The sequence below is a fragment of the Tabrizicola flagellatus genome (assembly GCF_008271465.1).
GTDB classification, from domain to species: Bacteria; Pseudomonadota; Alphaproteobacteria; order Rhodobacterales; family Rhodobacteraceae; genus Tabrizicola; species Tabrizicola flagellata.
The window spans coordinates 1-54,657 of record NZ_VMDU01000013.1; the positions used below are offsets into that span (position 1 = coordinate 1).

General features: G+C 68.5%; 56 protein-coding genes and 1 tRNA gene (1 of these 57 only partly in view). 33 read left to right on the forward strand and 24 right to left on the reverse strand.

The genetic code is table 11. The features are described from left to right. Nucleotides 1–389: 389 nt before the first annotated feature. Nucleotides 390–2,189: a divergent polysaccharide deacetylase family protein gene (locus FL625_RS14370; protein ID WP_149589373.1), complete on the forward strand. Its 1,800-nt coding sequence runs from the start codon at nt 390–392 to the stop codon at nt 2,187–2,189. 88 nt (nt 2,190–2,277) lie between these two features. On the opposite strand, the gene trpE is transcribed toward FL625_RS14370, so the two are convergent. The 6 genes from trpE to fabI form a co-directional block, all read right to left on the reverse strand. Next, entirely contained in the window at nt 2,278–3,786 is a 1,509-nt protein-coding gene (gene trpE, locus FL625_RS14375; RefSeq protein ID WP_149589374.1) for an anthranilate synthase component I, read from the reverse strand. Continuing rightward, nucleotides 3,786–5,657, reverse strand: a complete 1,872-nt coding sequence (locus FL625_RS14380) for a peptidylprolyl isomerase (protein WP_149589375.1) — start codon at nt 5,655–5,657, stop codon at nt 3,786–3,788. The genes trpE and FL625_RS14380 overlap by 1 nt, the downstream gene beginning before the upstream one ends. A gap of 97 nt (nt 5,658–5,754) precedes the next feature. Continuing rightward, on the reverse strand, nt 5,755–6,933 hold the full coding sequence (locus FL625_RS14385) for an aminotransferase (RefSeq protein ID WP_149589376.1): 1,179 nt from the start codon (nt 6,931–6,933) through the stop codon (nt 5,755–5,757). 13 nt (nt 6,934–6,946) lie between these two features. Next, a complete protein-coding gene (locus tag FL625_RS14390) occupies nt 6,947–7,426 on the reverse strand; it encodes a DUF2127 domain-containing protein (RefSeq protein ID WP_149589377.1) in 480 nt (159 codons plus the stop codon). Nucleotides 7,427–7,433: 7 nt separating this feature from the next. Beyond that, on the reverse strand, nt 7,434–7,961 hold the full coding sequence (gpt, locus tag FL625_RS14395) for a xanthine phosphoribosyltransferase (RefSeq protein WP_149589378.1): 528 nt from the start codon (nt 7,959–7,961) through the stop codon (nt 7,434–7,436). Between the two features lie 85 nt (nt 7,962–8,046). Beyond that, a complete protein-coding gene (gene fabI / locus FL625_RS14400) occupies nt 8,047–8,877 on the reverse strand; it encodes an enoyl-ACP reductase FabI (RefSeq protein ID WP_149589379.1) in 831 nt (276 codons plus the stop codon). Between the two features lie 95 nt (nt 8,878–8,972). Here fabI and pdxH point away from each other — a divergent pair, with 95 nt between their 5' ends. The 15 genes from pdxH (at nt 8,973) to lexA (ending at nt 21,139) form a co-directional block, all read left to right on the forward strand. Then, nucleotides 8,973–9,575: a pyridoxamine 5'-phosphate oxidase gene (pdxH, locus tag FL625_RS14405; RefSeq protein ID WP_149589380.1), complete on the forward strand. Its 603-nt coding sequence runs from the start codon at nt 8,973–8,975 to the stop codon at nt 9,573–9,575. A 116-nt stretch (nt 9,576–9,691) separates the two neighbouring features. Then, complete coding sequence (locus FL625_RS14410) at nt 9,692–10,225, forward strand: cold-shock protein (RefSeq protein ID WP_149589381.1); 534 nt, start codon at nt 9,692–9,694, stop codon at nt 10,223–10,225. Then, nucleotides 10,222–10,695, forward strand: a complete 474-nt coding sequence (locus FL625_RS14415; RefSeq protein ID WP_149589382.1) for a DUF192 domain-containing protein — start codon at nt 10,222–10,224, stop codon at nt 10,693–10,695. The genes FL625_RS14410 and FL625_RS14415 overlap by 4 nt, the downstream gene beginning before the upstream one ends. Nucleotides 10,696–10,736: 41 nt before the next feature. Next, a tRNA-Pro gene (locus FL625_RS14420) sits at nt 10,737–10,813 on the forward strand. 151 nt (nt 10,814–10,964) lie between these two features. Beyond that, the gene (locus tag FL625_RS14425; RefSeq protein ID WP_160147786.1) at nt 10,965–12,371 is read left to right on the forward strand and encodes a protein adenylyltransferase SelO; all 1,407 of its coding nucleotides are present in this window, start codon (nt 10,965–10,967) and stop codon (nt 12,369–12,371) included. 113 nt (nt 12,372–12,484) lie between these two features. Then, complete coding sequence (locus FL625_RS14430; protein ID WP_149589384.1) at nt 12,485–13,036, forward strand: helix-turn-helix domain-containing protein; 552 nt, start codon at nt 12,485–12,487, stop codon at nt 13,034–13,036. Between the two features lie 146 nt (nt 13,037–13,182). After that, nucleotides 13,183–14,373: a glycine C-acetyltransferase gene (gene kbl / locus FL625_RS14435; protein ID WP_149589385.1), complete on the forward strand. Its 1,191-nt coding sequence runs from the start codon at nt 13,183–13,185 to the stop codon at nt 14,371–14,373. Between the two features lie 8 nt (nt 14,374–14,381). Beyond that, a complete protein-coding gene (gene tdh, locus FL625_RS14440; protein WP_149589434.1) occupies nt 14,382–15,407 on the forward strand; it encodes an L-threonine 3-dehydrogenase in 1,026 nt (341 codons plus the stop codon). Nucleotides 15,408–15,669: 262 nt separating this feature from the next. Then, nucleotides 15,670–16,089 (forward strand): phosphomannose isomerase type II C-terminal cupin domain, encoded by a 420-nt coding sequence (locus tag FL625_RS18515; RefSeq protein WP_268815784.1) that lies wholly within the window; start codon nt 15,670–15,672, stop codon nt 16,087–16,089. A gap of 223 nt (nt 16,090–16,312) precedes the next feature. After that, the gene (locus tag FL625_RS14450) at nt 16,313–16,900 is read left to right on the forward strand and encodes an anthranilate synthase component II (protein WP_149589387.1); all 588 of its coding nucleotides are present in this window, start codon (nt 16,313–16,315) and stop codon (nt 16,898–16,900) included. Continuing rightward, a complete protein-coding gene (trpD, locus tag FL625_RS14455; protein WP_149589388.1) occupies nt 16,897–17,910 on the forward strand; it encodes an anthranilate phosphoribosyltransferase in 1,014 nt (337 codons plus the stop codon). The genes FL625_RS14450 and trpD overlap by 4 nt, the downstream gene beginning before the upstream one ends. An 8-nt stretch (nt 17,911–17,918) precedes the next feature. Further along, on the forward strand, nt 17,919–18,731 hold the full coding sequence (gene trpC, locus FL625_RS14460; RefSeq protein ID WP_149589389.1) for an indole-3-glycerol phosphate synthase TrpC: 813 nt from the start codon (nt 17,919–17,921) through the stop codon (nt 18,729–18,731). Further along, the gene (moaC, locus tag FL625_RS14465; RefSeq protein WP_149589390.1) at nt 18,728–19,204 is read left to right on the forward strand and encodes a cyclic pyranopterin monophosphate synthase MoaC; all 477 of its coding nucleotides are present in this window, start codon (nt 18,728–18,730) and stop codon (nt 19,202–19,204) included. Before trpC ends, moaC begins: the two co-directional genes overlap by 4 nt. Next, a complete protein-coding gene (locus FL625_RS14470) occupies nt 19,204–20,373 on the forward strand; it encodes a molybdopterin molybdotransferase MoeA (RefSeq protein WP_149589391.1) in 1,170 nt (389 codons plus the stop codon). Before moaC ends, FL625_RS14470 begins: the two co-directional genes overlap by 1 nt. 79 nt (nt 20,374–20,452) lie before the next feature. Next, a complete protein-coding gene (gene lexA, locus FL625_RS14475; RefSeq protein WP_149589392.1) occupies nt 20,453–21,139 on the forward strand; it encodes a transcriptional repressor LexA in 687 nt (228 codons plus the stop codon). Here the strand turns inward: lexA and FL625_RS14480 are convergent. Next, nucleotides 21,133–23,244 carry a ComEC/Rec2 family competence protein gene (locus FL625_RS14480; protein WP_235019424.1) on the reverse strand — a complete coding sequence of 704 codons (2,112 nt, stop codon included), beginning with the start codon at nt 23,242–23,244 and terminating at the stop codon, nt 21,133–21,135. The genes lexA and FL625_RS14480 overlap by 7 nt on opposite strands. A 78-nt stretch (nt 23,245–23,322) precedes the next feature. On the opposite strand from FL625_RS14480, the gene gltX reads away from it, so the two are divergent. From gltX to FL625_RS14495, 3 genes are all read left to right on the forward strand, one after another. Further along, nucleotides 23,323–24,723: a glutamate--tRNA ligase gene (gene gltX, locus FL625_RS14485; RefSeq protein ID WP_149589394.1), complete on the forward strand. Its 1,401-nt coding sequence runs from the start codon at nt 23,323–23,325 to the stop codon at nt 24,721–24,723. Nucleotides 24,724–24,819: 96 nt separating this feature from the next. Beyond that, entirely contained in the window at nt 24,820–26,109 is a 1,290-nt protein-coding gene (gltA, locus tag FL625_RS14490; RefSeq protein ID WP_149589395.1) for a citrate synthase, read from the forward strand. Nucleotides 26,110–26,244: 135 nt separating this feature from the next. After that, nucleotides 26,245–26,868, forward strand: coding sequence for an alternative oxidase (locus tag FL625_RS14495; RefSeq protein ID WP_149589396.1), 624 nt, complete (start codon nt 26,245–26,247; stop codon nt 26,866–26,868). A 74-nt stretch (nt 26,869–26,942) separates the two neighbouring features. On the opposite strand, the gene aguB is transcribed toward FL625_RS14495, so the two are convergent. The 3 genes from aguB to FL625_RS14510 all read right to left on the reverse strand — a co-directional run bounded on the left by aguB (nt 26,943) and on the right by FL625_RS14510 (nt 30,221). Next, nucleotides 26,943–27,815, reverse strand: a complete 873-nt coding sequence (aguB, locus tag FL625_RS14500) for an N-carbamoylputrescine amidase (protein WP_149589397.1) — start codon at nt 27,813–27,815, stop codon at nt 26,943–26,945. Between the two features lie 30 nt (nt 27,816–27,845). Beyond that, nucleotides 27,846–28,889 (reverse strand): T6SS phospholipase effector Tle1-like catalytic domain-containing protein, encoded by a 1,044-nt coding sequence (locus FL625_RS14505; protein WP_235019425.1) that lies wholly within the window; start codon nt 28,887–28,889, stop codon nt 27,846–27,848. A gap of 186 nt (nt 28,890–29,075) precedes the next feature. Then, nucleotides 29,076–30,221 carry a type III PLP-dependent enzyme gene (locus tag FL625_RS14510; RefSeq protein ID WP_149589398.1) on the reverse strand — a complete coding sequence of 382 codons (1,146 nt, stop codon included), beginning with the start codon at nt 30,219–30,221 and terminating at the stop codon, nt 29,076–29,078. Between the two features lie 214 nt (nt 30,222–30,435). Here FL625_RS14510 and FL625_RS14515 point away from each other — a divergent pair, with 214 nt between their 5' ends. Continuing rightward, nucleotides 30,436–30,867: an Lrp/AsnC family transcriptional regulator gene (locus tag FL625_RS14515; protein ID WP_128516412.1), complete on the forward strand. Its 432-nt coding sequence runs from the start codon at nt 30,436–30,438 to the stop codon at nt 30,865–30,867. 38 nt (nt 30,868–30,905) lie between these two features. Here FL625_RS14515 and FL625_RS18410 read toward each other — a convergent pair whose 3' ends face one another. After that, entirely contained in the window at nt 30,906–32,612 is a 1,707-nt protein-coding gene (locus FL625_RS18410) for an NAD(P)H-hydrate epimerase (RefSeq protein WP_235019426.1), read from the reverse strand. A gap of 168 nt (nt 32,613–32,780) precedes the next feature. Here FL625_RS18410 and FL625_RS14530 point away from each other — a divergent pair, with 168 nt between their 5' ends. The 3 genes from FL625_RS14530 (at nt 32,781) to FL625_RS14540 (ending at nt 35,553) form a co-directional block, all read left to right on the forward strand. Then, nucleotides 32,781–33,119, forward strand: coding sequence for a P-II family nitrogen regulator (locus FL625_RS14530; protein WP_103255696.1), 339 nt, complete (start codon nt 32,781–32,783; stop codon nt 33,117–33,119). 93 nt (nt 33,120–33,212) lie between these two features. After that, nucleotides 33,213–34,622 (forward strand): type I glutamate--ammonia ligase, encoded by a 1,410-nt coding sequence (gene glnA / locus FL625_RS14535; protein ID WP_149589399.1) that lies wholly within the window; start codon nt 33,213–33,215, stop codon nt 34,620–34,622. Between the two features lie 175 nt (nt 34,623–34,797). Further along, on the forward strand, nt 34,798–35,553 hold the full coding sequence (locus FL625_RS14540; protein ID WP_149589400.1) for a hypothetical protein: 756 nt from the start codon (nt 34,798–34,800) through the stop codon (nt 35,551–35,553). Nucleotides 35,554–35,741: 188 nt separating this feature from the next. Here FL625_RS14540 and FL625_RS14545 read toward each other — a convergent pair whose 3' ends face one another. From FL625_RS14545 to FL625_RS14555, 3 genes are read right to left on the reverse strand one after another with little or no spacing between them, the layout of a single operon-like run. Then, nucleotides 35,742–36,617 (reverse strand): alpha/beta hydrolase, encoded by an 876-nt coding sequence (locus FL625_RS14545; protein ID WP_149589401.1) that lies wholly within the window; start codon nt 36,615–36,617, stop codon nt 35,742–35,744. Further along, nucleotides 36,605–37,213, reverse strand: coding sequence for an NAD(P)H-dependent oxidoreductase (locus tag FL625_RS14550; protein WP_149589402.1), 609 nt, complete (start codon nt 37,211–37,213; stop codon nt 36,605–36,607). The genes FL625_RS14545 and FL625_RS14550 overlap by 13 nt, the downstream gene beginning before the upstream one ends. After that, on the reverse strand, nt 37,210–37,995 hold the full coding sequence (locus tag FL625_RS14555; RefSeq protein ID WP_235019427.1) for a heme-dependent oxidative N-demethylase family protein: 786 nt from the start codon (nt 37,993–37,995) through the stop codon (nt 37,210–37,212). Before FL625_RS14555 ends, FL625_RS14550 begins: the two co-directional genes overlap by 4 nt. 133 nt (nt 37,996–38,128) lie before the next feature. On the opposite strand from FL625_RS14555, the gene dddP reads away from it, so the two are divergent. Beyond that, the gene (dddP, locus tag FL625_RS14560) at nt 38,129–39,463 is read left to right on the forward strand and encodes a dimethylsulfonioproprionate lyase DddP (protein WP_149589404.1); all 1,335 of its coding nucleotides are present in this window, start codon (nt 38,129–38,131) and stop codon (nt 39,461–39,463) included. 46 nt (nt 39,464–39,509) lie between these two features. On the opposite strand, the gene FL625_RS14565 is transcribed toward dddP, so the two are convergent. The 3 genes from FL625_RS14565 to FL625_RS14575 all read right to left on the reverse strand — a co-directional run bounded on the left by FL625_RS14565 (nt 39,510) and on the right by FL625_RS14575 (nt 41,449). Further along, nucleotides 39,510–39,845 carry a hypothetical protein gene (locus FL625_RS14565; RefSeq protein WP_149589405.1) on the reverse strand — a complete coding sequence of 112 codons (336 nt, stop codon included), beginning with the start codon at nt 39,843–39,845 and terminating at the stop codon, nt 39,510–39,512. A gap of 102 nt (nt 39,846–39,947) precedes the next feature. Then, entirely contained in the window at nt 39,948–40,841 is an 894-nt protein-coding gene (locus FL625_RS14570; RefSeq protein WP_149589406.1) for an endonuclease/exonuclease/phosphatase family protein, read from the reverse strand. Continuing rightward, nucleotides 40,838–41,449 (reverse strand): TetR/AcrR family transcriptional regulator, encoded by a 612-nt coding sequence (locus FL625_RS14575; protein WP_160147787.1) that lies wholly within the window; start codon nt 41,447–41,449, stop codon nt 40,838–40,840. Before FL625_RS14575 ends, FL625_RS14570 begins: the two co-directional genes overlap by 4 nt. Before the next feature lie 21 nt (nt 41,450–41,470). Between FL625_RS14575 and FL625_RS18100 the strand changes: the two genes are divergently transcribed. The 5 genes from FL625_RS18100 to FL625_RS14595 all read left to right on the forward strand — a co-directional run bounded on the left by FL625_RS18100 (nt 41,471) and on the right by FL625_RS14595 (nt 45,359). Beyond that, complete coding sequence (locus FL625_RS18100; protein ID WP_160147788.1) at nt 41,471–41,893, forward strand: hypothetical protein; 423 nt, start codon at nt 41,471–41,473, stop codon at nt 41,891–41,893. After that, on the forward strand, nt 41,890–42,453 hold the full coding sequence (locus FL625_RS14585; protein WP_149589409.1) for a hypothetical protein: 564 nt from the start codon (nt 41,890–41,892) through the stop codon (nt 42,451–42,453). Before FL625_RS18100 ends, FL625_RS14585 begins: the two co-directional genes overlap by 4 nt. Nucleotides 42,454–42,518: 65 nt before the next feature. Further along, the gene (gene purB / locus FL625_RS14590; protein WP_149589410.1) at nt 42,519–43,823 is read left to right on the forward strand and encodes an adenylosuccinate lyase; all 1,305 of its coding nucleotides are present in this window, start codon (nt 42,519–42,521) and stop codon (nt 43,821–43,823) included. 222 nt (nt 43,824–44,045) lie between these two features. Beyond that, nucleotides 44,046–44,213, forward strand: a complete 168-nt coding sequence (locus FL625_RS18105) for a hypothetical protein (RefSeq protein WP_160147789.1) — start codon at nt 44,046–44,048, stop codon at nt 44,211–44,213. Between the two features lie 69 nt (nt 44,214–44,282). After that, nucleotides 44,283–45,359 (forward strand): flagellar motor switch protein FliG, encoded by a 1,077-nt coding sequence (locus FL625_RS14595; protein WP_235019428.1) that lies wholly within the window; start codon nt 44,283–44,285, stop codon nt 45,357–45,359. 45 nt (nt 45,360–45,404) lie between these two features. On the opposite strand, the gene FL625_RS14600 is transcribed toward FL625_RS14595, so the two are convergent. After that, the gene (locus tag FL625_RS14600) at nt 45,405–45,986 is read right to left on the reverse strand and encodes an outer membrane beta-barrel protein (protein WP_160147790.1); all 582 of its coding nucleotides are present in this window, start codon (nt 45,984–45,986) and stop codon (nt 45,405–45,407) included. A 167-nt stretch (nt 45,987–46,153) separates the two neighbouring features. On the opposite strand from FL625_RS14600, the gene FL625_RS14605 reads away from it, so the two are divergent. Together FL625_RS14605 and FL625_RS14610 are read left to right on the forward strand one after the other, a co-directional pair. Next, on the forward strand, nt 46,154–47,035 hold the full coding sequence (locus FL625_RS14605; protein ID WP_149589412.1) for a DMT family transporter: 882 nt from the start codon (nt 46,154–46,156) through the stop codon (nt 47,033–47,035). 8 nt (nt 47,036–47,043) lie between these two features. After that, on the forward strand, nt 47,044–47,937 hold the full coding sequence (locus tag FL625_RS14610) for a lysophospholipid acyltransferase family protein (protein WP_149589413.1): 894 nt from the start codon (nt 47,044–47,046) through the stop codon (nt 47,935–47,937). Between the two features lie 5 nt (nt 47,938–47,942). On the opposite strand, the gene FL625_RS14615 is transcribed toward FL625_RS14610, so the two are convergent. After that, nucleotides 47,943–48,638 (reverse strand): DUF1223 domain-containing protein, encoded by a 696-nt coding sequence (locus FL625_RS14615; protein ID WP_149589414.1) that lies wholly within the window; start codon nt 48,636–48,638, stop codon nt 47,943–47,945. 175 nt (nt 48,639–48,813) lie between these two features. Here FL625_RS14615 and acnA point away from each other — a divergent pair, with 175 nt between their 5' ends. Both acnA and FL625_RS18110 read left to right on the forward strand, forming a co-directional pair. Beyond that, a complete protein-coding gene (gene acnA, locus FL625_RS14620; protein WP_149589415.1) occupies nt 48,814–51,501 on the forward strand; it encodes an aconitate hydratase AcnA in 2,688 nt (895 codons plus the stop codon). Nucleotides 51,502–51,613: 112 nt separating this feature from the next. Continuing rightward, on the forward strand, nt 51,614–51,757 hold the full coding sequence (locus FL625_RS18110) for a hypothetical protein (protein ID WP_160147791.1): 144 nt from the start codon (nt 51,614–51,616) through the stop codon (nt 51,755–51,757). 139 nt (nt 51,758–51,896) lie between these two features. Here the strand turns inward: FL625_RS18110 and FL625_RS14625 are convergent, their stop codons facing one another. The 5 genes from FL625_RS14625 to ccmA all read right to left on the reverse strand — a co-directional run. After that, on the reverse strand, nt 51,897–52,436 hold the full coding sequence (locus FL625_RS14625; RefSeq protein WP_235019429.1) for a DsbE family thiol:disulfide interchange protein: 540 nt from the start codon (nt 52,434–52,436) through the stop codon (nt 51,897–51,899). Beyond that, the gene (gene ccmD, locus FL625_RS14630) at nt 52,429–52,590 is read right to left on the reverse strand and encodes a heme exporter protein CcmD (RefSeq protein ID WP_149589416.1); all 162 of its coding nucleotides are present in this window, start codon (nt 52,588–52,590) and stop codon (nt 52,429–52,431) included. Before ccmD ends, FL625_RS14625 begins: the two co-directional genes overlap by 8 nt. Then, on the reverse strand, nt 52,587–53,315 hold the full coding sequence (locus tag FL625_RS14635) for a heme ABC transporter permease (protein ID WP_200833955.1): 729 nt from the start codon (nt 53,313–53,315) through the stop codon (nt 52,587–52,589). The genes ccmD and FL625_RS14635 overlap by 4 nt, the downstream gene beginning before the upstream one ends. Before the next feature lie 55 nt (nt 53,316–53,370). Then, complete coding sequence (ccmB, locus tag FL625_RS14640) at nt 53,371–54,027, reverse strand: heme exporter protein CcmB (RefSeq protein ID WP_149589417.1); 657 nt, start codon at nt 54,025–54,027, stop codon at nt 53,371–53,373. Between the two features lie 76 nt (nt 54,028–54,103). Then, nucleotides 54,104–54,657: the 3' portion of a heme ABC exporter ATP-binding protein CcmA gene (ccmA, locus tag FL625_RS14645; protein ID WP_149589418.1), read on the reverse strand. It continues 61 nt past the right edge of the window; only the last 554 of its 615 coding nucleotides appear in the window; the start codon falls outside the window, past its right edge; its stop codon occupies nt 54,104–54,106.

A 54,657-nucleotide genomic window follows, 5' to 3' on the forward strand; every position in this document is an offset into this window, starting at 1 on the left:
TCCTCGCAGACCCACCTTGGCACATCGATGCCGTCGGGGGGCGGTCACATCATCAGAGCCGGTTCGGACCTAGTATGTTCTGCAGCAGTTTTCCTTTCCACGCATTGATTCCATTGGATAATTTGCGAATTGCAAATCCGTGTAGACCGGTTCGATTCCGGTACCCGCCTCCATTCCCCTTTCCGTGTGAACTACAGGTTGGCCGGCTGCGCGTGAACTTCCGCGCAAGATGTTGACGCAGGCACAAAAAGAGGTGAACCCTCCGCAGCCGCACGCTATACTGTGTGGCGACTTGGGAATGCCGCCGGGGCAACTGGCGGCGGCCAAGGATCGAAGCCAGGCAAGGCAAGCCTGTTGGGATCCGCGCGGCGCGAGAGCAGGAGGCACAGGTGGTCGGCAAATTCGTTCTCGGCATGATGTCTGGCGGCCTTCTGGTCGCCGGGGGCCTGGTGGTCGGGTCGGTCGTCGCCCCGCCGCAGAGACCGTCCAAGCCGCCAGCCGCGATGGACACTCCGATCACGTCGCCCGAGCCTGCTGCCGCGGATGCAGGTGCGCCATCCAACCCGGACAAGGCTGAAAGCGCCCTGCCGGACCCCATGCCAGAGGCCGGGGCGGAGGGCGGGGCCGTGCCGCCCGACACGGGCAGGCCGACCGTCGCCGTGACCGGGTCGGATGCACCGGGCACCGCGACCGAGACCGCTGACGCGCCGGCGCCCGCCCCGGTCCCGCCAGAAATCCCCCGGGCCGACAGCGGTCTTGCCGCGCCCGAGCCGCCCGGCGCCGATGCCGCGGCGCTCGCCGACCCTGCCGGTCCTGCCGCGACCGAGGTCACGGCACCGCAAACCGCCGTGCCCCCGGACCGTCCCGCCGAAACACTGGCCGATGCGGCGGCGACGCCCGACCTAGCCCCGCCCGAACCGCCAGCCGCACCGCCAGCCGCGCCGGAGGCCGACGCAACGCTGCTGGCCGACGCCGCCCCCGATGCGGCCGCCGAACCCGGTTCTGCCACACCGGCAGAGACCGCGACGGCGGATTCGGCCAGCGCGGAACCCACGCCTCCCGCGGTCGCGCCGGAGGCCGCAAACGGGTCGGACCCTGCCCCCGCCGCACTGGCCGAAACGGAGCCCGCACCGGAATCGCCGGCCGCACCCGTGGAGGAAAACGCGCCCGAACCGTCGCCCGAGGCCACCCTGCCGCCCGAAGCGCCCCCCGAGGCGGACATGGCCGAGGCGGGGACAGGCGCGCCTTCCGGACTGGATGCCGTGCCCGAGGCGGCGGTCGAGGATCCGGTGCCCCGACTTCCGGGCGTCCAGCCCGATGCGATGCCCGGCACGCCCGAAACGCCGGATGCCGCGACCGGGGAGGGCAACGGCTCGACCTTCGTGCCGGCCCCCCGGCTGGTGCGCCGGGGTGAAGGCGTGATCATCGGGCGCGCCGCCGAGAAGGCCGGACCCGAGGCGGCCGCCGACCCCGCCACCGACCCGGCAGCGGCCGCGGCGCCCGTGCCCGAGGATCCGCGTCCGATCGCCCGCTTTGCCGCGACCTTCGAGAACCCTGCCGCCAAGCCGCCCCTGGCCATCGTCCTGATCGACGACGGCGCCGCCGATCTTGACCGTGCGGGCCTGGCCGCCCTGCCCTTCCCGGTCAGTTTCGCGCTGGATCCGCTGGACCCCGCCACGCCAGAGCGCGCGGCAATCTACCGGGCCGCCGGCCGCGAGGTGGTGATGCTGGTCACCGGCATCGCCCCCGGCGCGCAGGCCTCGGATGTCGAGGTGGCGTTCCAGAGCATGCAACAGGGCCTGCCCGAAGCCGTGGCGGTGATGGACCTGGCCGAACCGACCTTCCAGAGCAACCGGGGACTGGCGGGCGCCGTGGTGCCGATCCTGAAGGCGGGGGGGCGCGGCCTCCTGACCCGCGACGGGGGGCTGAACGCCGCCGACCAGCTGGCGCGGCGCGAGGATGTCGAGGCGGCGGTGGTGTTCCGCGATCTCGACACCGCCGGGACCGACCGCGCCGCCCTGCGCCGGCTGATGGACCGGGCGGTGTTCAAGGCCGGTCAGGATGGCCGGGTGGCGGTGGTGGGCACGGCCTCGCCCGAACTGGCGGCCGCACTTCTGGAATGGACGGTCGAGGGGCGCGGCGCGATGGTGGCGCTGGCGCCGGTGACGGCGGTCCTGAAGGTGGACTGAGGCCCCGCAGGGCAAGGCTCGTCGATGACTGCGTCACGCCTCGCGGGTCCGCCCCGACGAGGAGACGCAGTCGAACGAGGAGGCGGCGCTAGGCGTTCCCCCGGCCCGCGAAGCGGCCCGCATCCTCGGCCGCGCGGCGCAGCGCGTTGGATTTGTTGACGGTTTCCTGGTATTCGGCCTCGGGGTCGCTGTCGAAGACCACGCCGCCGCCGGCCTGGATATAAAGCGTCTCGTCCTTCACCACCGCCGTGCGCAGCGCGATGCAGAAGTCCATCTCGCCGTTGGCGGCGAAATAGCCGACCCCGCCGCCGTAGATGCCGCGCTTTTCGGGTTCGAGCTCGTCGATGATCTCCATCGCGCGCACCTTGGGCGCGCCCGAGACCGTGCCCGCCGGCAGCCCGGCCAGCAGCGCCGAGAGCGCGTCCTCGCCCTCCGCGATCTCGCCCACGACGTTCGAGACGATGTGCATGACATGGCTGTAGCGTTCGATGACGAAGGTCTCGGTCGGCCGCACCGTGCCAACCTTCGCCACCCGGCCCACGTCGTTGCGGCCGAGGTCGAGGAGCATCAGATGTTCGGCGCGTTCCTTCGGATCGGCCAGCAGGTCGGCCTCGAGCGCGCGGTCCTCTTCCGGGGTCGCCCCCCGCTTGCGGGTGCCGGCGATCGGCCGGATCGTCACCTCGCCGTCGCGCAGCCGCACCAGGATCTCGGGCGAGGCGCCGATCACCTGGAAGCCGCCGAAGTTGAAGAAGAACATGAAGGGCGACGGGTTGGTCCGCCTGAGCGAGCGGTAGAGCGCGAAGGGCGGCAGGGTGAAGCGCTGCGACCAGCGTTGCGAGGGCACGACCTGGAAGATGTCGCCCGCGCGGATGTACTCCTTGGCCTTCTCGACCGCGGCCTTGTAGCCCTCGTGCGTGAAGTTCGACACGGCCGGGCCGACCGGCGCGCTGTCGCCGAGGTCGCGCGCGGCCGAAGGCGCGCGGTCAAGGTCGCGCAGCGCGTCCATCACCCGCTCCGCCGCCTGGGCATAGGCCGCCCGCGCCGAGAGGCCGGAGGCGACCCAGGCCGGGGCGACCACCGTCACCTCGCCCTTGACCCCGTCCAGCACCGCCACGACCGAGGGCCGGATCAGTTCGGCATCCGGCAGGCCGAGCGGGTCGGGGTTGACCTGGGGCAGATGTTCGACCAGCCGGATCATGTCGTAGCCGAGATAGCCGAAGAGCCCGGCCGAGACGGCGGGCAGGCCCTCGGGCATGTCGATCCGGCATTCGGCCAGGAGGTCGCGGAGCGTCTGCAACGGATGTCCCGGCAGGTCGGTGAAGGCCTGACGGTCGAAACGCGCCTCGCGGTTGATCGAGGCCTGGCTGCCGCGGCAGCGCCAGACGAGGTCGGGCTTCATGCCGACGATGGAATAGCGCCCCCGCACCTCGCCGCCGGTTACCGATTCCAGCATGAAGGTATCGGCGCGGGCATCGCCCAGCTTCAGCATCAGGCTGACCGGAGTGTCGAGGTCGGCCGCGAGCCGCGCCCAGACGATCTGGTTCCGGCCGGCGTTCCAGCCCGCTTCGAATTCGGCAAAACCGGGCGACAGCTGCATCAGGGCAGGCTCACATGCACGGCGTTGATCGCGGCCTGGTCCAGAGTGATCCCGGCCTCGGCGGTCAGCGCATTGGTGAAGGCGGCGAAGGCGTCGCCGGCGATGGCGCGCTGCGCCTGGGCGGCCAGCGAGGCCTGCATCGCCTCGGCCTCCTCGCCCTCGGTCGCGGCGGGCAGGATGCGGTCCAGCCGGACCACGGCCACGAAACCGTCAGCCTCGATCACCCGGACATCGCCCTCCTTCATGCGGAACACATCGCCCACCAGACTGTCCGGCGCATCGGGGACAAAGCCGTTGCGGTCGATCTCTGGCGTCACGTCCACGATGCCGAAGCTGCCGATCGAGGCGCCACCCTCCAGCGCCGCCTTGATCTCGGTCGCCCGCGCGGCCAGCGCCTTGGCGAGGGCATCCTTGCGCCAGTCCTCGGCCACCTTCTCCTGCGCCTCGTCAAACGGGATCGGCGCGGCCGGCACGATCTCGTCCAGACGCAGGGCGACGAGGCCGCCATCTTCCAGCAGGATGGCCTCGGGGAAGTCGTCCGCCTTCACCGCCTCGGCCGCCTGCCGGAAGGCCGGATAGCCCTCGATCAGCGTATCGCCCGGCCGGCCCGGCACATAGTCGAGCGTCGCCAGCGTCAGCCCGGCCTCTTTCGCCAGATCCTCGAGCGTCGCGCCCCCCGCAAGCAGGTCGTCGATCTCTTCCACGCGATCCGCGATCAGGCGACGGGCGGCATCGGTCTGGAACTCGGCCGCCAGCGTCTCGCGCGCGGCCTCGAAGGTGGTTTCCTGGGCGGCAAGAACGGTTGCGACCCGGAACAGGGCCGGGCCGAGGCTGGAGTCGAGCGGCCCGACCACCTCGCCCTCGGCGGCGGCAAAGACCGCCGGACCGGCGGCATCCAGGTCCTCCTGCTCGACATCGCCGAGGTCAACCGCCTCCAGCGTCAGCCCCCGTTCGGCCACCAGGTCCTCGAAGGACGTCCCCGCGTCCAGCCTGGCCCTGGCGGCCTCGGCCGCGGCCTGGTCGGGATAGACCAGCCGCTCGACGATGCGGCGTTCCGGGATCACGAATTCGTCGATCCGGTCCTGGTAGAGCTTCTTCAGCATCGCGTCATCGACCGGCTGATCCTTGGCGATGGCCTCGGGCAGAAGAGCGGCATAGGTGATGCGCTTGGCCTCTGCCTTGGTGAAGCGGTCGAGATGCGCCTCGTAATGCGCCTTCAGCTCGGCCTCGGTCGGATCCGCCAGGGGGGCGGGCAGGTCCGCCTCGGCCAGCCGCAGCATGGAAAACCCGCGCCGTTCCCCGGCCCAGGCATAGAGCGTATCGGTCAGCGCCTTCGGCGCGACGAAGCCACCGCTGACCGCGCCCTGCAACAGGCTGCGCGAGACGTCGCGGCGCAGGTTGGTCTCGAACTGGGCCTCGGTCAGGTTCTCGCGGTTCAGGGTATAGCGGTAGGCCTCGCGGTCGAAGCTGCCGGTGGCGCCCTTGAACGCATCCATGCGCATCAGTTCCGAGGCCACCACCTCGTCACCGACCGACAGGCCGACCCGTTCGGCCTCGTTGTCCAGCGCGGCGCGGGCGATCAGGCCCTGCACCACCTGCTTGTCGATGCCGAAGGCCAGCGCCTCCTGCACCGAGATCCGCTGGCCGATCTGCTGCGAGAAGGCGTTGACCTGGGTCTGCAGCGCGCGGGCGTAGTCGTCCGTGGTGATGTCGATCCGGCCGACGCTGCCGACCTTGGTCACCCCGCCGGAAAAGCTGGTGACGCCAAAGCCGCCGAGGCCGAGGATCAGCATCCCCATCAGGATCCAGACTGCAACCTCCTGCGCCTTGCCGCGCGGGCGCTTGCCTTCTTCGGTCTGGGTCCTGGCCATGGGTCCGCCTTCGTCTGTTTCGTCCGAGGTGAATAGTTGGAAGCCCCCCGGGGGGCAAGGTCAAGATCGCCCGGGCGCGCGCCCAGTCACGGGCCTGTCAGCGCCGGAAGGCCGCCAGCCGCCGGATCACCTCGCCGATGCCGGCCACATCCACGTTGGCAAAGGCGATGCGGATCTGGCGCCGGCCTGCCTCGGCCCCTTCGGGCTGGAACATGGTGCCGGGCAGCATCAGCAGCGAGGCCTCGGTCACCAGCCGCTTGCAGAGCGCGTCCGAGGCGAGGTCGAAGGGATGTTCGACATAGGCGAAATAGGCGCCGCAGCCGAGCAGTTTCCAGCCCGGCAGCGCGGCGAAGCCCGCAACCATCGCGGCGCGGCGGGCGAGGATCTCGTCCCGTTCCCCCGCCACCCATTGCGCCAGGTTCCGCATGCCCCAAAGCGCGCCGATCTGGCCCAGCTGGCTGGGGCAGATGGCCACGGTGTCGAGGAACTTTTCCGCCTCGGCCAGCCGCGCGGCGCTGGCGACGATGGCCCCGACGCGGTGGCCGGTCAGCCGGTAGGCCTTGGAGAAGCTGTAAAGCTGGATCAGCGTGTCCGACCAGTCGGGATCGGCGAAGAGGTCGTGCGGCGCGCCCGTCCGGCTGTCGAAGTCGCGGTAGGTCTCGTCCACGATGAGCGCGAGGCCCCGGGACCGGCAGAGGTCGCGGAAGGCGGAAAGCGTTGCGGCCGGGTATTCCACCCCGCCGGGGTTGTTCGGGCTGACCAGCACGATCGCCCGCGTCCGGTCGGTGACAAGCGCCGCGGCGGCCTCGGCCGAGGGGATCAGCGTCGGCCCGGTGTCGAGCGGCACGGTCCGCACCGCCGCCATGTCGAGCCACATCTTGTGATTGAAATACCAGGGCGTGGGCAGGATCACCTCGTCCCCCGGACCGGCGAGCGTGGCCAGGACCGTGCAGAAGGCCTGGTTGCAGCCCTGGGTGATGGCGACCTGGGCGGGCGAGACGCTGCCGCCGTAGGCTGCGGACCAGTGCCGGGCGATCTCTTCCCGCAGCGCCGGCAGGCCGAGGACCGGGCCGTAGAGATGGGCCTGCGGATCGTTCAGCGCGGCCTCGGCCAGCGCCTGTCGCAGGGCGAGCGGGGGGCTTTCCACCGGCGCGGCCTGGCTGACGTTGATCAGCGGGCGGTCGGCGGGATAGCTCACGCCCTCGATCCAGCGCCGGGCCTCCATCACCGGGGGCGGTTCGGTCGCGGCGAAGGCGGGGTTCAGCGGCAGGGTCATCGCAGAGGCTCCTTCAGGCGGCAGGCTGGGCGCGCCCGCGCAGCGCCCGCCCTTCCTGCCAGACGAGGCCGATCATCACCAGATCGAAGATGGCCAGCATCAGGAGAAAGGGCGAGCCGGCATGGACGAATTCGCAAAGCTGGTAGGCGACGTAACCCGCGAGCACGACCATGGCGGCGGGATAGGCCCAGACCACCTTGCGCCACAAAACGAGCTTCACCCCGCCATGGGCCAGAAGGTAGAGCGCGTAGAAGTGCTGCGTCGGCACCGGGAAGGACTGCATCGCCCGCAGGGTCCAGCTGGCCAGCGTGTCGGTCGGGTGTTCGGCGATCTGGAAATGCGTGATCCAGTAGTCGAAACGGGCCACCAGCGGATTGGGGGTGAGCAGCAGGCCAAGTCCCGCCAGCGCCTCGGCACTGGTCAGGAGGCCCTTGGTCGCAAGGCGCGCCTCGAACGGCCAGTGCAAAAGCCGCTCGCGGCCTGAACGCAGCATCGGGGCCTCAGTCCGACCCGCGCATCGGCTGGACGTATTGCAGCGCCATGTCCCAGGGGAAGAAGATCCAGGTGTCCTGGCTGACGCTGGTGATGTAGGTGTCGGCCTGCTTCTCGCCCTCGGGCTTGGCATAGACACAGGCGAAATGCGCCTTGGGGTAAAGCCGGCGGATCAGTTCCAGCGTCTTGCCGGAATCCACGAGGTCATCGACGATCAGCACGCCCGCGCCGTCCGTCCCCATGACATCGGGGTTCGGCGCCTTGATGACCTGGGCCTCGCGCCGCTGGTCCTGCTTGCCGCCGCCCGAGTGGTAGGACTTCACGCTGATCGTATCCACCACCCGGATGTCCAGCTCGCGGCTGACGATCATCGCCGGCACCAGCCCGCCGCGCGTGATCCCCACCACCGCCTTCCAGGTCCCCCCCTCGCCCGGACCCTTGCCGTCCAGCCGCCAGGCCAGCGCGCGGGCGTCGCGGTGGATCTGGTCCCAGCTGACGTGAAATCCCTTTTCATGCGGCAGGCGGTCGGCGGACATGGGTTCCTCCTTCAGTTGGCGGCAGTCGTGATGCCGCGCCGGGCGGGACGATGGGTGAGCGAGGCGGAGAGCCGCGCGGCAGGCATCACTGACCGCCGTCCTTGCGGCCCGACAAGAGGTCGATGTCCGGCGCCTCGATCGCCTTCATGCCGATGGCATGGTAGCCCGCATCGACATGCAGGTTCTCGCCCGTAGTGCCGGACCCGAGGTCCGACAGGAGGTAGAGCGCGGCCTTTCCGACCTCTTCCTGCGTCACGTTGCGCCGCAGGGGCGAATTGAGCTCGTTCCATTTCATGATGTAACGGAAATCGCCAATCCCGCTGGCGGCCAGCGTCTTGATCGGCCCGGCGCTGATCGCGTTCACCCGGATGCCGTCCTTGCCCAGGTCCTCGGCCAGATACTTGACCGAGGCCTCGAGCCCCGCCTTGGCCACGCCCATCACGTTGTAATGCGGCATGACCTTCTCGGCCCCGTAGTAGGTGAGCGTCAGCAGGCTGCCGCCCTGCCCCATCATCGCCGCAGCGCGCTGGCAGACGGCGGTGAAGCTGTAGACCGAGATGTCCATCGCCAGGGCAAAACCCGCACGGCTGGTGTCCACATAGCGGCCGCGCAGCTCGTTCTTGTCGGCGAAGCCGATGGCGTGGACAAGGAAGTCCAGCTGCCCCCATTCCGCCTTCAGCGCGGAGAACAGCGCGTCGATGCTTTCGTCGCTGGCCACGTCGCATTCGAAGAGGAGCGGTTTGCCCAACGTCTCGGCCAGGGGTTCCACCCGCTTCTTCAGCGCCTCGCCCTGGTAGCTGAACGCAAGTTCCGCCCCCTGGGCCGCCACGGCCTGCGCGATGCCCCAGGCAATCGACTTGTCATTGGCCAGACCCATGATCAGCCCGCGCTTGCCCTGCATCAGTCCCGTTGACATTCCCGCCCCCTCGCCCACTTTTCGGTGACATTCACGTGTAGGCGAAGCGGGTCCGTCCTTCAAGGCAGGTCCGCACGCCAGGGAAAGGAGCTTCCATGGACCGGTCCGGCATCTTCGAAGGCGACGATCCCTTCGCCATCGCGCGCGCCTGGCTGACCGAGGCCGAGGCGCAGGAGCCGAACGACTCCAACGCCATCGCGCTGGCCACGGTCGATCCGCAGGGCATGCCCAATGTCCGCATGGTGCTGCTGAAGGAGATCGAGGACGACGCATTCGTCTTCTACACCAACTACGGCTCGGCCAAGGGCCGGGAGATCGCGGCCTCGGGCAAGGCGGCCTTCGTGCTGCACTGGAAATCGCTGCGCCGCCAGATCCGCGTCCGCGGCACCGTCACCCGCGAGGATGGCCCGAAGGCGGACGCCTATTTCGCCAGCCGCAGCCTGAAATCCCGTCTCGGGGCCTGGGCCAGCCGGCAATCCGAACCTCTCGGCTCGCGCGAGGCGCTCATGGCCGAGGCGGCGCGCGTGGCCGTCACCAAGGGCCCCAATCCCCCCCGCCCGCCCTTCTGGGGCGGATTCCGCATCACGCCGGTCGAGATCGAATTCTGGGCCGACGGCGCATTCCGGTTGCACGACCGCTTCCGCTGGCGCAGGATTGACGACGGGTCAGCCTGGGACATCACCCGTCTGAACCCATAGACCTGTTGATCGTAGCGCAAAAATAGTTGCCCATCTGCCGAATTGCCCTTGATCCCGGCCAGAGATTTCCGCCATCAGTGCGACCTAGGGCTCATTCTGGGGAGAAGGCTCTGTCAATGACGGAAGAAGACGAGACCGTGCAGACGGTGCATGGTCGTGTGAAGTGGTTTGATCCATCCAAGGGTTTCGGGTTCATCGTATCGGACCAGACGGATGCGGACATCCTGCTGCACGCAAACGTATTGAGGAATTATGGTCAGGGCTCCGTCGCCGACGGCGCCGGAATCGAGGTGCGCATCCAGCGCACGCACCGCGGCGTACAGGCGATCGAAGTCACCCGGATCGACCCGCCCGAGGGTGCCGTGCTGCCCTTCGGCGAGGATGCCGCGCAGATGGTCAGCGCCGATATCCTGGCCTTGCCGCTAGAACCGGCCCGGGTGAAGTGGTTCGACAAGGGCAAGGGCTTCGGCTTTGCCAATGTGTTCGGCCGCCCCGAGGACATCTTCATCCATGCAGAGGTGCTGCGCGTTTCGGGTTTTGCCGATCTCGGTGCCGGCGAGGCGGTCGCCTTGCGGGTAATCGAGGGGCGGCGCGGCCGGATGGCGGTCCAGGTGGTTTCCTGGGAAGCCGCAAGCCGGGCCAGGCCATGAGGCCAGGGCGGCTGGCGCTGGTCCTTGCGGCCCTGCCCGGCGCGGCCTGGGCCGAGGCGGCCTGCGCGCCCGACCGGCTGGACATCCGCTGGCAGGGCGGCCGCGAGAGTTTCGCCGTCGAACTGGCCGACGACCCGGCCGAGCGTGCCCGGGGCCTGATGTTCCGCGAAAGCCTGCCCGCCGCGCAGGGCATGCTTTTCGTCTATGACACACCCGGAAGGCCCTCCTTCTGGATGAAGAACACGCTGATCCCGCTGGACATGATCTTCGCCGATCCGACCGGGACCGTGACCCGCGTGCATGCCAATGCCGTTCCCGGCGACCTTACCCCGATCGACGGCGGCCCCGGGGTGATGTTCGTGCTGGAAATCAACGCGGGCCTCGCCGCCAGGCTCGGCATCGCCCCCGGCGCGGTCCTGCGCCATCCCTCGATCCCGGCCGCCTCGGCCGCCTGGCCCTGCGACGGCTGAGCCTTTTCTTTCCCGGTCGATGCAGTTAAGGGTGACGCTGTCGGGGCGTAGCGCAGTCTGGTAGCGCGACGGTTTTGGGTACCGTAGGTCGCGAGTTCGAATCCCGCCGCCCCGACCATCCGGCCCCCGACCCTGCACTTGCCCTTTTCCCAAATACTCCCGCCGGAGGCCCCGGCCCGTCCGGCCGGGCGCGCCGGCTCCGGTCAGGCCCGGTGCAGCCTTGCCGTGCGGCGATGCAAGGCGCATATCCCTCGGGAAAGGGGACCCCGATGTCCATTGCCTTCGACCACTCTTATGCCCGCGATCTGCCCGGCACCTACCTGCGCGTGGCGCCTGATCCCGCGCCCGCTCCACGGCTTCTGGCCCTGAACACTCCGCTCGCTGCCGAACTTGGTCTGGACATCACCGAAGCCGAGGCCACGGCCTGGTTCTCGGGCGCGGCGCTTCCGCCCGGGGCCGATCCCATCGCCCAGGCCTATGCCGGCCACCAGTTCGGCGGCTTCTCGCCGCAGCTCGGCGATGGTCGCGCGCATCTCCTGGGCGAGGTGATCGCACCCGGTGGCCGACGCTTCGACATCCAGCTCAAGGGCTCGGGCCGCACGCCCTTCTCGCGCGGCGGCGACGGCAAGGCGGCGGTCGGCCCGATGCTGCGCGAATTCCTCATCTCGGAGTTCATGGCCGCCATGGGCGTGCCCACCACCCGAGCGCTGGCCGTCGTGGCCACCGGAGAGGAGATCTGGCGCGAGACGAAACTGCCCGGCGCGGTGCTGGCGCGGGTCGCGGCCAGCCACCTGCGCGTGGGCACCTTCCAGTTCTTCGCCGCGCGCGGAGAGACGGCCAAGGTCCGGGCGCTGGCCGACCATGCCATCGCCCGCCACTACCCGGATCTTGCCGGGGCCGAGACCCCCTATCTCGCGCTGTTCGACGCCGTGGCGGCCCGCCAGGCCCGGCTGATCGCCGAATGGATGGGCCTCGGCTTCATCCATGGCGTGATGAATACCGACAACATGGCGATCAGCGGCGAGACGATCGACTACGGGCCCTGCGCCTTCATGGAGGCCTATGCGCCGGGCACCGTCTTTTCCTCGATCGACCACCAGGGCCGCTACGCCTATGCCAACCAGCCGCTGATCCTGGGCTGGAACCTGGCGCGGCTGGCCGAGACGCTGCTTCCGCTCTTCGATCCCGTGCCGGACCGGGCAGTCGAGATCGCCAACGACCGCCTTGCGGGCATCGCCGACCGCTACCGGGCCGAATGGGTCGGGGTCATGCGGCGCAAGCTGGGACTTGTCGGCGAGGAGCCGGGCGATGCGGCACTGGCAGACGACCTGATGGCCGCGATGGAGGGCGCCGACTGGACCCTGACCTTCCGGCGCCTCGCCGACGAGGCTGCGCTCCGCCTCCTCGTTCCGGACTTCTCGCGGATGGAAGCCTGGCTGCCCCGCTGGCGCGCCCGGGCCGGAGACGGGGCGGAAGGCCGGATTGCCCGGGCGAATCCGGCCGTGATCCCGAGGAACCACAGGGTCGAGGACGCCCTTTCCGCCGCCACCGCGGGTGACCTGGCCCCGTTCCACGCCCTTCTCGCCGCGATCCGGCAGCCCTTCGTCGAGGCCGAACCCTTCATCCTGCCCGCCCCGACCGGCTTTGGCCCCTACGTCACCTTCTGCGGCACCTGACAGTGGGCTCCTCGTTCGACTTCGTCGCCTCGTCGCGAGCGAGGAGTGACGAAGTCGACGACGAGCGCGCCCCGCAGATTGACGCCCCCGCCCTTCCCCGCCACCATGTCGTCATGGCCGACCGCTCCGACATCCACGACCGCCTCGCCGCCTCGCTCCGCACGGCGCGCAAGGCGCGCGGGCTGTCGCTCGACGCCATCGCAAAACTCTCCGGCGTCTCCCGCTCGATGGTCAGCCAGATCGAACGCGGCGAATCCTCGCCCACGGTCGCGACGCTCTGGGCGCTGACCCAGGCCCTGCAGCTGGACTTCGCAGGCCTCCTCGAGGGCCGCCCCGCCCCCGGCATCGAGGTCATCCGCGCCGGGTCCGCCCCGGTGATCCAGCGGGGCGGCGTCACCATCCGCATCCTCTCGGCCCCCGAAAGCGTCGGCCAGCACGAGGTCTACGAGCTCGCCTTCGCCGCCGACGCCCGGCTCACCTCCGACCCCCATTCCCCCGGCTGCCGCGAGCACCTGACCGTCCTCGAAGGACACCTGACCGTGACCTCGGGCGAAGCCAGCGACAGCCTCACCCCCGGCGATGTCGCCCGCTACCCCGCCGACCGCCCGCACCAGATCGCGGCCAAGGGTGCCGCACGCGCCATCCTGATCGTCCAGGACAGTTGACCGGCCCCGGGGGTTTCACACCCCCGGACCCCCGTGGAGTATTTGGGAAAGAGCAAATCGATCTCCGCTATGAAGGATTCTTTTCCGTCAAGTTGACACATGACGCAGCTCGATGCACATTCCGCCAAATCGGAAAGGTTTCTGCCATGACGGAAACGGCCTTCCTGAGCCACATCGCCGCCATTCTCGCCCAGATCGAGGCGGAGGGGCTGATGAAGCGTGAGCGGCTCATCACCGGGGCGCAGGGGGCGCACGTCCGGATGGCGGGGCGCGAGATGCTGAACCTCTGCGCGAACAACTACCTCGGTCTGGCGGACGACCCCCGCCTGATCGCCGCCGCCAAGGCCGCGATGGACGACCACGGCTTCGGCATGGCCTCGGTCCGCTTCATCTGCGGCACGCAGGACCTGCACCGGCGGCTGGAGAGCCGCCTTGCGCGGTATCTCGGCCACGACGACTCCATCCTCTTCGCCGCCTGCTTCGACGCCAACGGCGGACTGTTCGAGCCGCTTCTCGGCCCCGAGGACGCGGTCATCTCGGACGCGCTGAACCACGCCTCGATCATCGACGGCATCCGGCTCTGCAAGGCGAGGCGCTACCGCTATGCCAACTCCGACATGGCCGATCTCGAGGCGCAACTGAAGGCCGCGAAGGCCGACGGCGCCCGCTTCGTCCTGATTGCCACCGACGGCGTCTTCTCGATGGACGGCTACTACGCCAGACTCCCCGAAATCCGCGCATTGGCAGACGCTTACGGAGCGCTGGTCATGGTCGACGATTGCCACGCCACCGGCTTCACCGGCCCGAAGGGCGCCGGCACCCCTGCCCGCGCCGGCGTCCGGGTCGAGATCCTGACCGGCACCCTCGGCAAGGCGCTTGGCGGGGCCCTCGGCGGCTATGTCGCCGGCCCACAGCCCGTGATCGACCTTCTCCGCCAGCGCGCGCGGCCCTATCTGTTCTCGAACGCCCTGCCCCCCGCCGTGGTCGGCGCGGCGCTTGCCGCGCTCGACATCGTGGAGCAGGCGGACGACCTGCGCGCGCGCCTTGCCGACAACGCCCGCTACTGGCGCGCGGGCCTCACCGCCGCGGGCTTCACCCTCCTGCCCGGCGACCACCCGATCATCCCGGTCATGCTGGGCGACGCAAGGCTCGCGCAAGCAATGGCCGCCGATCTCAACACCCGCGGCGTCCACGTCGCGCCCTTCTTCTTCCCCGTCGTCCCGAAAGGCGCCGCCCGCATCCGCACCCAGATGAACGCGGCGCTCACCCGCGCGGACCTCGACTTCGCGCTGGACGCCTTCACCGCCGCCGGCAAAGCCACGGGAGTCCTGAAATGACGAATGAAATGAAGGCTCTGGTCAAGGCCCGCCCCGAGCCCGGACTCTGGATGGAAACCCGTCCCGTCCCCGACATCGGCCCCGACGACGTGCTCATCAAGATCCACAAGACCGGGATCTGCGGCACCGACATCCATATCTGGAACTGGGACGACTGGGCGCAAAGGACTGTCCCGGTGCCGCTGGTGACGGGCCACGAATTCGCGGGGATCATCGTCGAGAAGGGCCGCAACGTCGAAGGGCTGGAGATCGGGCAGCGCTGCTCGGGCGAAGGCCACCTGATCGGCAAGACCTCGCGGCAAAGCCGGTCTGGGCGCTTTCACCTCGACCCCGAGACCCGCGGCATCGGGGTGAACGAACCCGGCGCCTTCGCCCAGTATCTGCGACTGCCCGCCTTCAACGTCGTACCCCTCCCCGACACGATCGACGACGAGATCGGCGCGATCCTCGATCCCCTGGGCAATGCCGTCCACACCGCGCTGAGCTTCGACCTGATCGGCGAGGATGTCCTCATCACCGGCGCCGGCCCCATCGGCATCATGGCCGCCGCCGTCGCCCGCCATGTGGGCGCCCGCCACGTCGTCATCACCGACATCAACCAGGCACGGCTCGACCTGGCCGGGCAGGTGGCCGACGTGATCCCGGTGAACGTCGCCACCACCGATCTGAAGTCGGTCTACGCGGGCCTGCACATGACGCAGGGCTTCGACGTCGGGATGGAGATGTCGGGCAGCCAGGCCGCGCTCGACCAGATGGTCGAACACATGGTGATGGGCGGGCGCATCGCCATGCTCGGCATCCCGCCCGGCAAGTCGCCAGTGGACTGGAGCCGCATCGTCTTCAAGGCCATCACCATCAAGGGCGTCTACGGCCGCGAGATCTTCGAGACCTGGTACAAGATGATCGCCATGCTGGAAAACGGGCTCGACATCCGCCGCGTCATCACCCACCGCTTCAAGGTGGCCGAGTTCCAGGACGGTTTCGCCGCGATGCGGTCGGGGCTGTCGGGCAAGGTGGTGCTGGACTGGACCTGACCGCGCCCGGCCACGCCCGTTTCATCCGTCCGCAAGCCTCCCCGCCAAAGGCAAACCCCGAGCCCGTCGCACGGCCGGTGCCCGCACGGAGGCGAGAAGGCTGCCTTGCGCCTGCCGAGGCGCCCGACCCGATGAAGCTGCGGCCCGTGCGCTCGTCCTGACATCGTCGCCGCGGAAATGCCCCGAAAAGGCCCGAAGCGGTTAATCCTTCGCTAACCATCTGGCGGCGACGCTTGGGGGGATGGGACAGGAGGAGCGGATCATGGACGGATCACACCAGACCGGCCTTGCCGAAGCGTCCGGCAGGTTTGTCGGGGCCACCGAACCGCCCCGGGCGCCGAACCTGGCTCCGGTGCCGGACCCGGACCCGGTCCTGGACCCGATCCTGGCCCCGGTCCTGGCCAAGGGCCGCCGCTTTCGCGTGCGCAGGCTCAGTCTGGCCCCGGGCGAAGCGACCGCGCTGCAATCCCACCTGCACCGGTCAGAGCATTGGGTGGTGGTCGAAGGCACGGCCGAGATCACGCTGGGCGTCCGCGCGCGGCTGGTGCAGGAAGGCGAAGCGGTGCACATCCCGCTTGGCCAGCCGCACCGGCTGGAAAACCCCGGCCGCCTTCCGGTCACGCTGATCGCCGTGGAAACCGGCGGCTATCTCGGAGAGGACGACGTGCTGCACCACAACTGAGCCCTCCTCGCTTCCTCCGGTCGCTCGTCGGAGGCCGCACGCGAGGAGCGACCGAAGGAAGCGACGAGCGCCGGGATGGCAAGGGCCGCCTGAACACGGCGCGCAAGCCATTGATTTCCCGCGCGCCACCCAAGCGTCAAGTGCCGGCGCACCGGCCGAAACCCCGGTTTACACGGCCCGCCGCATCGGCGATAACCGGCCGGTAGCCGCCTGGGTCCGACCGATGCTCCTCCTGATCGACAACTACGACAGCTTTACCTACAACCTCGTCCATTACCTGGGCGAGCTTGGCGCGGATGTCGTCGTGAAGCGCAACGACGCGCTGGATGTCCAGGACGTGATCGCGATGCGCCCCGAGGTCATCGTCCTCTCCCCAGGTCCCTGCGATCCCGCCCAGGCCGGCATCTGCCTGCCGCTGACCCGCGCCGCCGCTACGGCGGGCATCCCCCTTCTCGGCGTCTGCCTCGGCCACCAGACGATCGGCGAGGCCTTCGGCGGCAAGGTCGTCCGCTGCCATGAGATCGTCCACGGCAAGATGGGCACCATGCATCATTCCGGGAAAGGCGTGTTCCGTGGCCTGCCCTCGCCCTTCCAGGCGACGCGCTATCATTCGCTGGTGGTGGACCGCGCCACGCTCCCCGCCGAGCTTGAGGTCACCGCCTGGCTGGAAGACGGGACGATCATGGGCCTGCGCCATCGCCAGCACCTGATCGAGGGCGTCCAGTTCCACCCCGAATCCATCGCCTCGGAACACGGCCACCAGCTTCTGCGCAACTTCCTCGACGAAGCCAAGGCACGGGTCCCGGCATGAGCGACACCCTGAAGCCGCTGATCGGCATTGCCGCCAACCGTCCCCTGACACGGGCCGAGGCCGAAGCCGCCTTCAACGCGCTGTTCGAAGGCGAAGGCACCCCGGCGCAGATGGGCGGCTTCCTGATGGCGCTCCGCACAAGGGGCGAGACGGTGGACGAATACGCCGCCGCCGCCTCGGTCATGCGGTCGAAATGCAATGCCGTGAAGGCCCCGGCGGGGGCCATGGACATCGTCGGCACCGGGGGCGACGGCAAGGGGACGCTGAACATCTCGACCGCCACCGCCTTCGTCGTGGCCGGCGCGGGCGTCACCGTGGCCAAGCACGGCAACCGCAACCTGTCGTCCAAGTCCGGCGCCGCGGATGCGCTGACCGAGCTTGGCCTCAACGTGACGGTCGGCCCCGACGTGGTCGAGAAATGCCTCAGCGAGGCCGGCATCGGCTTCATGATGGCGCCGATGCACCATCCCGCGATCCGCCATGTCATGCCGGTGCGCGCGGAACTCGGCACCCGGACGATCTTCAACATCCTCGGGCCCCTCACCAACCCCGCCGGGGTGAAACGCCAGCTGACCGGCGCCTTCTCGGACGCGCTGATCCGGCCGATGGCCGAGACGCTCCTTGCCCTGGGCTCGGAAAAGGCCTGGCTCGTCCACGGCTCGGACGGCACCGACGAGCTGACCATCTGCGGCCCGACCTCGGTCTCGGCGGTGGAAAACGGCGCGGTGCGGGATTTCACGGTGCATCCCGAGGATGCGGGCCTTGCCCCCCATCCGTTCGAGGCGATCCTTGGCGGCACCCCGGCCGAGAACGCGGCGGCCTTGCGCGCCCTGCTCGACGGCGCGCCCGGGGCCTATCGCGATGCCGTCCTTCTGAACGCCGCTGCCGCTCTTGTGGTGGCCGACAAGGCGGGAACCCTGACCGAGGGCGTGGCGTTGGCCCGTGAGGCGATCGACTCCGGCGCGGCAAGGGCCAAGGTCGATGCGCTCCGCCGACTGACGAACGCCTGAGAGGCCCCATGTCCACCATCCTCGACCGCATCAAGGCCTACAAGCTGGAGGAAGTGGCCAGGGCCAAGGCCGCCACCCCTCTGGCCGAGATCGAGGCCGCCGCCCGTGCCGCCGCCCCGCCGCGCGGCTTTGCCCGCGCCCTGCGCGAGGCCACCCTCACCGGCTATGGCCTGATCGCCGAGATCAAGAAGGCGAGCCCCTCCAAGGGGTTGATCCGCGCGGATTTCGACCCTCCGGCGCTGGCCAGGGCCTATGAGGCCGGGGGCGCGACCTGCCTGTCGGTCCTGACCGACGCGCCTTCCTTCCAGGGCGCCGACGAATATCTGGTGGCGGCCCATGACGCGGTCTCGCTGCCCTGCCTGCGCAAGGATTTCCTTTATGACCCTTACCAGGTCGCCCAGTCGCGCGCGCTGAACGCCGATTGCATCCTGCTGATCATGGCCTCGCTGGACGATGCCCAGGCGGCGGAACTCGAGGCCACCGCGATGGACTGGGGGATGGACGTGCTGATCGAGGTTCACGACCAGGCGGAACTGGAGCGCGCGGCGCTGCTCAAGTCGCCGCTGATCGGGATCAACAACCGCAACCTGCACACCTTCGAGGTGACGCTGGACACCACCCGCAAACTCGCGCGGCGTGTGCCCGAGGACCGGATGATCGTCGCCGAAAGCGGGCTTTACACCCCGGACGACCTGGCCGACCTCGCGCAATACGGGGCGCGCTGCTTCCTGATCGGCGAAAGCCTGATGCGGCAGGCGGACGTGACCGCTGCGACGCGGGCGATCCTCGCCCGCCCCCTGACCGCGCAGGGCGGGCTATGAGCGGGCTGTCGCATTTCGACGACCGGGGCCAGGCCCATATGGTCGATGTCTCGGACAAGCCGGTGACCGACCGCATGGCCGTCGCGGCGGGCGCGGTGCGGATGACGGCCGAGACGCTGGCGCTGATCACCGAGGGCCGGGCGAAGAAGGGCGATGTCCTGTCCGTCGCGCGGCTGGCCGGAATCATGGCGGCGAAGAAGACGGCAGACCTGATCCCGCTTTGCCATCCGCTGCCGATCACGAAGGTCGCGCTGGACCTGACCCCTGACCCCGCATTGCCGGGTGTCAGAATCGAGGCGACCGTCAAGACCTCGGGCCAGACCGGGGTTGAGATGGAGGCGCTGACCGCCGTCTCGGTCGCGGCGCTGACGGTCTATGACATGGTCAAGGCGGTCGAGAAGTCCATGGTGATCGACGGCATCCGGCTGATCCTGAAAGACGGCGGAAAATCAGGCCGTTACGAGGCGACGTGATGATAACGGTCGAAGAGGCGCTGACCCGCTGCCTGGCGCTTGTCGCGCCGCTCCAGCCGGAAACCGTGCCGCTGGCCCAGGCCGCCGGCCGCTGGATGTGCGCCTCTGCCGTGGCCACCCGCGACCAGCCGCCCTTCGCGGCCTCGGCGATGGACGGCTATGCGGTGCAGGGCAACCCCGGGCCGGACGACAATTTCCTGGTGATCGGCGAGGCCGGCGCCGGCCATGCATTCGAGGGCACCGTCGGCCCCGGCCAGGCGGTGCGCATCTTCACCGGTGCCCCGGTGCCCGAGGGCGCCACGCGGGTCATCATCCAGGAGGATGTGGTCCGGCTGGACGACCGGATCCTGCTGAAGGAAGGGCTCGACACCGCCACCCATATCCGCCCCCGCGGCCAGGATTTCCGGGCCGGGGACAGCCTCTCCCCCCGCCGCCTGCGCCCGACCGACCTGGCGCTTCTGGCCGCCATGAACATCCCCGTCGTGCAGGCCACGCGCAAGCCGGTGGTCGCCCTTGTCGCCACCGGCGACGAGCTGGTGATGCCGGGCGAAGACCCGCGCCCGGACCAGATCATCGCCTCGAACGGCTTTGCCCTGAAAGCGATGGTCGAGGCCGCGGGGGGCGAGGTACGCCTGCTGCCCATCGCGCGCGACACCGAGGCCGAACTCCGCATCGTCCTCGACCTGACCGAAGGCGCGGACCTGGTCGTCACCATCGGCGGGGCCTCGGTCGGCGATCACGATCTGGTCGGCAAGGTGGCGGGGCTGGAGCACAGTTTCTGGAAGCTGGCGCTGCGCCCCGGCAAGCCGCTGATGGCGGGGCGGCTGAACGGGGTGCCGATGCTGGGTCTGCCGGGCAACCCGGTCAGCGCCATCGTCTGCGGGCATCTGTTCCTTCTGCCGATGGTCCGGGCCATGCTGGGCGACCCCGCGCCTGCGCCCCTTCCCCGCAAGGCCCGCCTGACGGTGGACCTGCCCGCGAACGGCCCCCGAGCGCATTACATGCGGGCGCGGCTTGTGCAGACCGACGGCCTGCCCGAGATCGCGCCTTTCGACCGGCAGGACTCGGCGCTGCTGTCGATCCTCGGCCAGGCCGATGCGCTGCTGATCCGGCCCATCGACGCCCCCGCCTGTCGCGCCGGGGACACGGTGCCCTACCTGCCGCTCTGACCCCTTGTGGATATCTCTTGACACAAACCGGGAACACGGGCAGAACATTATGCAAACGCATGATGTGGAGGTTGTCCCCGTGCTGACACGCAAGCAGTTGGAACTTCTGGACTTCATCAAGTCCCGGATGGACCGGGACGGGGTGCCGCCCTCCTTCGACGAGATGAAGGATGCGCTCGATCTGCGCTCGAAGTCGGGGATCCACCGGCTCATCACCGCGCTTGAGGAACGGGGGTTCATCCGCCGCCTCGCCCACCGCGCCCGCGCGCTGGAGATCGTCAAGCTGCCCGAGGCGATGGAAAAGCCCGGCTTCAGCCCCAAGGTCATCCAGGGCGACCGCAGCGATCCGCCGCGCGGCGCGATGGAGGTCTCGGTCGTGCATGCGCTGGAACTGCCCGTGATGGGCCGCATCGCCGCCGGCGTGCCGATCGAGGCGATTTCCGAGGTCTCGCACCATGTGGCCGTGCCGGGGTCGATGCTGTCTGGCAAGGGGCAGCACTATGCCCTTGAAGTCAAAGGCGATTCCATGATCGAGGCCGGGATCAACGATGGCGACATCGTGGTGATCCGGGAACAGAGCACCGCCGAGAGCGGCGATATCGTGGTGGCGCTGGTGGAAGACCACGAGGCCACGCTGAAACGCTATCGCCGCCGCGGCAACATGATCGCGCTCGAGGCCGCCAACCCGGCCTACGAGACCCGGGTCTTCCCCGATCACCTGGTCAAGGTGCAGGGCCGCCTCGTCGGGCTGATCCGCAGCTACTGAGCGGCCAGCTTCAGCGCCCTCGGCCTCAGGTCGGGCAGAGCGACGGCGCGCGTGCGCGGGGACCACAGGCGTCGGTCGCCCTTGGTCGTCTCGAACCGCAGGGTCCCTTCCCCGGTCCAGACGGCCAGCGGCCCGGTCTCCTGCAGCAGGTTCTGGTCCACCAGGGGGCAGGCTTCGGGCCGGGTTCCGGCCCGGCCCGCCAGGATGACCAGGTCGGCCAGGGCGCAGACCCCGGCAAGCCGGGCTTCGGCGCCCTTGCCGGACAGCGCCACGGCCTTGAGGCCGGCAAGATCGAACCAGCGCATGTCTTTCGGCCCGGTGAAGCCCGGACGCTCTGCCGCCTCTTCCTGCCCCGCGAGGTCGCCATCGTTCTGCAGCCAGTTCTCGGCGGCGAAGCCTCCTCCGCGCGGCGCCGAAAGGGCGCGGCCTTCTTCCCCGGCCAGCCCGACCAACCGCCCGTCGCCCGAGACGAGGAGCAAGGGGCGCTCGGCCGTGACCCAGAGGGCCAGGGCCGCGAGCACCGGGATCAGCCCTGCCGCCTGCCCCCTTTCCCGCCAGAGGATCAGCCAGAGCGCCCCCAGCGTGAACATCGGCAACACCCAGGGGCCGGGTGTCGGAATGGCGGTGACCGCACCCTCCAGCCCCGCGATCCAGTGCGCGACGAAGAGGATCCAGCGCGCGCCCTGCTCCATCACCCACAGGGGCAGCCAGGCCAGGCCGAAGGGCGCCATCAGCGCCGCCAGCGCCCCGGCGGGCATCACCACCGCGCCCATCACAGGCACGGTCAGCAGGTTGGCGAGCAGGCCGTAATCGGTGAAGCGGTTGAAATGCGCCGCGGCATAGGGCGCGGTCGAGAGCCCCCCGATCAGCGAGGACAGGACCAGGGTGAACAGCGGCATCAGCCAGCGGGGAAGCTTCTGGCGGTAGATGCTGTCGTCCAGAGCGGAAAAGCCCACGATCAGGGCGATGGTCGCCGCGAAGGACATCTGGAAGCCGGGCTCGAGCAGGCTTTCGGGCTTGACCAGCAGCAGGATGATCCCGGCGATCGCCACCGACCGCAGCGTCAGCGCGCGGCGGTCGAGGAGGATCGCGCCCAGCATCACCGAGACCATGATGAAGGCCCGTTCCGTCGCCACATTGGCGCCGGACAGGAGCAGGTAGAACAGCGCCACGCCCAGGCTGACCACGGCGGCGACCTTCTTCGTGTTCACCCGCAGCGCCACATGGGGCACCAGCGCCAGGCCATATCGGAACAGCGCAAAGACGAAACCCGTCAGGAATGCCATGTTCATCCCCGAGATGGCCAGCAGATGCGCCAGCGAGGATTCGCGCAGCGCCTGCACCGTATCCTCGGAGATGGCCGAACGGTCCCCCGTCATCGCGCCGGCCGCGAAGGCGCCCGCCTGCCCCTCCATCCGCGCCAGCATGGCCTGCGTCAGCCAGCGGCGCAGCCGGTCGATGGGACGCGCCCCGCCGCCGGGTTCCTCCAGCAGGAGCACCGGCGTGCGTGTGTAGCCGACCGCGCCCAGCTGGTCGAAGAAGGCCATGCGGCGGAAGTCGAAGGCACCCGGCTCCACCGGCCCTTCCGGCGCCGCAAGGTTTGCGGTCAGGATCACCACCTGCCCCGGCATCGGGGCAAGCCAGCCCCCATCCTCCTGCAGCGAGACCCGCACCCGCAGCGGAGTCTTCTCGGGCGCCACGTCCTGCAGGACGACCTGGTCCAGCGTCAGCCGCAGGGCATCTGATTGCGAGCGGTCGATCCCGACGATGCGGCCTTCGACCGGACCGTAATAGCGAAAGTCCAGCATCGGGGCATCGAGCAGGTGCGCACGCAGTCCGGCGGCGAGCCAGCCTGCCGCCAGCGCCGCGACCGCGAGGCCGAGAGGCCGCACGAGTTCGGACCTGATGGACAGGGCCAGACCGCCGAGCAGCACCGATGCCGCCAGCAAGTAGCTCGCCGCTCCCGGTTCGGTCCCGACCGAGAACCAGGCGCCGATGCCGCAGCCGATCAGCACGGCGATCCAGGGGAACAGCATCCCCCGCGCCGACTGGAGCACCTCGAATGGCACCAGCAGCGCCCGGATGACCGTTTGAACGGGGGCCACCTTGTCTCCCACCCCGCGATTGCCTAAACCCGGCAGCGATCCTACGCCCGCCATGGTTTCCGAAAGGTTAATCCCGTCATGTCTCAGGTCGTCACCCGCTTTGCGCCTTCGCCCACGGGCTACCTGCACATCGGCGGCGGGCGGACGGCGCTGTTCAACTGGCTTTATGCGCGCGGGCGCGGAGGCAAGTTCTTCCTTCGGATCGAGGACACCGACCGCGAACGCTCGACCCCCGAGGCGACAGCGGCGATCCTGCGGGGCCTCACCTGGCTGGGCCTCGACTGGGACGGCGAGGTGGTCAGCCAGTTCGCCCGCCGTGACCGCCACGCCGAGGTCGCGCATGAGATGCTCGCGCGAGGAACGGCCTACAAGTGCTTCTCGACGCAGGAGGAAATCGCGGCCTTCCGCAAGGCGGAAGAGGCCGCGGGGCGGTATCCCGTGTTCCTGTCGCCCTGGCGCGACGCCGATCCCGCCACGCATCCCGAAGGCGCGCCCTATGTCATCCGCATGAAGGCCCCCCGCACCGGCGAGACGGTGATCGACGACCAGGTGCAAGGCCGCGTAGTGATCCGGAACGAGACGCTGGATGACATGATCGTCCTGCGCAGCGACGGCACGCCGGTCTACATGCTCGCGGTGGTGGTGGACGATCACGACATGGGCGTAACCCATGTGATCCGCGGCGACGACCACCTGAACAACGCGGCGCGGCAGCAGATGGTCTATGACGCGATGGGCTGGGAGGTACCGGTCTGGGCGCATATCCCGCTGATCCACGGGCCGGACGGCAAGAAGCTGTCCAAGCGCCATGGCGCGACCGGGGTCGAGGAGTATCAGGCGATGGGCTACCCGGCGGCGGGGATGCGCAACTACCTGACGCGGCTTGGCTGGGCGCATGGCGACGCGGAGATCTTCACCTCGGAAGAGGCGATGAAGATGTTCGACCTGAAGGGCATCGGCCGCGCGCCCGCCCGGCTGGACTTCAAGAAGCTGGAGAACACCTGCGGGCATCACATGGCGATGGCCGATGATGCCGCACTGCTGCATGAACTGAAGGCCTTCCTCTCCGTCTCGGGGCGCGAGCCGCTGTCGGCGACACAGGAAGCCCGTATGATGGCCGCGCTGCCCTTCCTGAAGAAATCCGTGAAGACCTTCCCGGAACTCATGGAAAAGGCGGCTTTTCTTCTGGCCGAGCGCCCCATCCGACCCGAACCCAAGGCGGCCGAGGCGCTGGATACGGTATCCCGTGGTATACTGAAATCGTTGACGCCGCGACTGCAAAATGCTAGCTGGACAAAGGATGCGCTGGAGCCGATCCTGACCGCGGTTGCCGAGGAGAACGGCATCGGTTTCGGCAAGCTGGCAGCGCCGTTGCGGGCCGCACTTGCGGGGAGAACTGTTACACCGTCGGTTTACGACATGATGCTCGTCATCGGTCGAGATGAAACCGTTCACCGGCTGGAGGATGCGGCGGGCTGACCCCGCCCCCCGGCCTTGAAGCCGCCCCGACCGGGGTGCAGGATAGCCAATGGCCGCGCCCGGTGCCGGGTGCGACCTCCATCACCGGGGAGAACCATGTCGGACAAAGTTGCAAAACTGGAACTGGACGGGAAGACCTACGACCTTCCGGTCCACAAACCCACCCTCGGCCCCGACGTGCTGGACATCCGCAAGCTTTACGGCGAGGCGGGCGTCTTCACCTTCGATCCCGGCTTCACCTCGACGGCATCCTGCGAAAGCGCCATCACCTATATCGACGGTGATCAGGGTGAACTGCTGTATCGCGGCTACCCCATCGAACAGCTTGCCGAAAAATCGACCCATCTCGAGGTCTGCTATCTGCTGCTCTACGGCGAACTGCCGACCGCCGCCCAGCTTGCCGACTTCACGCAGCGCGTGACCAAGCACACGATGGTGCACGAACAGATGCACTATTTCTTCCGCGGCTTCCGCCGCGACGCGCATCCGATGGCCACGATGGTGGGCGTGGTGGGCGCGATGGCGGCCTTCTACCACGATTCGACCGACATCAACGATCCCTGGCAGCGCGAGGTCGCCGCGATCCGCATGATCGCGAAACTGCCGACCATCGCCGCGATGGCCTACAAGTATTCGGTCGGCCAGCCCTTCGTCTATCCCAAGAACGCGCTGTCCTACGCGGGCAACTTCCTGCACATGTGCTTTGCCGTCCCGGCCGAGGATTATGTGGTCAGCCCTGTTCTGGAAAAGGCGATGGATCGCATCATGATGCTCCATGCAGACCACGAGCAGAACGCCTCGACCTCCACGGTGCGGCTGGCGGGGTCGTCGGGCGCGAACCCCTTCGCCTGCATCGCGGCCGGCATCGCCTGTCTCTGGGGCCCGGCGCATGGCGGGGCGAACCAGGCCTGCCTGGAGATGCTGAAGGAGATCGGCACCGTCGACCGCATCCCGGAATACATCGCCAAGGCCAAGGACAAGAATTCCGGCTTCCGGCTGATGGGTTTCGGCCACCGGGTCTACAAGAATTTCGACCCGCGCGCCAAGGTGATGAAGGAGAGCGCCGACGAGGTGCTCGGACTGCTCGGCATCGAGAACAACCCGCTTCTCCAGGTCGCCAAGGAACTGGAGCGCATTGCGCTGGAGGACGAATACTTCGTCGCCAAGAAGCTCTACCCGAACGTCGATTTCTATTCGGGCATCATCCTCGAGGCGATGGGCTTCCCGACCTCGATGTTCACCCCGATCTTCGCGATCAGCCGCACGGTGGGCTGGATCAGCCAGTGGAAAGAGATGATCGCCGACAAGAACCAGAAGATCGGTCGTCCGCGGCAGCTCTACATCGGCCCGGCAAAGCGCGACTACGTCGATTTGCGCCACCGCTGAGGCGCGGGGCAGCGACGGACGGACAGGCCGCCTTCGGGCGGCCTTTTCGTGCGCCGACAGGTCGCAGGGCATGACCGATGATTTCCGTCAGGAACAACCCACATCCGGAGGGTTCTTTCCCTGCGGAGTTTCACCATGAAGGACACCTACCCTAACCTGACCGCGCACCACGCGCCTGTCACCCTTGGCGACCGGGTCGCGCTGCGGACCGTCAAGTTCATGCGCCTGTTCGCCGACGCCTTCTTCTCGAAACGCTATGGCCACCGCGCGGTCGTGCTGGAAACCGTCGCCGCCGTTCCCGGCATGGTCGGCGGCCTGCTCCAGCACCTGAAGGCGCTGCGGCACATCCGCGACGACCAGGGCTGGATCAAGGAGCTTCTGGACGAGGCCGACAACGAACGCATGCACCTGATGACCTTCATTCACGTCGCGCAGCCCTCGCGGCTGGAACGCGGGATCATCATGCTGGGGCAGGCAATCTTCTATAACGCCTATTTCTGGCTGTATCTCTTCACCCCCCGCATCGCGCACCGGATCGTCGGTTATCTCGAAGAGGAGGCGGTGGTCAGCTACACCCAGTATCTGGAGCAGATCGACGCCGGCAAGGTCGAGAACATGCCCGCCCCGCAGATCGCCATCGACTACTGGAACCTCGGCAAGGGCGCGCGGCTGCGCGACGTGGTCATCGCCGTCCGCGCCGACGAGGCCGGGCACCGCGACCGCAATCACCAGATGGCCGACGAGCTGAAGGCCGCCTGACCGCTCGTCCCTTCGCCTTCGCCTGCGCTTCGGTCTTCGCTGGCGAGGAGCGAGGCGAAAGCGGAGCGATGAGCCTAGCCCCGCCCGTCCAGCGTCCCGACGGCCCGGTAAAGTTCGGGCCGCCGGTCGCGGAACAGGCCCCAGCTGGCGCGAAGCTCGGCGATCGCCTCCAGATCCACGGTGGCGGTCAGCACCTCTTCCCGGTCGCGCGAGGCCCGGGCCAGAATTTGCCCCATGTGTCCGGCGATGAAGCTCGAGCCATAGAAGGTCACTTCCCGGCCCCCCGGCGCCACCTCGCGGCCGATGCGGTTCGATGCCACGACCGGCATGATGTTCGCCCCGGCATGGCCGCGCATCACCGCTTCCCAGTGCGGCTGGCTGTCGTGATCGGGAGCGGGCGGCTCGGACCCGATGGCGGTGGGGTAAAGCAGCATCTCGGCCCCCATCAGCGCCATGGCGCGCGCGGCTTCGGGAAACCACTGGTCCCAGCAGATGCCCACCCCGATTCGCCCGAAGGCCGTGTCCCAGACCCGAAAGCCGGTATCGCCGGGCGAGAAGTAGAACTTTTCCTCGTAGCCCGGCCCCTGCGGGATGTGGCTTTTCCGGTAGACCCCCAGCACGCGACCGTCCGCGTCGATCATGGCGCAGGAGTTGAAATGCGCCTGCCCCGCCTTCTCGAAGAACGAACACGGCAGCACCACGCCAAGCTCGCGCGCGAGCGCGCTGAAATGCGCGATCAGCGGGTGGCCCTCGGCCGGGCGGGCGAGGCGAAAGTATTCCGGCCGCTCCTCGATGCAGAAGTAGGGCGCTTCGAACAGTTCCTGCACCAGGATGACCTGCGCGCCCTTCGCGGCGGCCGCCCGGATCGCACGTTCAGCAGACTCGAGGTTCAGGGGCAGATCCCAGCTGCAGGCGAACTGGGTGGCGGCAAGGGTAACGTGACGCATGGGGTGTCCTCCGGGCAGATGCGTCTTACCCTAAGTCTCTGGCGGGGCGGCTTGAAGCCCGATTCCGCTCTGGACAGGCCAACGCTTGCCTGCGGTCGCGACTGCCGTGGGATGCAGGCGTTCCGACCGGTCGCGGCCGACCCGGCGCCGGCGCCGCAGCAGGAACCATTTGCCCCAGCTGCGCCATGTCCCGACCATCGGCGCCTCGGGGTCGCAGGGAAAGCGCGCGCGCCAGCCCTCGGGCAGCGCCAGCCCCAGGGCCTCTGCCCGGTCCAGCATCCAGACCAGCGGGATGTTCGCCAGGGGCCGCGCGGCCTGAAAGTCCCCGATCTGTCCGCCGATGTCGCCATGCGCGCCGCGGAACCAGACCTGTTCCACGTTGCCTTCCCAGCCGGGGGGACATTCCCAGAGCACCGGCGCAAAGGCCTCGCGCGTCTCGTGCAAGGCAAGGGCGTGATAGCCGTGACGGATCGAGGGGCCGAGCTGATGGCTGTGGAAGGCATGGCGGTCCGCCGCGAACATCCAGAAGAACGGAAGCCGCAGGCCCAGTGCCTTCACGGTGTCCCAGACCCCGACCATCTGGATCGGCGCCTCGCCATGGCAGAAGCGCCGCGCGAAGGCCTCGGCGGCCGGGCTGTCCGCGCCGCGTTCGTAATGCCGCCAGGCCAGGCGCACCGCGCGTTCGGTGGCATGTTCCCGGCGCAGCAGGCCCACCCGGTCGATCACCCCCGCAAGCGAGCGCACCGCGAAGGCCCCACGCGAGTATCCGAACAGGAAGATCCGGTCGCCAGGGCGATAGCCGGAGGCCAGCCAGCCATAGGCGCGGCGGATCTGCGGGGCGATTCCGCGTCCCTCGAGGATCGCCACGCCGCGCAACCAGCCCTCCCACTGCATCCCCGGCTCGTAATAGAGCCGCCGGTTGGCGTGGGTTCCCATCTCCTGCAACAGCCGGAACAGGATGCCAGGGTTCGCCTCGCGCCCCGGCTCCAGGCTGGACAGGGTGCCATCGAGGATGATCACATGATCGACCACGCCCCGCTGCCGTCCCGGCGCAGGCGCGGGGGCCGGTTCCACCTCGGGCTCGACCGTGCGGCGGAAAAAGCTGCGGAGGCGGTCCAGAAGGCGCGTGGCGGGTCTCCTTGTGTCTGGCGCCGGAACATGATGGCGCGGCAAGCGGTTGAGATTCCCTTCCCACAAGGCTAGACGCCCGGCGGACCGTGGTCCAGCCGGGCGTCAGGATTTCACAGGAATTTCAAACAGTCAGAGCTTCAGGCTGAGGACCGTTGCCATCTGCAACTCGCCAAAGCCGTTGAAGCGGGTGTTGGTGACCGTCGAATAGGACCCCATACCCTGCCAGACGACGAAATCGCCTTCCTGAAGGTCGGCGGGCAGCGGGATTTCCCCCGGAAGCCGGTCCACCGAATCGCAGGTCGGCCCGAAGACGATGCGGGGGATCGCCTCACCCGTGCGCTTTTCGCCGGTGGGCGACAGCACCTCGATCCGGTCGATCACGCCGATCATCGGCAGTTCGGTCAGGGAGCCATAGACGCCGTCGTTCAGGAAGACATGCGTCCCGTCGCGCAGCGCCTTGACTCGCGCGGCCAGCGCGAAGGCGTCGCCGCAGAGCGCCCGGCCGGGTTCGCAGACCAGCGCGGGACGGTCGGCGCCGAAGGCCTCGGTCGTCACCCGGTCGATCAGCTGGAAGGTCTCTTCCAGTTGCGGCACCACCGCGGCCAGCCGGTGCGAGGGGAAGCCCCCGCCCACGTTCAGCCGCGCGATCTTCACGCCGGCTGCCTTGGCGATGTTCGCCGCCTCGCGGATGTAGGATTCCCAGGCGTGGGGATCGATGCACTGGGTGCCCGGGTGGAAGGTGATCGAGGGGATGTAGCCCGCCTCGGCCACGATCTTGAGGAGTTCGGTCGCCAGTTCCACCGTCGCACCGAACTTGGCGCCGAAGTTGTAGGCCGCGCCCGCCACCGGCAGCTTGAAGCGCACGCTGATCTCGGTGCCCTCGACCGGGACCATCTCGATCAGCTTCTGCAGTTCCGACTTCGAATCGACGCTGTAGGACTTCACGCCCCGCGTCACCGCATGGGCGATCTCGTGCCGCGCGCGCACCGGGTTGTTGTAGTGGATCGCCGCGTCCGGCACGAGACGGCGGATCAGGTCGATCTCGAAGGGCGAGGCGCAATCGAAGCCGCGCACGCCCGCCGCCGCAAGATTCTCGATCATTTCCTCGCCGGGGTTCGACTTCACGGCATAGGTCACCATGCCCGGGAAGCCGTCGATGAACCGGCGCGCCGCCGCCTGTGCGGCCGAGGGCGCGAAGAACAGCACGGGGTTTTCCGGCGCCTGCTTCTTCAGAAAGTCAGTCGGGTTTGTCCAGATTGTCTTGGAGAGTCCCATCGGCGTATTTCCCTTTGCCAACAAGACGCTTCGCCCTTCCCCGTGCAGCTGTGGGACCGGGCACCAGCGTGGTTTCAAGTGAACCAGGCCAGGTGCGTATGAGCCGCCCTTTTCCTGCAATCGAGGATGCCGCATATGGGTTACAACTTCACCGAACAAAACTATATAAATGCGCCATTCCGTCGTTATAATGACGAAAAGGACGGCAGATTGCATGGACGAACTGGATCGCAACATCATCGGGCTGCTCTCGGCCGACGCGCGGGTTTCGGTGGCGACCCTCTCGCGCCGGTTGAAGGTCGCCCGGTCGACGATCCAGGCCCGGCTGGAGCGGCTGGAGACCTCGGGCGTGATCGCGGGCTACACGCTGAAACTGGGCGAGGCCGCGCGGGAGGGCCGGCTGCGCGCCTCGGTCCTCTTGACCATCGAGCCGCGCTCGCAGGCGGCGGTCCTCGCCCGGCTGAAGTCGATTGCCGAGATCGAGCGGGTGTTCACCACCTCCGGCCGCTTCGACTTTCTGGTGCAGGTCGCCTGCCCCAACACCCAGGTGCTCGATTCGGTGCTGGACCAGATTGGTGCCATGACCGGGGTCCGGGCGTCGGAGAGCCTGATCCACCTCTCGACCAAGATCGACCGGGCGGTTTAGGCGTAGGGTGTAATCGTAAGGTGGGGTTGAACCCCACCCTACACCCCCAACGCCCGGAATACCTTCGGCAGTTCTTCCGGCAGGTCCTCGGCGATCAGCCCCGGCCCGAAGGACAGCGCGCACTCCACATGCAGCCAGGCCCCGGTGCAGGCGGCGTCGAAGGGCGAGACCCCCCGCGCCAGCAGCCCGGTGATGAACCCCGCAAGCACATCGCCCGACCCTGCGGTGGCCAGCCAGGGTGCTGCCCGTTCGTAGTGGGCGGAGTTGATGGCGCAGCGCCCCGAGGGGTCGGCGATCACCGTATCGGGCCCTTTGAAGAGGACCACGCAGCCCGCGCGCCCGGCGGCCGCCCGCGTGGCATCGACCTTGGAATAGGCGGGGCCCTTGGTGGCGGGGGCGGCGAGCTTTTCGGCGATGTCGGGGAAGAGGCGGGCGAACTCCCCGGCATGGGGGGTCAGGACGCATCCCTCGTGCAGGGCGGCGAAGAGGTCGGGGTGTTGGGACAGGATGGTGAGGGCATCGGCATCTAGGACCAGATGGCGTCTTTCGGAGGACGGGGCCCCCCTCCCCTCTCCCCTCCCCACGAGGGGGAGGGGAAGCGCGTCACCGTCACCGTCTGTGCGGGACGCCTGACCTTTGCCGCTCCCCTCCCCCTCGTGGGGAGGGGATGGGGGTGGGGGGCTCCCGGCCGGAATACCCAGCGCAACCGCCACCACCTCCCTGGCCCGCGCATCGATCCCCAACCCCGGCCCTACGCACAGCGCATTGATCCGCTTGTCCTCCAGCGCCTCCTCCAGCATCAGCCCATCCGCGACCGCCCGCAGCATCACCGCATCCAGCCGCGCGGCGTTCTCCGGTATGGCCTCGGGAGGACACCCCACCGTCACCAGTCCCGCCCCGATCCGCAGCGCCCCCCGCGCCGCCAGCCGCGCCGCCCCGCCCCGACCGGAGGGGCCGGAGAGGACGAGGGCGTGGCCGTAGGCATATTTGTGCCCGGTTGCCTTGCTAAGCCGCGCGGTCGCCGTCGGCCGCTCGATCAGCGTCACGCCTGCATCAGCGGCGAGGCCCAGGGGCACCACCCGCAACCGCTCGCAGGCCCGGGGGCCGACCCCAAGGTAGTGGCCGGGCTTCGGCGTCTGGAAGGTCACCGTCAGGTTCGCCACGACCCGGTCGTCCAGCGGATTGCCAGCAGCGCTGTCCGGATAGCGCCCGCTGTCGGCGCAAAGCCCGCTTGGAACATCCACTGCCACGACACGCGGGGTTTCCCCCGTGCGGCTGGCCGATCGCCACCAGTTCAGTTCGCCCTGAACCGCATCCAGATCCTCGAAGGGGCGCGTCAGACCGATGCCGAACAGGGCATCCACCACGAGAGCCGTGCCTTCGGCCCATGCGGGCAGCGAATCGTTCTGCAGCGGCCGCACCTCCCCCATCCCCCGCCACCGCTCGCAATTCACCCTTGCGTCCGGCGGCAGCCGCTCCGGGTCGCCGTAGAGGAAGACCTCCACCTCCCAGCCCCATTCCCTGAGCAGCCGCGCCACGACGAACCCGTCGCCGCCGTTGTTGCCCGGCCCGCAGAGGACCACCGCCCGGTGCGAGGTTGCCTTCAACTCCGGCCATTCCTCGAAGATCGCCTCGACCACGCCCTTTCCCGCACGTTCCATCAATTCGAGGCCCGTGACATCTCCACTGGCAATCACCGCCTGTTCGATGGCCCGCATTTGTGCAGCGGTCAGGAGTTCGGTCATTTCTTGCTCACCACAGTTTTCAAACTGCCCGCCAGACAGGCGAGTTGCACAATTATTGGGCAGAAGAATGGGAATCCCCGTGGATCCGCCCGCAAGGAAACCCTGTCACATTGCCCCTCCCATGGGGAAGTGGTCAGAGGAGCAAGGACGTACCGGGGGAGCCAGCCCATGAAGAAAGTCGAAGCGATCATCAAGCCGTTCAAGCTTGACGAGGTGAAGGAGGCGCTTCAGGAGGCGGGCATCCAGGGTCTTTCGGTGACCGAGGTCAAGGGGTTCGGCCGGCAGAAGGGCCACACGGAACTCTATCGCGGCGCCGAATATGTCGTGGACTTCCTGCCCAAGGTGAAGATCGAGGTCGTCCTGACCGACGACATGGTGGACACCGCCGTCCAGGCGATCATCGCAGCCGCCCGCACCGACAAGATCGGCGACGGCAAGATCTTCGTCACGCCAGTCGAACAAGCCATCCGCATCCGCACCGGCGAGACCGGAGACGATGCCGTCTGACGCGGCAGCCCAGGAATTTTCTTTGAAAATTCTTTGGCTTGATCAGAATCGGGCCGCAAGGCCCAAACCGAAACCCAACCGAAAGGCAGCATGATGAGCGCAGTTGCGAAAGCTCTGAAACTGATGAAGGACGAGGAAGTCGAATACGTCGACATCCGCTTTACCGACCCGAAGGGCAAGCTCCAGCACGTCACGCTGGTCGCGGACCTGGTGGACGAGGACTTCTTCGAGGAAGGCTTCATGTTCGACGGCTCGTCGATCGCGGGCTGGAAGTCGATCGACCAGTCCGACATGAAGCTGATCCCGGACGCGGCCTCGGTCTATATCGACCCGTTCTACGCCGAAAAGACCATGGCCGTGCATTGCAACGTGGTCGAGCCCGACACCGGCGAGGCCTACAGCCGTTGCCCGCGCCAGACCGCGCTGAAGGCGGAAGCCTACCTGAAATCCTCCGGCATCGGTGACGCGGCCTATTTCGGCCCCGAGGCCGAGTTCTTCATCTTCGACGACGTGCGATACTCGGTGACGCCCCGCAAGGTGGCCTACGAGATCGACGCCGAGGCCGCCGCCTGGAACACCGACACGGTGACCGAGGGCGGCAACTACGGCCACCGCGCGGGCCACAAGGGCGGCTACTTCCCGGTCAACCCGATCGACGAGGCCCAGGACATCCGCAGCGAGATGCTCTCGACCATGAAGCGGATGGGCATGAAGGTGGACAAGCACCACCACGAGGTCGCAACCTGCCAGCACGAGCTGGGCATGATCTTCGGCGGGCTGGTCGAACAGGCCGACAACATCCAGAAATACAAGTACGTCATCCACAACGTGGCCCACGCCTACGGCAAGACCGTGACCTTCATGCCGAAGCCGATGAAGGGCGACAACGGCAGCGGCATGCACGTCAACATGTCGATCTGGAAGGGCGGCAAACCCTTGTTCGCCGGCGACAAGTATGCCGACCTGAGCCAGGAGGCGCTTTGGTTCATCGGCGGCATCCTGAAGCACGCGAAGGCCCTGAACGCGCTGACCAACCCCGGCACCAACAGCTACAAGCGCCTGATCCCTGGCTTCGAGGCCCCCGTGCTGCGCGCCTATTCGGCCCGCAACCGGTCGGGTTGCGTGCGGATCCCGTGGACCGAAAGCCCGAAGGCCAAGCGTGTCGAGGCCCGCTTCCCCGATCCGTCGGCGAACCCGTACCTGGCCTTCGCGGCGCTCCTGATGGCCGGCCTTGACGGCATCAAGAACAAGATCGACCCCGGCCCGGCCTCGGACAAGGACCTTTACGACCTGCCGCCGGAAGAACTGGCGCAGATCCCGACCGTCTGCGGCAGCCTGCGCGAGGCGCTGGAAGAGCTGGAGAAGGACATGGACTTCCTGCTGGTGGGCGATGTGTTCACCCGCGACCAGCTGGAGGCCTACATGGCGCTGAAGTGGGAAGAGGTCTATGCCTACGAGCATACCCCCCACCCGGTCGAGTATCAGCTGTACTATTCCTGCTGAGACCTGGGGACAGTGAAGGGAAAAGGGCGCCCCCGAGGGCGCCCTTTTTCATGTGAGTCCAAGCGGGACACACAGGTCAAGTGCTTGCAAAAGCTGGATTACTGTGCGGACATTAACGGCTTGGAAAGCAGGATCGGCGCGGCTAACCTGCGGCGCGGAAGCAGGCGGGGCGGCGATGGCACGGGAACCCTCGGACAGGCGCGGGGAAAGGGGACGACCCGAGATCTGGGCCTCGGGCGGGCAGCGTCCGCCCTTCGACCTGCGCGCGCTTGGCCGGGCGGGGCTGCACCTGTCGCGCACGGCGGTGGCGGGGCTGACGGCCGGCGCCGCGCGCGGGCTGCGGCGGGCGGCGGTGAACGTGAAGGCCGGCCGCGGCCGCATCCCGGCCGGCAAGCTGGGCCGGGCGGAACGCTTCGTCCCCTCGCACCTGCGGGTCGCGGCCTGGATCGCCAATCTGGCCGCGACCTTCGCCCATGCCAGCGCCACGGCCGACCGCGACATCCCGCGCGGCAATGCGCTGGTGGCCGAGATCGCGCCGCATCTCTGGGACCAGGGGGCCGCGCCCGCACCCGCTCCGGCCCTGCCCGAGCGAGCGCGGCCAGTCGCCAAGCCGGAGGCCATGCCGAACGAGGTTGCCCCCGTGGTCCTGCCCGAGCCGACCGACCCGGCCGCGGCGGAGGACCCGCTGGCGGCAATCCGGGGCGAGATCGGGGGCAGCCCCCTGCCCCGCGCCGAGGCCCGACCTGCACCCGTGCCAGGGCCGCAAGCGCCCCCCGCCCCGCGCGGCCCGGTGGCCGAGGGAGTGGTGCAGGTCGCAGGCTGGCTGACCGGCTGGGCGGCGACCGGGCTTGCCCTGCCCTACGGCCTCGGCCGCGCGCTCTGGCTCTGGGCCGGGGGGCGCGACCTCAAGACGATCGGGCGCGAGGACTGACGACCGGCAGGTGCAGGGCGGAGCGCCTGCGGCGCAAGATCGTGTCTCGCCTCCGGCCTGCGGCCAACCGGCTCGGCCGTCGGGGGCGCTTCGCCCCCAGGCCGACCGGTTTCTCGAACCGGTGGCGAAACCGTTCGGCTACCCTCCGCGAGTCTTTGGACAAGGGCAAGTGCCGGGATGAGGGAAGATCAGGCCAGCGCCTGCCGGATGAAGGCGAGGGTCTCGGCGCGGACGGGGTCGGTCTCGAAGGCTTCGCCGCCGTGGCCGGCACCGGGGACGAGCTTGTAGTCGATCCGCGCGGCGGGATCGGCGGCGACCCAGGCCTCGCGCAGGCGCTTGGCCTGGAGGTCGGCGATCAGCGGATCGGCGTCGCCGTGCCGGATCAGGATCGGCGGCAGGGGTTCGCGCAGTTGCGCGAGCCGCCCGACCGGCCCCATGGCCCGCGCCGCCGCGCGGTTTTCGCCCACGGCAAAGCCCAGGAGCTGGCTTTCCGCGCTGTCGGCGGCATCGGTCGGCCCCATCTGCGGCGTGCGGCCCAGGGTCTTCATGTCCTGGTCCATGGTCGAGAAATCCATCGGCCCATAGAGGCTGACCACCCCGCGCGGGCTGAGGCCCACCTCGACGAGGCTGAGCGCGGTCGAGACGGCGAGGAAGGCCCCGGCCGACTGGCCCATCAGCACGATGCGGGAAGGATCAAGCCCCAGCGCCGCGCCCTGGCGTTGCAGGTGCACGATGGCGGCAAGGCAGTCGTCGCCCTGGGCCGGCCATTTCGCCGTGCCCGAAAGGCGGTAGTTGACCCGCACCACGGCGATGCCGGAGTCGAGCAGTTCCGGCCAGACCGCAAGGTCGGTCTTGTCGCCCGCGCGGAAGGCTCCGCCGTGATACATGACCAGCACCGGCGCCGGCCCGCGCCCGCCGGGCAGGGTCAGATCGAAGGTCTGGAGCGGATCCCTGCCATAGGCGATCTCGGTCGCACGGGGGCCGCCCCAGCGCCAGAGCGCGAGCCCCCCCGCCGCCGCGGCCGCGCCGCCGATCAGAAGGGTCCTGCGGATCAGTCCGGGCATGTCAGCCTCCGTGCGATGCGGGTCAGGTCGGCGGCGAGGCGGGTCTCGAACCGCGCGAGGCGGGGCTCGGCCACGGCCTCGGCGCCGTAGAGCGCGCGCCAGGTCAGCCGGGCCTTGGGCGCGCAGGGTTTGAGGATGGCGAGCCGCAGGATGCGGCGGACCGGGCGGCGCAGCACCAGCCAGTCGATCCAGGCCGGCGCACCCATCGTGGTGACGGCCAGCACCTCGCGCAGGCTGTGGAGGCGCGGCAGCATCGGGCCGAAGCCGGGGGAATGGTCGTAGGCCGTGCCCGGCGCCCAGACCCGGTCGAACCAGCCCTTGAGGATCGCCGGAAAGCCGAACCACCAGGTCGGAAAGACCAGGATCAGCACTTGCGCCTCGGCGAGCGCGCGCTTGTCCTCCTCGAGCGTCGGGGCGGGGGTGGCGTAATAGGCGGCGCGTTCGGCGGGGGTCAGGACCGGGTCGAAGCCGTCGTAGAGATCGCGGCGGGAAAGCTGCCAGCCGGCGGCGCGGGCCTCGGCCTCGACCCTTGCGGCAAGGCGCGCGGTCAGGCTTTGCGCCAGGGGATGCGCGGTGACGAGAAGCGCGCGGGTCAATGCACCGCCTCGCGGAGTGCGGCCAGTTCCTCGGGCGTGACGGTGGCGGCGTCCACGACATAGGTGTGGATGGTGAAGACCACCGCCCGCGTCACCGGAAGGCGCATCAGGCACTGGCGTTCGCAGCGGATATAGACGTGGTCGGTGGGCTGCGGGCGCCTGTCGCCCTCGATGCGGGGCTGGTGCAGGACGAAATCGTCGTAGGTCAGGTAGTTCATCCGCCAGAGCGGCTGTTCGGGCCGGATCGCATCGAACAGCCGCGCGACACGGCGGGCGAGGTCGGCATCATAGACCGGGACCGGGTCGTGGATGCCGGTCAGCGGGCGGCCGATCTTCTGCGCGAGGCTCCACGAGGCCGGAAAGCACAGGATCGCCCCGGTCAGTGCATATTCCGCGCCCTGCGGCTCCATCAGGCAGAGGTCTTCCTGCACGAGGCGGCCGAGGGTCAGGAGCGGTTGGTCGGGGTCGAGCGGCACGGTCACGCCGTCGGGGCGGGTGACGCTGTCGTCGGTCAGGGTGAAGCCGGGGGCGGCGCGGAGCCAGTCGAGGACGGTCCGGTAAAGCTCGTCGGCGGCCGGGCGCGCCGAAGGCAGGAGGGCGTGGACGATGTCGGGTTGCGCCGCGATCAGCCGGTCGCGGAGCGCCATCTGGGGGCCATAGGCCTCGTCGAGGCGCAGCCAGTCGCGGCCCTCGACCGGCAGGATGCCGGGCAGGCGGCGGGTGCGCGGGTCGATCCACGGCAGGTGCGGGAGGCGGTCCTGCAGGATGGGCTGGTCTTGCATCGGGTCGGCCATGGCCCGCTTTTGACCACGGGCGGGGCGCGGCTGCAACCAACACATTTGCGACCTTGCGCGTCGCCCCTGGCCTAGGCGGGGCCGTGCCGGCGGGGCAAGCTGGCGGAAACGGGAGGGGCCGATGGACTATCACCGCGACCGCCGGAAGATCGACCCCTCGCGCGGGGCGCGGCTGGGCGACGGAACGCCCAACGACAACGACCGGGTGGAGATCGGGCCGACGCAACTGGCCTTCCGCGAATGGGAGGCGGCGGGGCTGCACTTGCCCGATCTGGGGCGGATGCGGCACGACCGCTGGCAAAGGCTGGTCGCGGGGATCGTGGCGCGGGACTACGGCGGGCTCCTCATGTTCGACCCGCTGAACATCCGCTATGCGACCGACACGACGAACATGCAGCTGTGGAACACGCACAACCCGTTCCGGGCGTGCCTGATCTGCGCCGATGGCCACATGGTGATGTGGGAATACAAGAACTCGCCCTTCCTCGTGACCTTCAACCCGCTGGTGAAGGAGCTGCGATCGGGCGCGACCTTCTTCTACAACTCGACCGGCGACCGGGGGGCGGAGGCGGCGACGGGGTTCGCCGCGCAGGTCGATGAAGTGATGCGGGCGCATGCGGGGACGAACCGGCGGCTGGCGGTGGACAAGATCATGGTCCACGGGCTGCGGGCTTTGGAGGCGGCGGGGTTCACCGTCGAGGAAGGCGAGGAGGTGACGGAGCGGGTCCGCGCCGTCAAGACGCCGGACGAGATCCTGGCGATGCGCTGTGCGCATCATGCCTGCGAGGCCGGCATCCGGGAGATGGAGGCCTTCGCGCGCGAGAACGTGCCGAAGGGCGGGGTCAGCGAGGATGCGATCTGGGCGGAACTGCATGCCGCCAACATCCGGCGCGGGGGCGAATGGATCGAGACGCGGCTGCTGGCCTCGGGGCCCCGGACGAACCCGTGGTTCCAGGAATGCGGGCCGCGGATCGTGCAGGAGAACGAGATCCTCGCCTTCGACACCGACCTGATCGGCTGTTACGGTTTCTGCATCGACATCAGCCGCACCTGGTGGCTGGGCGAGGCACGGCCCTCGAACGCCATGGTTTCCGCCTTCCACCATGCGCTCGACCATATCGCCGACCACAAGGCGCGGCTGAAGCCGGGCGTGACGATCGAGGAACTGGTGATGCAGGGCCACCAGCTGGCGCCGCAATACTGGGCGCAGAAATACAGCTGCAAGATGCACGGGGTCGGGCTTTGCGACGAATGGCCCTATGTCCACTACCCCGACGGCTGGATCCCCGGCGCCTTCGATGCGGCGCTGGAACCCGGCATGGTGCTTTGCGTCGAGGCGCTGGTCTCGCCGGAAGGGGGCGATTTCTCGATCAAGCTGGAGGACCAGGTGCTGATCACCGAGACCGGCTGCGAGACGCTGACGACCTATCCCTTCGATCCGCGGCTGATGGGTTGACCGCGCCTCCTCGTGCGCCTTCGGCTTCTCGTCGGGATGGGCGGACTCAGAGATCGACGTAGCGCGCGATCCGCACCTCGCCATCCGGCGCGGTGAAGCGCAGGTCGATCCGGCGCGCCGCGACCGTCATGCAGTCGGGCGTGACCGAGGGCGGCCAGAGCAGGCAGACCTGGTTCCCGTCCACCCACCAACTGCCCCAGCGGGTGCCGTCCGCCGCCTCGCGCAGGCTGCGCCCGTCCCGGAAGAAGTTCTGCGTGCTGCCGTCGTCATACCGCAGCACCCGCGCCGAGAGCGCCGCCGAGATCCCGGCAGCATCCAGTGCTTGCCACTCCTCGGCGGTGGCCGGCAGCGCAAGGCAGAGTGTCAGCAGCAGGATCCGCATCGGCACGCCTTCATCCGTTGCAGCGGCGAAAGTCGCCAAACCCGACCCGCAAGACCACTCACGACTCGGTGAACCCCGGATCTGCCGCGCCGACCGGGCGGCTCAGATCTCGACTTGCGCCAGCAGGCCGAGATGATCCGAGCCGAGCGCATCGCGCGGGCTGACCCGTCCGCCCCTGGGTGCGAGGACATGGTCGATCGGCAACCGCAGAAGGTCGCCCCAGCCGATGAAGGTGCCGAAGGTCGGGCCGGCCGGCCGGAGCTGGAGGATATCGGCCAGCCGGGTGACCGAGTTCGCCCAGCGCACCATGTTGAAATCGCCCCCGACGATCGCCGGCCCCTGCAACCGGTCGAGGATCGGCAGCAGAAGCTCGACATGATCGGCCTGGGCATAGGGCCAGGGCCAATGCAGGTGCAGCGAGACCAGCCAGAACCGGTCCTGCCCCTCGACCCCGGCGACCACCTGCATCGCCGCCAGCCCGGGGCCGCAGAAGGCCGTGCCCGGGACCGGGGTCAGCCGCGTCAGGATCGCCGGGCCGCCCACCACGCGCCCAGGGCAGACCTGCTGGTGGGGATAGGCGTCCCGCAGCGCGGCCAGCAGCGCAAGGTTCGGCTCGGAAACCTCCTGCAGCGTCACGATCTGGGCGTTGGCGGCCCGGATGTCGGCTTCGAGCGCGGAAAGCTCGGCATTCCGGTAAAGAAGGTTCTTCTGATAGACGGAATAGCGCCCGGTCAGGCCGGGCCAGGTATAGGCCAGCAGCACCTGCCCCCCGCAGAGCATGGCCAGCAGCATCGCGACGAACGCCGCCATCCGCAGGCCGGCAAAACTGGCGAATACCGCCAGGATCAGGATCGCGGCTGCGGCCAGACCGCGCCCGACCGCCAGCGAATCGCCCAGCGGATGCAACCATCCCAGATATCCCCCGGCCAGGGCCAGGATCGCCAGCCCCAGCGCCAACCCGATCAGCCTCGGCCAGGTCCCGCTATCGTAACTCATTCCTGCCTCGTCGCACTCGTCCGGCCCGACGCCCCATGCTGTCCTGCCAGCTGCACCACCAGGGACCGGAGTGGCGGGGCCATGTCCTGTCCGGTGGTCAGCCTCAGGCTTTCTAGGCCGATCACTGCGGCATAAATGAGTTGTGCCCTTGGCAACAGTTCGGATTCTTCCAGACCGACCGCACGCAGGAACCCGGCCAGGTCGGACAAGCGTTGGCGATCCACCCGCTCGACGACCGCCCGCGCGCGGGGATCGCTGCGGCCCCAGTCGCGCAGCGCCGGCTCGATCTCGACCCCACCGAAGGCCTCGCCCGGCCGGATCGAGACCATGTCCACCAGAAGCATCAGCTGGCCCATCGGATCGAGCCCCGATTGCCGGACATGCGCGGTGATCGCGCTGGTGGCCAAACCTTCCCAAAGGTCAAGCATGGCCTGATGAAGATCAGGCAAATCCTTGAAATGCCAATAGAAAGAGCCCTTCGTCGCATTCAGGTCCCGCGCCAGCGGCTCGACGCGAACCGCCGCGATCCCGCCGCGCACCAGCGCCCGGAACCCCGCCAGCACCCAATCGGTGCGGCCCAGCCTGGACTTGGGAACGGCCTTGCCCATGCGCCAGACATACGCAGCCGTATGGACAAGGTCCAGCGGCCCGGCTACTCCATACGCAACCGTATGGAGCATGCGATGCCCCCGCTGCCACTGTCTGCCGGAATTGCGGCGCCTGTCCTTGATCTTGTCCGTATCTTCCGCGGCGGGCGCCTGATCGACCTGCCGATGGTCGGTTCCGACTGGCCCGAGCGGGTCAAGGCGGTCCGCTCCGGTGTCTGGCATGCGGCAACAGCAATGATGGCGCCGAGCGGTCTGGCCCTGATCGCGGAGGGTCTGATTCCAGACTGGAGGCCGGCCCTTGCCGCGTTGCCGGTCGCGCTGGTTCGGTCCGCGACCCTCCTGTTCCTGACCTGCAGCGTGACGCGGCTTGGCTCGGTCTGGATCCTGCCGCCCCGGGTCTCGTTCCCGGCGCTCCCGGCGCTTGGCCCGGACGGGCTGGCATGAGGCTGGCCCACCGACTGCTGGCGGTCCTGCTGGTGCTGTTCCTTGCCATGCACCTCGGGACCCACCTGTCCGGGCTGGCCGGGCAGGATGTGCATGGCGCGGTGCAGGAAACGCTGCGTAGGGCCTACCGGCATCCCATGGTCGAGCCCCTGCTCCTGCTGAGCGTTGCGGCTCAGGCGGCGCTTGGGGCCGCGCTGGCCCTGCGCCGACGGCGGAGGACGCCGCAAACCCTGTCGGGCGGCTATCTCGCGCTGTTCCTTGCAATGCACGTTGCCGCGGTGCTCGCGGCCCGGTGGCAGGGCATCGAGACCGACCTGGCCTTCGCCGCCGCCGGGCTGCACGCCCCGGCACCCTGGCCGGTCCTCTTCGCGGCCTACTACGGGTTGGCGGTGGTGGCGCTGTTCGTCCACCTGTCGGTGCCGTTGTCGCGGCGCCATCCCCGCGCCGGCCGCGGCGTGCTGGCGGCCGGTGCGGGGGTTTCGGCGGTGCTGATCGCGCTTCTGGCGGGCCTCGTCACGCCGCTGAACATCCCGCCCGCGCTGGTCGCGGCCTTCCCCTGACGCCTTGCGCGCTGACCCTGCCCGGCGTAAGGGGGCTCGGACATGCCCCTGACCCGAGGTTCCCGATGATCCCGCGCTATTCCCGCCCCGAAATGGTGGCGATCTGGTCCCCGGAAACCCGCTTTCGCATCTGGTTCGAGATCGAGGCCCATGCCTGCGATGCCCAGGCAGCGCTGGGGGTGATCCCGAAGGAGAACGCCGAGGCCGTCTGGCGCGCCAAGGACGTGCCTTTCGATGTGGCCCGGATCGACGAGATCGAGGCGGTGACCAAGCACGACGTGATCGCCTTCCTCACCCACCTGGCCGAGATCATCGGCAACGACGAGGCGCGCTTCGTCCACCAGGGCATGACCTCGTCGGACGTGCTGGACACCACGCTGAACATCCAGCTGGTGCGGGCGGCGGACCTGCTGCTCAAGGGCCTAGACCGGGTGCTCGCCGCGCTGAAGGCCCGCGCCTATGAACACAAGGACACCATCCGCATCGGCCGCAGCCACGGCATCCATGCCGAGCCGACCACCATGGGTCTGACCTTCGCCCGCTTCTACGCCGAGATGAAGCGCAACCGTGAACGGCTTGAAAACGCAAGGAAAGAGGTGGCGACCGGCGCGATTTCCGGCGCGGTGGGCACCTTCGCCAACATCGACCCGCGGGTGGAAGAACATGTCTGCAAGATGCTGGGCCTGACGCCCGAGCCCATCTCGACCCAGGTGATCCCGCGCGACCGGCATGCGATGTTCTTCGCCACGCTGGGGGTGATCGCAAGCAGCATCGAGAACGTCGCCATCGAGATCCGCCACATGCAGCGGACCGAGGTGCTGGAGGCTGAGGAGTATTTCTCGCCGGGCCAGAAGGGCAGTTCGGCCATGCCGCACAAGCGCAACCCGGTCCTGACCGAGAACCTGACCGGCCTTGCCCGGCTGGTGCGCATGGCCGTGGTCCCGGCGCTGGAGAACGTGGCGCTCTGGCACGAACGCGACATCAGCCATTCTTCTGTCGAACGGATGATCGGCCCCGACACCACGATCACGCTGGATTTCGCGCTGCACCGGCTGGCGGGCGTGGTGGAGAAGCTGGTGGTCTATCCCGAGAACATGTTGAAGAACCTCAACAAGTTCAAAGGCCTGGTGATGAGCCAGCGCGTGCTTCTGGCCCTGACCCAGGCCGGCGTCAGCCGCGAGGACGCCTACCGTCTGGTGCAGCGGAACGCGATGAAGGTCTGGGAGAAGGGCGCCGACTTCAAGTCCGAGCTTCTGGCCGACCCCGAGGTCACGGCCGCGCTCTCCCCCGCCGAGATCGAGGAGAAGTTCGACCTCGGCTACCACACCAGGCACGTCGACACGATCTTCGCCCGCGTTTTCGGCGAATGACGGAACCGTGATCGGCCCTGCCGGGCCGGTCGCGTTTTTCCGGTCTTGCCGTGGACACAATCGTGCTACCTTTCCGATTGTTGCGGACAGGCAGGCCAATGCGAATGATCGTTGTCGCATCTCTTGCCCTCGCGCCGCGGCTTGCGGCTGCCGCCGCCATGAAGACCGGAACGACCTGCGCCAGCCGACCCTGACAGAGGCCATCAACAGACGGAGGACCCGATGAAACCAGCCAGCCTTCTCGCCGTTCTCGCCTTCACGCTCGTCCCCAGCCTGTCGGCCGCAGCCGGCTGCCGGGGCGAACGCATCGACCAGACCGCCGCCAGCTGCGAGCCCGGAATGGTCTGGGACAGCGCCAAGGGCACCTGCGTCGAAAAGCCGACCAGCTGACGCCCGGCCTCAAGCATGCATTAACCTGCGGCTGCCAGGCTTTCCCCATCGGGAATCGATGAGGATGCGATGCCGCAGGATATGGTGCCCCTTGCCCGGATCACCCCGGAACGCCGGGCCGTGGCCGTCAACCCCTTGCCCCGCCGCGTTCTGACGCCGCGACAGAAGGCAGCCGTGATCGTGCGCTTTCTGCTTTCGCAGGAAACCTCGCTGCCGCTTTCGGCCTTGCCCGAACACATGCAGGCCGCCCTGGCCGAGCAGATGGGTCAGATGCGCCTGGTTGACCGCGCCACGCTGGACGAGGTGGTGGCCGAGTTCCTCGCCGAACTGGAATCGGTCGGCCTCGCCTTCCCCGGCGGGATTGAAGGCGCGCTGTCGATGATGGACGGTCACATCTCGCAATCGGCGGCCCAACGGCTGCGGCGGATGTCCACAGCCTCGTCCAAGATCGACCCCTGGGAACGCATCACCGCGCTGCCGACGGACCGGCTCTTGCCGATCCTTCTGAACGAGGCGGTCGAGGTCGGCGCCGTGATGCTCTCGAAACTGCCGGTGGCCAAGTCGGCCGAGCTTCTGGGCAAGCTGCCGGGCGAACGGGCACGCCGGGTCGCCTATGCGGTATCGCTGACCGGAAACGTGGACCCCGAAACGGTGCGCCGGATCGGTGCAGCGCTGCTGGCCGAACTCGACAACCAGCCGCCGAAGGCCTTCGAGCAGGGGCCGGTGCAGCGCGTGGGGGCAATCCTGAACGTCTCGCCATCGCTGACCCGCGACGAGGTGCTGGAGGGTCTGGAGGCCGAGGATGCCGCCTTTGCCGCCGAGGTGCGCAAGGCGATCTTCACCTTCGCCCATATCCCTGCGCGCCTGAACCCGCGCGACACGCCCAAGATCACCCGCCTCGTGGACCAGCCGCAGCTGGTGGCCGCGCTGGCCTTTGCCACGGGCAAGCCGGGGCTTGAGGAGGCGGCCGAATTCATCCTGGCCAACATCTCGCAGCGCCTGGCCCAGGGCCTGCGCGAGGAAATGGCCGCTCGCGGCAGGATCAGGGAGAAGGAGGCCGAAGAGGCGATGACCGCCGTCGTCACTGCGATCCGCACGCTTGAAGCCTCGGGCGAGATCACCCTGATCCAGCCCGAGGATGTCTGAGGAAAAGGGGGCGGGGATGCCGATCAGGCAATCCCGTCCGATGTGTCAGAACCGGTAGTCCAGCCGCAGCGCAACTTCGCTGTTCTTGACCTTGACACCGGTTCCGTCGAAATTGTCCTTGTTCTCGACGAGGTACTCGATCCCGGCGACGAACTTGCCGCCTTGTCCGAGGGCAAGACGGGCGCCGATGCCATAGTTCACCATCGTGTCGGAAAAGGCGGGCGTCTGGTTCAGATCGTACTTGGTCATGCCAACGAAGGCATAAGGCAGCAAGCGGCCCGCATCGTAGCCGCCGATCAGCTTGACCCGCGTCGCGTCCCAGTCCGACGCAGGGGCGAGATCGCCATAGTCCCCCTTGGAAAAGGACAGTTCGCCCCCGACAATGGCACGGCCGAAATCGCGCAGGTAGCCGGCGTGGATCCCGAAGCCCGAGGTGTCGTAATCGATGGAACTATCGCTGAAGCTCCCGCTAACGGCGCTGACACCGGCGTAGAACCCGGTCCAGTCCCACCCCGCCGGGGCAGCAGCCGGCGCGGCAACCTCGGGCTCTGCGGCGACAGCAACGGGTCCGCCCGCCTGCACCGCCCCTGCCGAAAGACCCAGCACCGCCGCAAGAACAAATCTCATGATACATCCTCCAATCAACGTCATGAATACAGGCTTTATACAGCTTGTTGCCGTTGGGGACAGTCGGGGAATCCGGCTTCCTGTAGCCAATTCACGAACAATCCGGGGCGATCGTCGCGCCAGCTGCGCCCCTTGCCGGCGCGGGCACAAGCCTCTAGAACCACCGGATGTCGGTCGTCCATCTGTCCCAGGTCACGCGCGGCGTGGCGTTGATGATCCTGGCGATCTTCCTTTTCACCGCGATGGATGCCACCGCCAAGGGGCTGATCGACCGCTATCCGGCCGCGCAGGTGATCTGGGTCCGCTTCGCCGGGCAGTTGGTGCTGGTCCTTCTGATCCTGCGTCACCACCTCGGCCCGGTCCTGCGCACGCGCTTTCCGGTGCTGCACTTCTGGCGTTCGGCCTCGCAGTTCGGGGCGACCACCTTCTTCTTCCTGTCGCTGGCCCATATCGGCCTGGCCGAAGCGACGGCCATCGCCGACACCAACCCCGTGCTCATCACGCTTGGCGCGGCGCTCTTCCTGGGCGAAAGGCTCGGACCGCGGCGCATCGCGGGCGTGGTCGTTGCGCTGATCGGTGCGCTGATCGTGATCCGCCCCGGCGCCGGGGTCTTCACCTGGGCCGCGATCCTGCCCTTCCTCTGCGCGCTCTCCTATGCGACATCGGCCCTGCTGACGCGGCGGATCGGGGCGCAGGAAAGCGTCTGGGCCTCGATGGTCTATGCCGCGCTGTTCGGGACCATCGCGGCAGGGGCCGCCCTGCCCTTCGTCTGGACCCCGGTCGCAACCGAGGATCTCTGGCGCTTTGGCCTGATCGCCTGCCTCGGCACCGGGGCGCAGCTCTGCATCATCCGCAGCTTCTCCATCACCGAGGCCGGGATCGTCGCGCCCTTCGCCTACCTCGGGATCGTCTTCGCCGCAGTCTGGGGCGTGGTGCTGTATGACCAGTGGCCGGATCGCTGGACTGTAGTCGGTGCGCTTGTGATCGTGGGGGCGGGACTTTATGTCTGGCACCGCGAAAACCGGGCGCTGCGCGCGCCTCAGCCGTGAAAGCCCCGATGCCCCCTGCCGGAGATGCCCAGCCCTTCCGCCCCGACCACTATGCGGTCAACCTGGTGGCGCGCGGGCTGATCGGGCTGGCACTGGCCCTGCCCTATCGCTGGCGGGTACCGCTGGTGGGCTGGCTGATGCGTCGGGCGATCGGTCCGGTCGCGGGCTACACCGCGCGGGCGCGCGAGAACCTGGCGCTGGTCTGGCCCGACCTGCCCCCGCACGAACGCGAGGCCATCGCAGCCGCCGCGCTGGACAATGCCGGCCGGACCCTGATCGAGAACTATTCGACCCGCGATTTCCTGGCCCGCGCCGGCGCCATCGAGCCCGAGGGGCCGGGCTATGCCGCGCTGATCGAGGCGCGCAACTCCGGGCGGCCGGTGATCCTGGTCTCGGGCCATTTCGGCAATTACGAGGCCGCGCGCGCCGCGCTGGTGGCACGGGGGTTCCAGATCGGCGGGCTCTACCGCAACCTGTCGAACCGCTATTTCAACGCGCATTACGTCCGCACGATGCAGGCTTTCGGCGGCCCGGTCTTTCCGCAGGGACGCAGCGGGACCGCGGGCTTCGTGCGGCATCTGAAGGCGGGGGGGCAGCTCGTCCTTCTGTTCGACCAGGACGTGGGCGGGGCGCCGGTCCTGCCCTTCCTCGGCCAGCCCGCGCGCACGGCGCTGTCGGCGGCGGAACTGGCGCTGCGGCTGAAGGCCGACCTGATCCCCTTCTTCGCCATCCGCCAGCCGGACGGACTGGGATTCCGGGTGGAGCTCGACGCGCCGATCCCGCACGAGGCGCCCGAAGCGATGATGCAGGCGGTGACCGCGGCGCTGGAGACCCGCGTCCGCGCCCATCCCGGCCAGTGGTTCTGGATCCATCGCCGCTGGAAGGGCGGTGGGCAGGTCTAGCGGCGTCAGTCCACCCGCGCGGCGGCAAGGATCGCGGCCGGCCCGTCCTGCTGAACGATCACAGCCCCCGGCTCGTCGCCCGGAAAGGGTGCCGTCACTTCCAGCGGCTCGCGGCCGGACCAGTCGCCCAGCCGTTCCCACGAGGTGACGATATTGGTGTAGGTTATGGTCTTGCCGGCGTTCTCGCCCCGCTCGATCCGCACCGTCTCTTCCGGGGTATAGCGCACCAGCTGCACCCGGACGGGCTCGTCCAGCGGCGGATCCGCCTCGGCCCGGATCACCAGCCTGTCGCCCTCGCGCTGGACTGTCAGCCGCACCGGCGTGCCGGCTTCCAGATGCGCGCGCAGCAGCTTGGCGGTCTTTTCCGGCGCGAACCCCTCGATCCGGTCCTGCCCGCCGATGATCAACTGCGGCGTGTAGATCGTCCGCGAGCCCACCGCCTTGGCATAGGCGCGCTGGCGGTCGGTGAACTGCGCCTTGGCGAAACGGTCTTCCCAGCCGATGTAGTCCCAGTAATCGACATGCAGCGCGAGGGGCAGGATCTGCGGGTTCGACGCCAGCATCGCCACGAATTCATCGGCCGGCGGGCAGGAGGAACAGCCCTGGGAGGTATAAAGCTCCACCACCACCACCGGCTCGGCCTGCAAGGGCACCGCGGCCGCAAGCCAGATCCCGCAAGCGGCGCTGACGAAATGTCGCATGTCGCGTATCCTGATCCTTGTCCCCAGTGCGTTATAGGGATGCCCGGCAGCGCGAGCCAATCAAGGTTTTGCGAGAGACCTGTCATATGCTGTAGGAAAGCCGCAAAGCGGGGCTGGATATTCGGCATACAATGGTATACAAATCCGCCGCAACCGACCTTCATGGGAGCCAGAGATGACCGTCACCGTTGGACATGACCTTTCCAAGACCCGCAAGACCCTGACCGCCGGCGGCCAGACGGTCCATTACTACTCGATCCCCGCCGCCGAGGCCGCGGGCCTGGGCGAGTTCTCGCGCCTGCCCGCCAGCCTGAAGGTCGTGCTGGAAAACATGCTGCGCTTCGAGGATGGCAAGACCGTCAGCGTGGACGACATCAAGGCCTTCTCCACCTGGGGCAAGAACGGCGGCCAGAACCCGATCGAGATCGCCTATCGCCCGGCCCGCGTGCTGATGCAGGACTTCACCGGCGTCCCGGCCGTCGTGGACCTCGCCGCGATGCGCGACGGGATCAAGGGGCTGAAGGGCTCGGCCGCGAAGATCAACCCGCTGGTGCCGGTGGACCTGGTCATCGACCACTCGGTCATGATCGACGAATTCGGCCACCCCCGCGCCTTCCAGATGAACGTGGACCGCGAATACGAGCGGAACATGGAGCGGTACGTCTTCCTGAAATGGGGCCAGAACGCCTTCAACAACTTCCGCGTCGTGCCGCCCGGCACCGGCATCTGCCACCAGGTGAACCTGGAATACCTCGCGCAGACCGTCTGGACCGACAAGGACCAGAACGGCGAGCTGGTCGCCTACCCCGACACGCTGGTCGGCACCGACAGCCACACCACAATGGTCAACGGCCTGGCCGTCCTCGGCTGGGGCGTGGGCGGGATCGAGGCCGAGGCCGCGATGCTGGGCCAGCCGGTGTCCATGCTGATCCCCGAGGTCGTGGGCTTCAAGCTGACCGGCCAGATGCGCGAGGGCACCACCGCGACCGACCTGGTGCTGAAGGTCGTGCAGATGCTGCGCAAGCATGGCGTGGTGAACAAGTTCGTCGAGTTCTACGGCGAAGGGCTTGACCACCTGCCGCTTGCCGACCGCGCCACCATCGCCAACATGGCCCCGGAATACGGCGCCACCTGCGGCTTCTTCCCGGTGGACGACGAGACCCTGCGCTACCTGCGCCAGACCGGCCGCGACGAGGGCCGCATCGCGCTGGTCGAGGCCTATGCCAAGGCCAACGGCATGTGGCGCGGCCCGGACTACGACCCGATCTACTCCTCGACCCTGCACCTCGACATGGGCGAGATCGTCCCCGCCATCTCCGGGCCCAAGCGCCCGCAGGACTACCTGCCGCTGACCGAGGCCAAGGCCTCCTTCGCGCGCGAGATGGAGACCAGCTTCAAGCGCCCGCTAGGCGTCGAGGTCGCCGTCGAGGGGCAGGACTACAAGCTCTCCTCCGGCAAGGTGGTGATCGCCTCGATCACCTCCTGCACCAACACTTCGAACCCCTATGTCCTGATCGGCGCGGGTCTGGTGGCGCGCAAGGCCCGCGCGCTGGGTCTGAACCGCAAGCCCTGGGTCAAGACCTCGCTCGCGCCGGGGTCGCAGGTCGTGTCGGAATACCTCAATGCCGCCGGCCTGCAGGAGGATCTCGACGCCATCGGCTTCAACCTCGTCGGCTACGGCTGCACCACCTGCATCGGCAACTCCGGGCCTTTGCAGCCGGAGATTTCCAGGGCGATCAACGAGGGCGACCTGGTGGCGGCCGCCGTGCTGTCGGGCAACCGCAACTTCGAGGGCCGGATCAGCCCGGACGTGCGCGCGAATTACCTCGCCTCGCCGCCCCTCGTCGTGGCCTATGCCCTGGCGGGCGACATGAACATCGACCTGACGACGGAACCGCTCGGCACGTCGAAGGACGGCAAGCCGGTCTATCTCAAGGACATCTGGCCGACCAACAAGGAAATCGCCGACATCGTCCACGCGGTCGTCACCCGCGAAGCGTTCCAGAAGAAATACGCCGATGTGTTCAAGGGCGACGCCAGGTGGCAGGCCGTGCAGGTCACGGATTCGGAAACCTACGACTGGCCGCCGAGCTCGACCTACATCCAGAATCCGCCTTATTTCCAGGGCATGTCCGCCAAGCCCGGCGTCATTCGCAACATCACCGGCGCGCGGGTGCTGGCGCTTCTGGGCGACATGATCACCACCGACCACATCAGCCCGGCCGGTTCGTTCAAGGCTTCAACTCCGGCCGGCAAGTATCTGACCGAACGCGGTGTTCCGGTGTCCGAGTTCAACAGCTACGGCGCCCGGCGCGGCAACCACGAGGTCATGATGCGCGGCACCTTCGCCAACATCCGCATCCGGAACGAGATGCTGGACGGGGTCGAGGGCGGCTACACCAAGGGACCGGACGGCGCGCAGACCTCGATCTACGACGCCTCGATGGCCTACCAGGCGCAAGGCACGCCCCTGGTGATCTTCGGCGGCATCGAATACGGCGCGGGGTCGTCGCGCGACTGGGCGGCGAAAGGCACGGCGCTGCTGGGCGTCAAGGCGGTCATCGCCGAATCCTTCGAGCGTATCCACCGTTCGAACCTGGTCGGCATGGGCGTCATCCCCTTCGAGTTCACCGGCGGCGACACCCGCAAGACGCTGGGTCTGAAGGGCGACGAAGTGGTCTCGATCGGCGGGCTGGAGGGCGACCTCAAGCCGCTCAGCCTGGTGCCCTGCACCATCCGCTATGCCGATGGCAGCGAGAAGGTGATCCAGCTGAAGTGCCGGATCGATACCGCCATCGAGATCGAATACGTCCAGAATGGCGGCGTCCTGCACTATGTGCTGCGGAATCTCGCAGCGTCCTGAGCGCGGAAACGCACTGTTTCCACGGAAGGCCCGGGCAACCCCCGGGTCTTCACTTTTTGTTCCGAGTTTCGGCGGCAGTCTGAGGTAGTCCCCGGCCAGAAGGCTTTGCACCATGTCCGACCGCTTTCCGCCCCTCCGCCCGCAACAGGCCATGACCCCGGCCCGCTCGACGGGCCGCGCGCTTCCGACCCCGGCCCCGATTGACCTGACGCTGCTCGCGGGCTTCGTACTCGTCCTGACCCTTGCGCTGATCTAGGGCACGCGCCGCGAACCGGGCGGTTCCCGGGGCCTGCGACGGGGGTCAGACCGGGCAGTGCAGAAGTTAAGAGATCCCTAACGTCCGCGACCAAGTCATTGGGATCATTGGACGATCAGAAAATGTCCACCGTGGACACTCAGCTGCCGCCGGCCAGCGCCTTCTCCAGTTCCGGCTTGAAGCGGGTCTCGTAATCGGTGCCGACCAGCGGCCCGACAAAGCGGAACAGGACGGTCCCGTCCCCTCCGATGATGAAGGTCTCGGGCGGGGCGGTGACCCCCCAGTCAATCGCCCCGCGCATCGTCGGGTCGGTGGCGACACCGATGAAGGGGTTGCCCTCCTCGGCCAGGTAGGCCACGGCCTTCGCGTCGTCGTCGCGGATGTTGACCCCGGCGACCCGGATGCCTTGGGCAGCCATCTCCTTCAGCACCGGATGTTCGGCCCGGCAGGGCGGGCACCAGGTGGCCCAGAAGTTGACCACCGTCACCTCGCCCGACCGCAGATCGGCTTCGGTCAGCCCGGGGATGCCCGGCAGCGTCGTCGCGGGCAGGGCCGGCGCCGGTCGGCCGACGAAGACCGATTGCAGCTCTCCGGGGTTCGACCGCTGCATCCCCGCGTAGAACAGCCCCGCCAGTCCCGCGAACAGGACCGGGGGCAGGATCATCAGCCACCTAGCCATCCGACTTCTCCTGCCGCGCCTCGACCTCGGCCAGCGCGCGCTTCATCCGCGCCGACTGCCACAGCGACAGCCCGACCAGCGCCGCGACCAGCACCGCCGTGGCCAGATAGGACCCCAGCACCGCGACGGCGTATTTCCCCAGATCCGGCATCATGCGACCCGCTCCCGCGCCAGAAGGGCCTTCAGCCGCCGCGCACGGATCTCGGTCCGGGTGCGCACGAGGACCATGGTCACGAACAGGAGGATGAAGCCCGCGATGCAGACCACCAGCGGCAGCCAGAACACGTCCGACACATTCTCCTGCTTGTCCATCGACAGCGAGGCCCCCTGGTGCAGCCCCTGGTTCCAGAAGTTCACCGCATAGCGCGACAGGAGCGCAAAGACCGAGCCAACCAGGCAGAGGATCGAGGTCAGGTCGGCCGCCGTGTCGGGGTCCTCGATGGCCGCCCAGAGCGCCATGTAGCCGAAATAGAACAGCGTCAGGATCAGGAACGAGGTAAGCCGCGGGTCCCAGGCCCACCAGGTGCCCCACATCGGCTGGCCCCAGAGCGCGCCGGTGACCAGCGCGATCAGCGTGAAGGTCAGCCCCACCGGCGCGGCGGCCTTGGCAGCGAGCGCCGAGACGTGGTGGCGGCGGACGATCCAGATCAGCGAGGTCACCAGCATCATGATCCAGGCATTGATCGCCATCATCGCGGCGGGCACATGCAGGTAGATGATCTTGACCGTCGAGCCCTGCTTGTAGTCGTCGGGCGTGAAGAAGAAGCCCCAGACCAGGCCGACGACCAGCAGGATCACCGTCAGCCCCACAGCCCAGGGCAAGGCCCAGGCCGAGGTCTGCATGAACTTCTTCGGGTTCGCATATTCCCAAATCGACATGGGCAGTTGCCTATCCTGTTCCAGTTTTCCGCTCAACACACCATCGCGCGAGAGTTCAGCGCAAATTGACGCGGATCGCGCTTGCGGCCGCAAACGGCAACAGCGCCGCTGCCCCCAGGCTGATCGCTGCAAGCAGCGCCAGGGGCGTCCCCAACGCCATCCCTTCGGCCCCGCGCCGGACGACCTCTCCGCCGAAGATAAGGGTGGGCACATAGAGCGGCAGGACCAACAGCGACAGGAGAAGCCCGCCCCGGCGCAGGCCCACGGTGAGCGCAGCGCCGAAGGCGCCGATCATCGACAGGGCCGGCGTGCCGAGCACGAGGCTCACCACAAGCCAGGGATAGCCCCCCGAGGGCAGGTTCAGGAACACCGCCAGCCCGGGCGCGATCAGGGTCAGGGGCAAGCCCGTGACCAGCCAGTGCGCAAGCGCCTTGACCGCGACGACAGCCTCAAGCGGGATCGGCGCAGTGGCCAGCAGGTCCAGCGATCCGTCCTCGTGATCCAGCGCGAAGATCCGGTCCAGAGACAGAAGGCAGGCCAGGAGCGCGCCGACCCACAGGATCCCCGGCGCGATCCGGCCCAGCGTCCCGCCCTCGGGCCCGACCCCCAAGGGCACCAGCACCGACAGAAGGAAGAAGAACGCCAGCCCCAGCCCGAACCCGCCGCCGGAGCGGAAGGCAAGCCGCAGGTCGCGCAGCAGCAGCGCCTTCATGACGCCCCCCGCATTTGCCCTTTTCCAAAATACTCCCGCCGGAGGCTCCGACGGCGCATCCGGGTGCCGGGGTCGGTCATGCGAAGGCCTCGTCGAAGCCGGTATTCTGGATCACCCGGGCGCGGTGGGGCTCGAGGTCGAGCACCTGCGCCTCGGGCAGGCCGAGATCCACATGGGTGGCGATGACCGCAAGCCCGCCATGCGCCAGATGCGCGCGAACCGCGGCGGCAAAGAGCGCGACCGAGGCCACGTCGAGGCTGACGGTGGGTTCGTCGAGCAGCCAGACCGGCCGCCCCGTCACCAGAAGCCGCGCGAGGCCCAGGCGGCGCTTCTGGCCGGCGGAAAGCTCTCCGGCGCGGCGGCGGACGAGGGCGGTCAGGTCGAGCGCGGCCAGGGCCGCGTGGATCCCCGGACCGCCGTAGATGCGCGACCAGAATTCCAGGTTCTCGGCCACGGTCAGGGTCGATTTCAGCCCGTCGGCATGGGCGGCATAGGCGACCGTATCGGGGGACAGGTCGAAGGCCCCCCCGGCGGGCGGTTGCAGGCCGGCCAGCGTGCGCAGGAGCGTGGTCTTGCCCGCCCCGTTCGGTCCGCGCAGGATCAGCGCCTCGCCAGAGGCCACGCGCAGCG

What these genes read in the sequence shown, in the direction of transcription:
- trpE (WP_149589374.1), bottom strand. Translation starts at nt 3,786, where the DNA reads ATGCAGCTGTCGCCCGGTTTTGCCGAATTCGAAGCGGGCTGGAACGCC.
- FL625_RS14380 (WP_149589375.1), bottom strand. Translation starts at nt 5,657, where the DNA reads ATGGCCAGGACCCAGACCGAAGAAGGCAAGCGCCCGCGCGGCAAGGCG.
- FL625_RS14385 (WP_149589376.1), bottom strand. Translation starts at nt 6,933, where the DNA reads ATGACCCTGCCGCTGAACCCCGCCTTCGCCGCGACCGAACCGCCCCCG.
- FL625_RS14390 (WP_149589377.1), bottom strand. Translation starts at nt 7,426, where the DNA reads ATGCTGCGTTCAGGCCGCGAGCGGCTTTTGCACTGGCCGTTCGAGGCG.
- gpt (WP_149589378.1), bottom strand. Translation starts at nt 7,961, where the DNA reads ATGTCCGCCGACCGCCTGCCGCATGAAAAGGGATTTCACGTCAGCTGG.
- fabI (WP_149589379.1), bottom strand. Translation starts at nt 8,877, where the DNA reads ATGTCAACGGGACTGATGCAGGGCAAGCGCGGGCTGATCATGGGTCTG.
- pdxH (WP_149589380.1), top strand. Translation starts at nt 8,973, where the DNA reads ATGGACCGGTCCGGCATCTTCGAAGGCGACGATCCCTTCGCCATCGCG.
- FL625_RS14410 (WP_149589381.1), top strand. Translation starts at nt 9,692, where the DNA reads ATGACGGAAGAAGACGAGACCGTGCAGACGGTGCATGGTCGTGTGAAG.
- FL625_RS14415 (WP_149589382.1), top strand. Translation starts at nt 10,222, where the DNA reads ATGAGGCCAGGGCGGCTGGCGCTGGTCCTTGCGGCCCTGCCCGGCGCG.
- FL625_RS14425 (WP_160147786.1), top strand. Translation starts at nt 10,965, where the DNA reads ATGTCCATTGCCTTCGACCACTCTTATGCCCGCGATCTGCCCGGCACC.
- FL625_RS14430 (WP_149589384.1), top strand. Translation starts at nt 12,485, where the DNA reads ATGGCCGACCGCTCCGACATCCACGACCGCCTCGCCGCCTCGCTCCGC.
- kbl (WP_149589385.1), top strand. Translation starts at nt 13,183, where the DNA reads ATGACGGAAACGGCCTTCCTGAGCCACATCGCCGCCATTCTCGCCCAG.
- tdh (WP_149589434.1), top strand. Translation starts at nt 14,382, where the DNA reads ATGAAGGCTCTGGTCAAGGCCCGCCCCGAGCCCGGACTCTGGATGGAA.
- FL625_RS18515 (WP_268815784.1), top strand. Translation starts at nt 15,670, where the DNA reads ATGGACGGATCACACCAGACCGGCCTTGCCGAAGCGTCCGGCAGGTTT.
- FL625_RS14450 (WP_149589387.1), top strand. Translation starts at nt 16,313, where the DNA reads ATGCTCCTCCTGATCGACAACTACGACAGCTTTACCTACAACCTCGTC.
- trpD (WP_149589388.1), top strand. Translation starts at nt 16,897, where the DNA reads ATGAGCGACACCCTGAAGCCGCTGATCGGCATTGCCGCCAACCGTCCC.
- trpC (WP_149589389.1), top strand. Translation starts at nt 17,919, where the DNA reads ATGTCCACCATCCTCGACCGCATCAAGGCCTACAAGCTGGAGGAAGTG.
- moaC (WP_149589390.1), top strand. Translation starts at nt 18,728, where the DNA reads ATGAGCGGGCTGTCGCATTTCGACGACCGGGGCCAGGCCCATATGGTC.
- FL625_RS14470 (WP_149589391.1), top strand. Translation starts at nt 19,204, where the DNA reads ATGATAACGGTCGAAGAGGCGCTGACCCGCTGCCTGGCGCTTGTCGCG.
- gltX (WP_149589394.1), top strand. Translation starts at nt 23,323, where the DNA reads ATGTCTCAGGTCGTCACCCGCTTTGCGCCTTCGCCCACGGGCTACCTG.
- gltA (WP_149589395.1), top strand. Translation starts at nt 24,820, where the DNA reads ATGTCGGACAAAGTTGCAAAACTGGAACTGGACGGGAAGACCTACGAC.
- FL625_RS14495 (WP_149589396.1), top strand. Translation starts at nt 26,245, where the DNA reads ATGAAGGACACCTACCCTAACCTGACCGCGCACCACGCGCCTGTCACC.
- aguB (WP_149589397.1), bottom strand. Translation starts at nt 27,815, where the DNA reads ATGCGTCACGTTACCCTTGCCGCCACCCAGTTCGCCTGCAGCTGGGAT.
- FL625_RS14510 (WP_149589398.1), bottom strand. Translation starts at nt 30,221, where the DNA reads ATGGGACTCTCCAAGACAATCTGGACAAACCCGACTGACTTTCTGAAG.
- FL625_RS14515 (WP_128516412.1), top strand. Translation starts at nt 30,436, where the DNA reads ATGGACGAACTGGATCGCAACATCATCGGGCTGCTCTCGGCCGACGCG.
- FL625_RS18410 (WP_235019426.1), bottom strand. Translation starts at nt 32,612, where the DNA reads ATGACCGAACTCCTGACCGCTGCACAAATGCGGGCCATCGAACAGGCG.
- FL625_RS14530 (WP_103255696.1), top strand. Translation starts at nt 32,781, where the DNA reads ATGAAGAAAGTCGAAGCGATCATCAAGCCGTTCAAGCTTGACGAGGTG.
- glnA (WP_149589399.1), top strand. Translation starts at nt 33,213, where the DNA reads ATGAGCGCAGTTGCGAAAGCTCTGAAACTGATGAAGGACGAGGAAGTC.
- FL625_RS14540 (WP_149589400.1), top strand. Translation starts at nt 34,798, where the DNA reads ATGGCACGGGAACCCTCGGACAGGCGCGGGGAAAGGGGACGACCCGAG.
- FL625_RS14545 (WP_149589401.1), bottom strand. Translation starts at nt 36,617, where the DNA reads ATGCCCGGACTGATCCGCAGGACCCTTCTGATCGGCGGCGCGGCCGCG.
- FL625_RS14555 (WP_235019427.1), bottom strand. Translation starts at nt 37,995, where the DNA reads ATGCAAGACCAGCCCATCCTGCAGGACCGCCTCCCGCACCTGCCGTGG.
- dddP (WP_149589404.1), top strand. Translation starts at nt 38,129, where the DNA reads ATGGACTATCACCGCGACCGCCGGAAGATCGACCCCTCGCGCGGGGCG.
- FL625_RS14565 (WP_149589405.1), bottom strand. Translation starts at nt 39,845, where the DNA reads ATGCGGATCCTGCTGCTGACACTCTGCCTTGCGCTGCCGGCCACCGCC.
- FL625_RS14570 (WP_149589406.1), bottom strand. Translation starts at nt 40,841, where the DNA reads ATGAGTTACGATAGCGGGACCTGGCCGAGGCTGATCGGGTTGGCGCTG.
- FL625_RS14575 (WP_160147787.1), bottom strand. Translation starts at nt 41,449, where the DNA reads ATGGGCAAGGCCGTTCCCAAGTCCAGGCTGGGCCGCACCGATTGGGTG.
- FL625_RS18100 (WP_160147788.1), top strand. Translation starts at nt 41,471, where the DNA reads ATGGACAAGGTCCAGCGGCCCGGCTACTCCATACGCAACCGTATGGAG.
- FL625_RS14585 (WP_149589409.1), top strand. Translation starts at nt 41,890, where the DNA reads ATGAGGCTGGCCCACCGACTGCTGGCGGTCCTGCTGGTGCTGTTCCTT.
- purB (WP_149589410.1), top strand. Translation starts at nt 42,519, where the DNA reads ATGATCCCGCGCTATTCCCGCCCCGAAATGGTGGCGATCTGGTCCCCG.
- FL625_RS18105 (WP_160147789.1), top strand. Translation starts at nt 44,046, where the DNA reads ATGAAACCAGCCAGCCTTCTCGCCGTTCTCGCCTTCACGCTCGTCCCC.
- FL625_RS14595 (WP_235019428.1), top strand. Translation starts at nt 44,283, where the DNA reads ATGCCGCAGGATATGGTGCCCCTTGCCCGGATCACCCCGGAACGCCGG.
- FL625_RS14600 (WP_160147790.1), bottom strand. Translation starts at nt 45,986, where the DNA reads ATGAGATTTGTTCTTGCGGCGGTGCTGGGTCTTTCGGCAGGGGCGGTG.
- FL625_RS14605 (WP_149589412.1), top strand. Translation starts at nt 46,154, where the DNA reads ATGTCGGTCGTCCATCTGTCCCAGGTCACGCGCGGCGTGGCGTTGATG.
- FL625_RS14610 (WP_149589413.1), top strand. Translation starts at nt 47,044, where the DNA reads ATGCCCCCTGCCGGAGATGCCCAGCCCTTCCGCCCCGACCACTATGCG.
- FL625_RS14615 (WP_149589414.1), bottom strand. Translation starts at nt 48,638, where the DNA reads ATGCGACATTTCGTCAGCGCCGCTTGCGGGATCTGGCTTGCGGCCGCG.
- acnA (WP_149589415.1), top strand. Translation starts at nt 48,814, where the DNA reads ATGACCGTCACCGTTGGACATGACCTTTCCAAGACCCGCAAGACCCTG.
- FL625_RS18110 (WP_160147791.1), top strand. Translation starts at nt 51,614, where the DNA reads ATGTCCGACCGCTTTCCGCCCCTCCGCCCGCAACAGGCCATGACCCCG.
- FL625_RS14625 (WP_235019429.1), bottom strand. Translation starts at nt 52,436, where the DNA reads ATGGCTAGGTGGCTGATGATCCTGCCCCCGGTCCTGTTCGCGGGACTG.
- ccmD (WP_149589416.1), bottom strand. Translation starts at nt 52,590, where the DNA reads ATGATGCCGGATCTGGGGAAATACGCCGTCGCGGTGCTGGGGTCCTAT.
- FL625_RS14635 (WP_200833955.1), bottom strand. Translation starts at nt 53,315, where the DNA reads ATGTCGATTTGGGAATATGCGAACCCGAAGAAGTTCATGCAGACCTCG.
- ccmB (WP_149589417.1), bottom strand. Translation starts at nt 54,027, where the DNA reads ATGAAGGCGCTGCTGCTGCGCGACCTGCGGCTTGCCTTCCGCTCCGGC.